This is a genomic window from Roseibium aggregatum IAM 12614 (assembly GCF_000168975.1).
Taxonomy (GTDB): Bacteria; Pseudomonadota; Alphaproteobacteria; order Rhizobiales; family Stappiaceae; genus Roseibium; species Roseibium aggregatum.
The window spans coordinates 115,001-172,671 of the sequence record NZ_AAUW01000014.1 but is presented as its reverse complement, the minus strand read 5'-3'; the positions used below and the strand labels follow the sequence as shown (position 1 = coordinate 172,671).

Below are 57,671 nucleotides of genomic sequence, written 5' to 3'. Positions count from 1 at the left end.
GAAGCCCACGTGGACCCGACCACGGGCACCTACACACTGCGCGCCGAGTTCCCGAACCCCGACAGGCTTCTCCTGCCGGGCATGTACGTTCAGGCGATTGTCGAGGAGGGCATCGCCCAGAACTCCTTCCTGGTGCCGCAGCGCGCAGTGTCGCGCAATGCCAGAGGCGAGCCGACGGCGCTGTTTCTTACCCAGGACGGCAAGGTGGAAGAGCGTGTCCTCCGGGTGGAAGGTGACATTGGCAACAACTGGCTGGTCAACGAAGGCATTTCGCAAGGAGACAAGGTCATCGTTGAAGGAACGCTGTTCGTGCGGGCCGGCCAGGAAGCCAATGGTACTCTTGTGACCATTGACGAAGCGACGGGGGAGGTGGAAAGCCGCGGTGAGGCGGTGATGAACACGGGTGAGACTTCCGACTGATGTCAGCTTTCTTCATCGACAGGCCGATCTTCGCCTGGGTTATCGCCATTGTCACGATGCTGGCAGGCGCTCTGGCCATCACAACACTTTCCGTTTCACAATATCCGCAGATCGCGCCGACCACGGTCAACATCAGCGCCAACTATCCCGGCGCCGATGCGGCAACGGTTGAAAACTCGATTACCAAGGTGATCGAGCAGGGCATGTCCGGGATCGATCACCTGGACTACATGACCGCGACCTCATCGAACACCGGTTCGGCCCAGATCTCGCTGACATTCTCGTCCAAGGCCGACCCGGACGTTGCCCAGATGCAGGTGCAGAACAAGCTGCAGCTTGTCTCCAGCCAGCTCCCGCAGATCGTGCAGAACACCGGCATCACCGTCACCAAATCGACTTCCGGCTTTCTGATGGTGCTTGGCTTCGTTTCGACCGACGGACGCCTGACCTCCACCGACATTGCCGACTATGTCGACAACACGCTCAACGACACGCTGAAGCGCGTCGAGGGTGTCGGTGAAACCCGGCTTTTCGGCTCCGGCTATGCCATGCGCATCTGGCTCGACCCGAAGAAACTGCTGAAATACAACCTGATGCCGAGCGATGTCAGCTCCGCCATTCAGGCCCAGAACACCCAGGTTTCCGCCGGCCAGCTCGGCGGTCTGCCGCAGGTCGAAGGTCAGCAGCTCAACGCCACCATTACCGCCTCCAGCCGCCTGCAGACTGCCCAGCAGTTCCGCGACATCATTCTGAAGAGCTCCGAAGACGGGTCGGTGGTCCGCCTCAACGATGTAGCCCGGGTGGAAGTCTCCAACGAAAGCTACAGCACCTCGGCCTTCTACAACGGCAAGCCGGCATCCGGCCTTGCGGTCTCGCTCGCAACTGGTGCCAACGCCATCGACACCGCACAGCGGGTGCGCGAGACCATCGACAGGCTGTCCTCGACGCTGCCGGCCGGGGTCGACGTGGTTTACCCCTACGACACCACCCCCTTCGTGAAGCTTTCCATCGAAAAGGTGGTCCACACGCTGCTGGAAGCGGTCGTGCTGGTGTTCCTGGTGATGTATCTCTTCCTCCAGAACCTGCGCGCAACCATCATTCCGACGCTCGCCGTACCTGTGGTTCTGCTCGGCACCTTCGGGGTGCTCGCCCTGTTCGGCTATTCGATCAACACATTGACCATGTTCGCCATGGTGCTCGCCATCGGGTTGCTCGTGGACGACGCCATCGTGGTGGTTGAAAACGTCGAACGCGTGATGGCCGAAGAGGGCTTGCCCCCCAAGGAGGCCACCCGCAAATCCATGAAGGAAATTACCGGCGCGCTGATCGGCATTGCGGTGGTGCTGTCGGCCGTGTTCGTGCCGATGGCGTTTTTCGGCGGGTCGGTCGGTATCATCTACCGGCAATTCTCGATCACCATCGTTTCGGCCATGGTGCTGTCGGTGTTCGTTGCACTCATCCTGACCCCGGCGCTCTGCGCGACCATCCTGAAAAAGGGCGATCACGGCCATAGCCGCGGCCCCTTCGCCTGGTTCAACAAGGGCTTCGATGCCAGTGCAAACGGTTACCGGGCGGCCAATGGCGGCATCCTGAAACGCGGCAAGCGCTTTCTCGTGCTGTTCATCGCCATCGGCGTTGCCATGGGCTGGATGTTCAGCCGTCTGCCGAGCTCCTTCCTGCCGCAGGAAGACCAGGGCATTCTGATTGCCATGGTCAACCTGCCCGTGGGCGCCACCCAGGGCCGGACACTGACCGTGCTCGACAAGGTGCGCACCCACTTCATGGAAAACGAACCGGATGCGGTCGACAGCGTCTTCACCGTTGCCGGCTTCGGTTTCGGCGGCCAGGGCCAGAACGTCGGCCTCGCCTTCGTCCGCATGAAGGATTTCACCGAACGTGAGGACCCGAGGCTTGCCGCGCAGGCGGTGGCCGGGCGCGCCATGGGAGCGTTCTCGCAGCTCAAGGACGCCCGTGTGTTCGCGCTTGCTCCGCCTGCCATTCAGGGCATGGGCAACACCAACGGTTTTTCCTTCTACTTGCAGGACATCAACGGCGCCGGTCACGAGCGGCTGATGGAAGTGCGCAACCAGCTTCTGGGCATGGCCGCCCAGTCCGGCAAACTGGCGGCGACACGGCCCAACGGCCAGGAAGACCAGCCGCAGTTCAAGGTCGACATCGACACGCAGAAGGCGCGCCTGCTCGACCTCGGCATTCCGGACATCAACGACACCTTGTCGATTGCCTGGGGCTCCGACTACGTCAACGACTTTATGGACCGCGGCCGCATCAAGCCTGTCTACGTTCAGTCCGATGCCCCGTTCCGGATGCAGCCGTCCGACCTGGACCTGTGGCACGTTCGCAATTCCAACGGCGACATGGTGCCCTTCAGCGCGTTTGCATCCTCGCGCTGGACCTATGGCTCGCCAAGGCTTGAGCGTTTCAACGGTGCCTCAGCGGTGGAACTGCAGGGCCAGGCGGCGCCCGGCGTCAGCTCGGGCGATGCCATGGCGGAAATCGATGCGCTCGTTTCCCAGCTTCCGACAGGATTCGTTCACCAGTGGACCGGCCTGTCCTATCAGGAAAGGCTGTCGGGCGATCAGGCAGCATCGCTTTACGCGATCTCGATCCTGATCGTGTTCCTGTGCCTTGCCGCGCTTTACGAAAGCTGGTCGATCCCCTTCGCGGTGATGCTGTCGGTGCCCATCGGCGTCTTCGGCGCATTGGCGGCAGCGCTCATCTTCGGGCAGACCAACGACGTCTACTTCAAGGTGGGCCTGCTGACGACCATCGGGCTGGCGGCGAAGAACGCCATCCTGATCGTGGAGTTCGCCATCGAACGGCAGCGCCAGGGCAAGGACCTGCTGCAGGCAACGCTTGATGCCGCCCGTCAGCGGCTCCGGCCGATCCTGATGACGTCCTTCGCCTTCATACTGGGCGTGACACCGCTGGCGATCGCCACCGGCGCAGGCTCGGGTGCGCAGAACTCCATCGGTATCGGCGTCATGGGCGGCATGATTGCCTCCACCTTGCTCGGCATTTTCTTCGTGCCGCTTCTGTTCGTCACCGTGCGGCGCATCTTCAGCCGCAAGCAGACGAACGAAGCAGCTCCCGACACGACAGGCAGCAAAGCCCATTGAGAGAGTTTCGATGACCCTTTTCAAATCTGATACCGGCCCTGCCTGCGCCGCCCCCTCTCCACGCCGCAAGACCTGGCTGCGCCTGGGGGCGGGCCTGATGGCGGCAACCCTGCTGAGCGCATGTTCCGTCGGCCCAGATTACCAGCGGCCAGACATCTCCGTTCCCGGCAAATGGCGCAATGCAACCGGCGAAACGCCTGCATCCGTGCCTCAGCTTGCCAACTGGTGGACCCAGTTGGGCGACGCACAGCTCAACAGCCTGATCGCGCTTGCGGTTCAGAACAACCTGGATGTCCGCACCGCCAAGGCCAAGGTGCGCGAAGCGCGGGCCAGCTACAAGCAGGCTTCCTCGTCGCTCTTTCCAAGCCTTGACGGCGCGGCCGGTGTGACCCGCTCCAAATCGAGCGGATCCGACAGCGTCGGCACGCTGTGGAACGGTGGCTTCGATGCAGCCTGGGAGATCGACATCTTCGGCGCCAACCGCCGGGCGCGGGAAGCTGCCAAATACGGTCTCGACGCTGCCGAGGAAGATCTCAGGGCAAGCCTGCTGACCCTGATCGGCGACCTTGCCACCAACTATGTCGAGGCACGCGGCCTCCAGCAGCGGCTGAAACTGGCGCAGGACACCGCAAGGTCGCAACAGTCCTCGGCTGACCTCATTCGCAAGCGGTTCCAGGCCGGTTCGTCCTCCGGTCTCGACGTTGCCAACGCGGAAGGTCAGGCGGCATCGACAGAGGCCAATATTCCGGCCCTGAAGACGGCTCTTGCCGCCTCCATGCACCGCTTGAGCGTTCTGACCGGCCAGCAGCCGACCGCGCTCACCGACCAATTGTTGGCAAGCAACCGCATTCCGACACCGAAGTTGCCGATCCCTGTCGGCATTCCGGCAAGCATCCTGCTGACCCGCCCGGACGTCCGCCTGGCCGAACGCCAACTGGCCCAGGCAACCGCCAAGATCGGACAGGCGACGGCAGCGCGCTATCCCTCCGTCAGCCTGACAGGCTCCATCGGTACGGCGGCGGCCGATTTCGGCGATCTCGGCAAGAATTCCTCGATCAGCTGGGCTTTCGGCCCGTCGCTTTCCGTGCCGATCTTCAATGCCGGCAAGCTGGCGGCAGGCGTGGAGATTGCCGAAGCCCAGCGCGACCAGTATTTCCTTGCCTATCAGGCCTCGGTGCTGACGGCTCTGGAAGATGTCGAGAACGCCCTTGTCGGCTTCACCCAGGAACGCAAGCGCGTCGCCAGTCAGCGGCGTTCGGCGGAAAGCTACAAATCAGCTGCAGAGCTTTCCAGATCGCTCTACCAGACCGGTGCGGCCAGCTTCCTCGATGCCCTCGACGCGGAACGCTCGACCTACTCCGCTCAAGACACGCTCATCCAGAGCCGTGTCCGCCTGACGACCTATTACATCGCCCTGCAAAAGGCACTCGGCGGCGGCTGGACCGGCACAGTGGAAACCGACAAGCCGGAAGTGGTCGACAAGAACACCGGCCCGCATTTGTCGGTAGCATACTGAGAGCATCTCAGGACTACTGTCGGAATTGGACCTGACGACTTGCTCCGGCCCTTCGACTGCGTTCTGAAAAGTCCGGACTGAGCAGAGGCTTCACGGCCCTGCTCAGTCCTTTTTGCTTTTGAAAGCCTTCAGCAGGTCGGCGACCAGCGGGTTGGGGAAGCGCCGATGCAGGGTGACGGCGAAGAACTCTTCCTTGAGCCCTTCCAGCCTGCCCAGTTCGATAAGCCGCCCGGAGGCAAGCTCGTCTCTGACGACGATCGGCGGAATGACGGCAAGGCCCGCGTGCGCTCGGGCAAGCAGGCGGATCATCGCCATGTCGTCGGCTTCCGCGGCAACTTTCGTGACAAGGCCCAGTTGCTCCACCATCGCGTCGAAGGAGGCCCGCAGGGCCGATTCCGGTGTCGGCAGGATCAAGGGCTGGGAAGACAGAAGCTCGGGCAAGGATCGCCCCGCCAGATCAGCAGCGGTCGCGGGCCCAATCAGGCTGACCGGCTGTTCAGAAAGCCCATGCGCCAGATAGGGACTGGATGCATCGCGCGCCGGCACAAGGTTTGTCAGAACGACATCAATCGCGAGCGCTTCCAGTGCCCTCAGAAGCTCTGCCTGCGCTCCGGAGCGAAGCACCAACTCGACATCCGAGCGCCCAATCAAGGGTTCAATGAAGCCGATCTGGAAATTTCGTGAAAGCGTCGCAAGGGAGCCGACCCGCAAAGCCCTGCGCTCCGTGCCTGCGTTGCGGAGTGTCGCCGTGAGGTCGTCCGCTGTGCGGAAGATCGCTTCGGCGTGATCAAGGGCGATCCGGCCGGCCTCCGTCAGCACGAGACCTCTGCCGCGCCGTTCGAACAGGTCGTGACCAAGGGCGGCTTCCAGGGTCTTGATCTGGGAGGAAAGCGCCGATTGCGAGAGGTTCAGCACCCGGGCTGCGCCCGTCAGCGTTCCATCCCGTGCGACCGCCCGAAAAAGTCGAAGATGATGAAGGTTCAGCACGGCAATACTTCTAAATTATAGAACGGTTTTGACGATAATATGTAATTTTTTGCAAGAAATCGAGACGGTATACCCACGGCGACTTTCAGCGTCCGTGAGGTTCCCATGTCGCACCTGTTTCCACTGCCCCTTCTGGCCCCGATGCTTCTGCTGGCATCTGCCGCCTTGTCGACAGTGCGCCCCGGCCGCCGCCCGGGTTCCTATCCCCTCGTCTCGGAAGCAAGCGCTTTCATCGCCTTTCTGATTGCCCTTGCAGGCCTTGCGCAGCTTCTGGTTTTCGGAACTTCGGAGGCGGTGCTGTTTGGAGGCCCGTTTGCGCTTGCCATCAAGCTCGATGCGATCAGCATGACGATGACACTGCTGGTGGCTTTCATCGGCTGGGTGGTGATGCGCTATTCCCGGACCTACCTTGACGGCGAAGCACGCGAGGGGACCTTCCACGGCTTGATGCTCAGCGCCCTGGCGGCCGTCCTTCTGGTTGTCCAGTCGGGCAGCCTGCTGGTGCTGGTGACCGGCTTTGCCGCAATCGGCCTGTGCCTGCGCAAGCTTTTGCTGTTCTACCCGCAGCGCGCTGCTGCTCAACGGGCGGCGACCAAATTCGCGCTTGTCTGGCATGCGGGCGATCTTTCCCTGCTGCTGGCCGCCTTGCTGTTCATGGTCAGCGCCGGCTCGACACAAATCTCGCAGCTCTCCGAAACCGTCGGGACGAGCCTGTCTCTGACCGAGCACCTGGCCGTCACGTTTCTGGTGCTGGCAGCCGTTCTGAAAACCGCCGCCTTCCCGCTGCACGGCTGGCTGACAGAGGTCATGGAGGCACCAACCCCGGTTTCCGCCCTGCTTCATGCGGGCATCATCAACGCCGGCGGGTTCCTGCTGATCAGAACCGCCGACCTGGTTCAGGCCAGCCCGGGCGCCATGGGTGCGCTCGTCGCTCTTGGCGGTCTCACCGCGCTCTTCGGGGCGGTGGTGATGCTGACCCAAAGCGCAGTCAAGACCGCGCTTACCTGGTCGACGATTTCCCAGATGGGTTTCATGCTGCTGCAATGCGGTCTCGGCCTGTGGCCGCTGGCCCTCCTGCATGTGGTGGCGCACTCCCTCTACAAGGCGCACGCTTTTCTCTCCTCCGGAGGCGCTGTCCTGGCGGTTGCCAAGTTGCGGCGGCCCGGCCCCATCGCCGTTCCGAGTGTTGCCAACGTGCTGCGGTCCTTTGCAATCGCCCTTTTTCTCTACGCGATTGTGTCCTTCGTCTTCTCGATGATCGCCGGACCGAAAACGCCTCAGGCGCTCGCTATCGGAGCGATGCTGATCTTCGGCGTGGCCTATCTGGTGGCGCAGGGCCTGGCAGATGCAGCCCCTGTCGATCTGACGTACCGCACCTCACTGGCAGCGGTTGTCGTCGCCCTCGCCTATTTCGGCTTTCAGCAGGTCGCCAACTTGCTATGGGGCACAGCCCTGCCGCAGGCCCCGGTCGCCGGTCCGCTTGAATGGGTGCTGATCGTCCTGGCGGTCCTGTCCTTCGGCATCGTTGCCGTGGCGCAGACCCTTTTCCCCCTCTGGTCACATCACCCGTCCACGTCCGGCTTGCGCGTTCACATCGCCAACGGGATCTACCTCAACGCGCTCCTCGACCGCTTCATCGGCGGCTACCGGGTGGCGAAATCCAAATAAGACGAGGCAATCAAGATGTTTATCAAACACACGCAATTCGCTTCGGCGCGGGTTTCAGGCATCCTGGCGGCAGGAACGGAAGCCATTCGGGCGATCCCGCCCGCCTTTCCGCTGGACGCAACCGTTGCCGTCAATCCGTTCCTCGGACAGGTCCGGGAAAATCTCGCGGAAGCCTCCGTCCGCCTGGCCAGAACAGCAGGCATCAAGCTGACACGGCCCAGAAGCAGCTATAGCGCCGACATCGCCAGCGGCCGCATCACCGACGAAGACCTGATGGCAGCTCTGAGCGCCTGCCAATCCGAGACCAAACCTGCAGATCTGTTGCAGCTCAAGGCGCTTCTTCAGCAGGAAGGCCCAGTGCCTGCGTCTGCGCCGACGATTGCCGATCTCGCAGCTTCGGTTTCCGGGATCGACTGGCCATCGGTCATCGAAAAGTCGGTCGGCCTCTGGGCAGCCGGTTATTTCGACCGCGGGCAGGCGCTTTGGTCTCCGGCACCGGGTGAAGGCGCCTATGCTGCCTGGCGGGCGTGGGCGAGCCGCGACCTGACACCGGAAATCGCCGGTCTTTCGGGCTTCTGCTCCCATGTCACCGCATCGCCGGACACTTCCGAACAGGCCATCCTGCAGGTGACCGGCAGGCTGGCAATCAACGTTCCGGCGGCAGAGACCGTGTTTCACCGGTTGCTGATCGATCTGGGTGGCTGGGCGCAGCATGCCCGTTGGCTGCTGTGGCAGGCTGAGCAGGACGGCAAGACGGATGGGACGCTCGGCGACCTTCTGGCCGTTCGGCTGATCTGGGAAGAAGCGCTTTTCAACCGGTTCCCTTCTGTCGCCGAACAATGGCAAGCCACCCTGCAACTGCACGAGGCGCCCCTTGTTCCGACCGAGGACCAGGTTGCCGATGCGATTTTGCAGGACGCGGCCGAGCGGGCCTACCAGCGGTCTCTCGCCCAAAGCCTGATCAACACGGCGGTAAACACCGGTGCGCGGCCGGCGCTTCAGGCGGCGTTCTGCATCGACGTGCGTTCGGAAGTCTTCCGGCGGGCACTGGAGAACCAGAGCCCTTCGATTGAAACACTCGGCTTTGCCGGTTTCTTCGGTCTTCCGGCCGCTCACCGGGACCATGGCTCGGACGTTGAGGAAAAGCACCTGCCGGTGTTGCTGAAACCGGCGCTGACTTCAACCAGCCACGGCTCCGCGCGTGCGGAAAGGACGGCACGCATTGGCGCGCGGGCCATACGGGCACTGGACCGGTTCCGCCAGGCGGCTGTCTCGTCCTTTGCCTATGTGGAGGCTGCAGGTCCGCTGTATGTGACAAAGCTGATGAAGGATTCTCTCGGCTTTCACGCCAAAACAGCCAGAAACCGCCCTGCCCCCAGGCTCGATCCTGCGCTAGATGCCGAGACAAAGGCGGCAACCGCCGCCGCTGTTCTGAAGGCGATGAGCCTGACCAAAGATCATGCGCAGGTGGTGCTGCTGGTTGGCCACGGAGCCAATGTCAAAAACAACCCGCATGAGAGCGCCTATCACTGCGGCGCGTGCGGCGGTTATTCGGGAGAAGTCTCGGCGCGGCTGCTTGCAAGTCTGCTGAACGACGCGGAAACCCGCGCAGGTCTTGCCACGCACGGCATCGACCTGCCGGAGGACACAAGGTTCGTCGCAGCTCTCCACGACACCACGACCGACGACATCACCCTGTTCGACACGGACCATCCCGGCCAGATCGACAGGCACGACCTTCTGAAGACGTGGCTGAAACGGGCCGGTGTTGAAGCCCGGGCGGAACGTGCCCTGCGCCTGCCGGGCGCCAAAGCCGCTTCCATTGCCACAAGGGCGTTCAACTGGGCCGAGATCAGGCCCGAATGGGGTTTGGCAGGCTGCGCGGCGTTCATCGCCGCTCCCAGGAAGGTAACCTCGAGAGCGAACCTGGAAGGCCGGGCCTTCCTGCACAGCTACGACTGGCAGTCGGACAAGGACTTCAAGACGCTCGAACTTATCCTGACTGCCCCTGTGGTCGTCGCGAGCTGGATCAGCCTTCAATATTATGGCTCCACAGTCGCCCCGGATGTTTTTGGCGGCGGCAACAAGCTGATTCACAACGTTGTTGGCGGTATTGGCGTCGTTGAGGGCAATGGCGGCCGCCTGCGGCCCGGCCTTCCGGCGCAGGCCCTGCATGACGGCGAAAAAGGAGTGCACACTCCGCTGCGGCTGTCGGTTCTGATCGAAGCCCCCGAAGCGGCAATCTCCGGCGTTCTGGAGGCGCACCCGGACGTTCGGATGCTGTTCGACAACGGCTGGCTGCACCTTTTCGCACTGAAGGACGGGCAAATGGCCACCCGGTATCAGCCTGGCGGTACCTGGGTGCAATAAAAACCGTGCGCCGGTTCTGCCGTGGCAAAACCGGCGACAGCGCGCGAATTGAACCCTATGGCAGCTCAGGCGTTCTCAAAGGAGAGCTTTCCATTGGAGGACAAAATGCACGCACATAAAAATGCCCGGGCAACCGCGACTTTGGCTGCCGCAATGCTCATGGTATGCGGCTCAGCGCTTGCAGAGGAAAAACCTGAGGACTGCCAGGTCGATACCGGCATGAAGTCGCAAGACAGGGTTCCCACGGAAACGGAAGAAAGCGTCAGCCTTGCAGACTGCAATGGCATCTTGAAACCGGCCCCTGTCGGAGACCGTGAGCTGGTCGAACCTGCTCCCAAAGCCGGCGAAACGCCGATCCTCTCGCCGGAAGAGATTCCGGACCAGCAGCCGGCGGATTGAAGATCCACCGGCCAAAGGGAATTTTATGAGCGCAGCAGACGCTTGGTCGATCCGACAGCCGTTGCGATCTGGGAATAATGCGTCTTGCGTTTTTCGGAGTTTCCGGCCGAGCGCAACAGGATGGTGACGCTCTCGTCGATGACTGCCGACGCTTCGCTGCGGGCCTTGGCGAGATTGGCCTTGGAAACAGCCCGGTAGCTGCGCTGGCCTACGGACGCCCGCGGTGCGCTGCGATCCTGATATTTCGAGACGATGCCATCGAGCTTGCGGGACAGGTTTCTGAGCTCCCGCGCCGCGTCCCGGTAGTTGGGACGGTTCTCGATTGTCGAGGCAGCGCGCCCCAGAACATTTCTCAGACAGTCGAAGCGGTATTCGGGACGAATGGAATTCCGGCATTCGTTGGTGCCGTTCTGGATGATCCAGACCACGCCGCGAGTAATCCTGTCGTCCAGATCGTAGGCCGAACTCAGGCTCGGATCACGTTCCTGACGATCGAGATCATAGGAAGGCCCGACCGGTTCGGAATAGGAATCGTTATATTGGGCTAGCAACAGCTCCTCCAGAACGGGCTCCAGCGGATCGTTCTGCGCAAGAACTGGACCTCCCGGCACCGCGACCGCATATGCCGGCGCGATCGCAGCAGTCATGGTTTGCCCTGCAAGGGCAGCAACGGCCACACCGGCGAAAATTCTGTTTCTAAACATCATATCCCTCAATCAAATACTCAAACATTTCGAACAAATCGCCAGAGACACCACATCGGAGCACGCAGACATCGCGTTTGACGCCATGACCGCAAATCAAAAGCAGAAAGACTCATAAATAATATTTGAAATAAGTCTGCATTGTCTTCATTGAAATCAGGGATTGATATTTCCCGATATGTTTCTTTTGATTGTTCTTCTTTAATTTTAGACCTTTGAAAGAAAAGAACAAGACAAAAGGTACCTAGCGTTAACAAGGGAGATAATCGCATGTTGGCCCTGCGTCGGCCAGAACGGAGGCGCCTACTCCGAAAGCCCGTAAGCCTTCCGCAAACCTCTTTGAGTTTGCGGGCCGAACTGGCCGTCGATCGTGCCCGTATAGAACGCGCGTTCCGACAACTTGCGTTGCAGGGACCGGCGTGTCGTGGCCTTGAACATCTTCGGGTTTTCCGAAAGCTGGTTCAGAACTTCCTCGTTTCCCGATCGCAAGGCCCGATAAAGATATTCCGCCGCATCGTCCGGCTCCTTGCCGTCGACAACGCCATCATCGATCAGGGCCGCATAATTGAACATGGCTTCCGGATGCCGCTGATCGGCGGCCTGACCGAACAGCTCGATTGCCTTTTTGGGATCACGCGCGATCCCCAGGCCACCCTGATAGTAAAGAAACCCGAGGTCATTGATGGCATCGGCAAAGCCCTCATCCGCGGACTTGCGGAACAGGGCGAGCGCCTTGTCGACATCCTGCTCGACACCGATGCCGCGTTCATACATGCGGGCAAGCTCGAACATGGCTTCAGGGTCGCCAGCCTCGGAGGCCTTTTCCAGAAAGGCAGCCGCGCGCGACGGATCGTAGCGGTCCTCGCTCGGGTTGAGGCGCATATAGGCCAGGCCTTTCAGCGCCCTGCTGTCGCCTTCCCTTGCCGCCACCTGTAACTGCTCTTCCTGGCTGACTTCGAGACGCCCCCAGGCATTGCGCCGGTCAACCGCCGCAAGCACATTGACCTCCTGACTGCCGCCGGCCAGAAAATAGGGTTTGCCGGACAGCGAGCCGTAGGTGTGTGGCTCCTGCGCGTTGGCGGTGGCTTTCAGCACGGAATCGCGCACCTGGCGGAAGGCGAGACCGATTTCCAGATCCCTGATCTTCAAGGTCCGGGCCAGCGCCGATGCAAACGGGCTGTTGTCGCCAGCCCCGTCCAACGCGACAGCACCGGCTTCGGCAGCATAGGCCACAAGGGTTCCGCGTTCGGGAGATGGCGCCGCCAGCCCGCGACCCTGGACGCCTTGCGTGAGGGTCAGCGTTTCCTCTCCGCCGACATCTGCAAACGGGTCGTTCCGGCAGGAATCCAGGATCACGATCCTGAGCTGGCGCGCCTTGTCGACCGCTTCCAGAATATCGTCGAGAGAAACGGAGGTATCGGCAACCTGCTGCCGGCTGCCGGCCTTGGCGTCCGACGGAACCAGGAAGTTGCGCCCGCCCACTTCGATCCCGTGCCCGGCAAAATAGACAAGGGCAACGTCGGCCGTCTCCGCCTCGAAAGCAAACCGGTTCAGAAGGTCACGAAACTCCGAGAGGCCGATGTTGAAATGCTCGGACACTTCGAAATTCAGCTCGTTCAAGGTGTCCGAAATGAGCTTGCCGTCATTGGTGGTGTTGCTCAGGTCGGGCGCGTTCTCATAACTGGCGATCCCGACCACCAGCGCCATGCGCCGTTCCGCAAACGGATCCGTTGCCGCACGCGCGGTTACACTCGTGGCAAGCAACAAGGTCGCCAGGCACCAGACAGCCAATCCGTTGATATTAAAAATCTTCAACAGCAGTTCGACCCGGTTTCGCATTTGGCGCAATCGCATGAAACACCAGTTTCCGCATTCAGCCCAATGCCGGAAACACTGCTTTCATAATTGAGGGAATGCCCTGCGAAGACAAGCCCTTCTTTTCGTTGCGTCACCTGTCCAGGGCTTCCGTCTCCTGGTGGCCTGCGTTTACGAAAAAAGGGCCGGTTCGCGTCAAACGAACCGGCCCAAGGCGGACATTGCCTGAAGACCACATCAGACAATCCGGATTGGCAGCCCCTCATAAGCGGAGCTGCAGACCCTTTCCAGGAACCGCGCCCTTGCGGGAAAGGGCGTGGCCCTGCCGCTTACTCCTCGCGGAAAGCGCGTGACATGCTGTCGACGATCGGTTTCGTCAGATACTGCATGAAGGTCCGCTCGGCGGTCTGGATCATGATTTCTGCAGGCATGCCGGGCGTCGGAACGAAGTTCAACACCCGCGTAAGCTCACCGGGAGCAATGTCGATGCGGGTCACATAGACCTCGCGCATCATGCCTGTGGTGTTGTCGGTGATCGCATCTGCCGACACATATTGCACCTGGCCCTGCAGCACCGGCGTGGTCCGCTGGTTCAGGGCAGACAGACGGATGGTGGCCTGCTGACCGATGTGCACGCTGTCGATATCGGTGCGCGAAATCAGGGCCTCGATGATGAGAGGCGCGTCGGACGGCAGGATCTCGACAATCGTCTTGCCGCTTTCGATGACGCCGCCAGCCGTGTGGTAATGCATGCGAACGATGGTGCCCGATACCGGAGCCTGGATGACAGCCCGCTCCAGCACGTTGCGCGCCTTGCGGGACTGTTCTCTCGCCGCATCCAGCTCGGCCTCGATGGATTGCAGGTCGTCGAGCACCTTTTCATTATAGGCGGCCCGGGTCTGCTTGACCTGCTCCTGATGCTGCAACACCTGGGCGTTGGCCTCCTGCATGGCCGAGGCCAGCCGTCCGATCTGCCCTTCTGCTTCGGCAATCGCTCTTTCGAGCGCGTTCAGGGTCGGTTTGAGCAGAAGGCCCTTTTCGAAAAGATGTTTCTTGCCCTTGTGCTCTTCCTTCAGGATCGAAAGCTGCTTGATCATGGAATCATGCTGTTCGCGATAACCGTCGTGGCGGTGCTGAAGGGATTCGATCGTGCTTTCCAGGATGCGAATATCGCTCATCAGCTTCGTTCGGGACCCCAGAAAGCTGAGTTTCTGGCCTGCGATGATGGTGGCAATTTCCTTGTTGTTCTTCTGGTCGAGCAAGGTTTTTGGAAACTCAACTTCATCCAGCCACAGATATTCAGCGCGCAGACGGGCGTTGATCGCTTCAAGTCGGGCCAGCTTGAGCCCGAGTTGACGCTCGTTGGCCGAGGCGACGGTTTCGTCGAGGAGAACGATCGGATCACCCTGCTGAACGCGCTCGCCTTCCTGCACCAGGATCTCCTTAACGATCCCGCCTTCATAGTGCTGAACCTGCTTGTTCTGTCCGGTCGCGACGAAGGTGCCGCTTGAAATCACGGCGGCGGCCAGCGGTGCGGTAAAGGACCATGCGGCAAAACCTCCGATGAAGACCACCAGCAGAAGAACCCCGATCAGAGTGTGCCAGAAGATGGACCGCGGCACGGCCGAATACCAGTCCATCGGTTCGTAATGTGTCAGAGCGTTGCTCATCTTTCCCCCCAAGGCTTGAGCCGTCCCAGACGGCTGCCAGCGCTTATCCTTGTTGCTGTACTGCCTTCTGCTTCTTCCGGTCGGCCAGGAGCTCAAGCACCTCGTTGCGTGCACCGAACATGCTGATGGAGCCGTCCGCCAGGACAAGGATCCGGTCGACGCACTTCAAGAGGGACGGCTTCTGGGTGATGGCGACAACGGTGATGCCTTCGGCCTTGGCATGTGCCATCGCCCGGGCAAGAGCCTCGTCGCCATTGGTGTCCAGATTTGAGTTGGGCTCGTCCAGAACGACGAACCGCGGATTGCCGAAGAAGGCCCGGGCAAGCGCGATGCGCTGCTTCTGGCCGCCGGACAGCGGCGCACCGTCCGCCGCAACGACGGTTTCATAGCCGTGGGCGAGCTCGGAAATCATGGCGTGCACATCGGCAAGGCAGGCCGCTTCGTAAATCTGCTCGTCCGAGGCATCTTCCCGCATGCGGCCGATGTTCTGCTTGATTGTTCCGGGAAAGAGCTGAACGTCCTGCGGCAGATAACCGATGTTTTCACCAAGCTGCCGCTGGTTCCAGTTGCGCAGATCCATCAGGTCCAGACGCACCGCGCCCGACGTCGGCAGGATCGACCCCACCAGCATCTTGCCGAGCGTCGTCTTGCCCGCGCCCGAGTTGCCGATGATGGCAAGGGAATCGCCGGCCTTGAGCGAAAAGGTGATGCTGTTGAGCACGACCCGCTTGGTGCCCTGTGGCACGTAAAGCAGACGCTCGACATCAAGCCGGCCCTGCGGTTTCGGCAGGACGAGGCGCTCGGAATTGAGCGGCGAGGACTTCAGCAATGTCGAGATCCGGCCATAGGAATTGCGCGACAGCAGATACTGGTTCCAGCCTTCGATCGCCCCTTCGATGGGTGCCAGAGCCCGGCCGCCGATAATGGAGGCGGCAATCACCATGCCGCCGGTCAGTTCGCCCTGGATGGCGAGGAAAGATCCCCACCCGAGCATTGCCACCTGTGTCAGCAGCCGGACGGCCTTGGTGATGGAGGCTGAGACGATGTTTCTGTCCTGAGCACTTACCTGCGCCCGCAGCGAAGCAGCCGTGTCACGCCCCCACAGGTGGACGGCTTCCGGGATCATGGCCAGGGCATTGATGATCTGCGAATTTCTGGACATGGCATCCAGATGCAGATTTGCCTTGCTCTGGTTCTGGTTGGCATCGCTGAAATGGCGGGACGTGATCTTCTGGTTGATCACCGCAATCACGAGCAGGAGCACGCAGGTGCCCCCCACGATCATGCCCAGATGCGGATGAATGAGGTAGATCGCCACCAGGAAAAGCGGTGCAAAGGGGCCGTCCAGAAACGCCATCATGGTGCCGGACACCAGGAAACCCCGCAGTTGCTGCAGGTCATTCAGGATCTGGTATTCCTTGCCATTGCTGTTGAGCGACGCGCGCGCGGCGGCGGCAAGGATGGGCGAGCCCAGTTGCGATGCCAGCTCGACCGCCGTGCGCATCAGGATGAACCGGCGGATGGCATCGAAGGCGGCCTGCAACAGAACCGCCCCGATGATGACCCCGGTCAGCATGACCAGGGTGTCAAGCGAACGGCTGGTCAGGACCCGGTCGGAGATCTGGAACAGATAGACCGGGATCGACAGCACCAGCACATTGATGACGCAGGAAAACAAGAGCACGATGAGAAGATTGCGCCTGACGGCGGCAACGCCGTTATCAAGTGCCTTGGAGAGATCGGGGGGTGTGGTGCGGCGGTGAAATTCGGGCTTCTCACCCTTGGCTTTGCCTGAACCGGTCCAGCCGGACTTTCGCCCGTCTGCCGGTTTTGCCTTCACGTCTCCCGCTTTCAGGGTCGGCGCGCCTGCGGCTGCGGTTTTCGCTCCCACCAGCCGCTCATTGCCGGTTTTGGCATCCGGACCCAGAACTTGCGGTTCGCTGGCACGGCTCGCCTGCTGCCCATCGGCAACATCGTAAGAAATGGTCATGTGCTGCCTCCCCTAAGCAACCATTGTCGCCATCGGATCGACACAAACCTCGTCCGGCATCTGGTTCAGATTGACTGTTTCAATGTTGCTGTCGGCATCGGTCAGCATGCCGTCCGCCAGAAAGACCACGGCTTCGGACGCCAGATGCGCTCCGCCCTGATCCGGCTGCGAGACATCTGCCGTCAGGATTTCTGCCTGATAGAGCAAAGCTTCCGAATAGGTCTCGCCGCCGACGCGAACGACGGTGTCCACGCTGGCTTCCTGGATCACCGCGGCGTTGTAAAGCAGGTTTGAATCGCCATTGATGCTGGTGTCTTCGCTGCCGACATCCACCCCGAGCGTCGCGATGCTGTCGCTGTCGCCCAGGATATTGATCTGCTCGAGATAATTGATGTCGTAGACGTCGCCGGAGACATAAAGCACGTTCAGCTGATTGAAGGGCGAGGCCTCCCCGCTGAATATCCCTGACAGGAAGTCGCCGCCAAGATCGTCCTCCCCGGCGTTCGCCAGAAGGCTTGTGCTCAGTGGATCCAGGTCGACAATGGTGCTGTTGAAATTGGAAACGATGTAGGCCTCGTTCCAGAGCAGATTGTCGATCTGCCCGTCCGGCCCCGACAAGGGCACGCCGTCCGTTCCCTCGGAAATGATCTGGTCGAAGTTCACCAGAATGTTGGTCTGGCTGATGACGTTGGCCGAATAATAATTTCCGCCGATCAGGATCAGATCGAAAAAGGTGCTCAGTTCCGTCAGGTTGAGGCCGTTGGTCACAACATTGCCGCCGGACGAGATCATCGTGCCGGAATTGTCTTCCTGGTAGACGATGGTGTCATTATCGATCACGTAATTTTTCTGGGTCAGCCAGTTCACGAAGGTCATGTCACCTTCGTGGTAGGTAACATCCCAGAAGGCATGGTTGCCGACGGGTGTGGCGTCCATCGGCAGATCCGATCCGGTGTTCATGATCGAGGCGATGTTGTAGCTGCCGGTCGTCGGATCCGACGCGAAGGCATCAAGACCCGCCAGATGCGGCGACGCCAGAACATTGGTCTGGCTGATGATATCGAGATCGTAATAGTCGCCAGCAACGGCGATTGTCGCGGCCTTGCCCCAGACTTCCAGAACAACAGCCTGGTTGATCAGCGTGTTGTTGCCAGCGCTGATTTGCAGCGACGTGGAACTTCCCGAGGTTTCCTCCAGCAAGGCGATTTGCCCGGAGGCACTTTGCGGGCCTTCGTCCAGCACGTCCTCAGGCTCGCCGTCCTCGTCCGGCGCGCGGCCCTTCAACTGTTTGATGACCTCATCCAGGCGGGCAGCCTCATCGACGACCACGCCGTTCTGATAAAGCTGGCCGGTCTCCTCGCCGGTTGCCAGAACCTGCTGCCCGGCGCCGGGAGCCCCCGTCTGCATGGCCCCGGCCGTTTCCGCCCAGGCGGCAACAGTTGCACTCAGGTCACCTGCCGGATTGTCGCCTTCCGAAAAACCGAACCTGCCGGTGATCCCGGCTGCCTCCAGTGCATCGAAGAAGGCGGTGAGCGAAGGTGCCTCGGAATCGAAGCGATAATAGAGGCCGGTATTGGACAGATAGTCGTTGTCCTCCAGCATGTTTTCCGACCGGGACAGCACCGCAAAACTGTTGGGAAGCACCTGGTGATGGTAGCTTATGAAGATCGTGCCGCCTGTCAGTGCGATGGTATAGGGATTATAGGTCCCCTCGTTCGGCGGCAGGGTCAGGTTTGCCCGCATGCCGATGCCGTCCCACTCGTGGAAATTCAGGGCGGCCGGGATGTCGTCGTAGGTGCGGTAGCCATCGAATTCGTAATGAATATTCGGGTTGAGATCGAGCAGGCGATAGTCTGGCCAGACCGTTAAGAGCGCCTCCATCGTGTCGGCCTCTTCGGCCTGTTCCGCAGCCAGTTGCGCAGCGCGGAATTCCAGATATTCGAGGCGGGCTCGGGCCTCCTCGAGCGACATCGAAAAGCTTCCTACAAAATGCGAAATCGCTTCACGCGTAAGGTCGTCATAAAAAAACATGTCAGCCCCCAAAACTGGGTGATGGGTCTTATTGGCGGTCAAACTCGCACGAATTAAAAACCGAGAAGCCGCATCCAGGAGGCGCGGAGCGAATGGCGCCGCGCCTCCTGCTGTCGTCAGGAATTGAAAAACAATTCGGGTATGAAGGGCATCAGGTGCCCATGGAGCCGAGATCTTCGCCGGTCACGAGGCTGTCCATGTTGCCGCCGACAATGGTCATATCGACGGAGTTGTTCAGGATGTTCTCGCCCTGGACCAGGGTGTTGGTGAATGCCGACGTATCGTTGGAAGCGGATGCTTCCGCAGCATTGAGGCCTTGCACCAGTGCATCGTCATCGGCGATGACACGGACGCTGCCGGAACCGAGATCATCGATTTCCAGATTGCCTTCCAGGTCGAGGGACATGCCATGGAACCCGGCCTGACCGAACCAGTTGCCGGCATGGGCGCCAAAGGCACTCATTTCAGCACTGAGGCTTTCCGTGCCGCTGGAACCGCCGGCGGATATGCCGTCATCGGTCGTCGAATCGCCACCCTTGGCTTTCAGCGTCTGGTTGAAGCCACCGCTGTTGACCGCCGTCGTGTTCTGAGCCGAGTCGTTGTCCTGGAGCTGGTTGGTGTTGTTGAGTACGACACCGGCATCGTTGCCACCACCATTGAGGGCCTCGTTCAGAATGTCCTCAACGCTGATGTCATCACCAGGAGAGTAGTCGATGCTGCCGTTGACGCTGACGAGCATTTCGTCAACTTCAGCGCAATCTTCCAGGTCGATGTCCACGACATCGTCGTCGTCATAGACAAAGCCTTCTTCGAAGTGCATGTCGACTTTGGCCATGTTGACGATCTTCGATTCATCGACCGCATCGAAATCAGAGTAATTGAATTGAGTTCCACGCTTACCAGACATGATAAAAGTCCTTGTTCAAGGCGGTGAGCCAGGCCTCTATAAGGCTGACGATCGCACCGCATTCTGACTTGGAGACGGGCGCAGCCGGTTTTTCGAAAACAGGAAACCGCCGCGCCTTGCGAACATCTTAGAGGTCGTCTTCACCAACGCTGTCGGTGTAGAGATCACCACCGACGATCGATGTATCGACCGAGTTGTTGAGGATGTTCGCGCCTTGCACCAGTTCGTTGACGAATGCCTCGGTTGAGTTGGCCGCATTGGCTGCTGCCATCACTTCACCAATCACCGTCGCGTCATCAAGGGCATCCACGGTCATGGAAGAACCGCCGAATGCCAGACCATCATCCGCTACGGCCGAGCCGCCGGTTGCGGTGAGGTTCTGCGCGAAAGAAGCCTGGTTGGCGACGTAGGTATCCGTGGCCTGGTCATTGTCTTCCAGCATGTTGCTGTTGTTCAGGACGAAGCCGGTATCGTTTCCAGCACCGTTCAAGGCGTCGTTCAGGACGTCTTCGACATTGATGTCGTCGCCCGGATCGAAGTTGATGTCGCCTTTTGCAATCAGCATGTCCCCGACACTGGCGTGATCGCTCAAATCCAGGTCAATGTTGTCGACGTCCGAAGGGCCGTTTTCGAAATCAACGTTGATGACGGGATTGAAATCACTGTCGACATACTTGAACACCTGATTATTTACATCCTGGGTGTTGTCGTCGTCAGAGTATTCCCACTCATAACTCTTCGAGTTGTCGATGTTTACTTCGTGATTATACTCACGAGAGAAATCGGGACGATACGACTTATCGATGTTCAGCTCGTTTTTTTGCCAAACGTATTCGCTCATGGTTCTGTCCTCAGATCGGACAGCTCGGCAGATCGTCTTCTATCGATTTGCATAGAGCCGTCATGGTTTAAAAGAAGTGTTTCCACTTCCGATCAAATGGAAAATGGTAAAACGAACCATATCAGCCAAATCCATAGATATTGGCCGCTCCACTTACTCGTCGATCACAAGTCGACCGCGGATGAGAAATTTCAACAACATGAAAATTACCAAACACGGATGACTTTCTGACCGACTAAAACGATGACAGAACAATTCAAACTCAATAAGCTGGAAATCTTAGCTAAATATTAACCTTTCCATTTTCGCGTTGATGTAGCGGGTTCGGTTAACCATGCGAAACGAGAAAAGATGTTTTATTTGAGTATCTTAAATCAATTCAAAACCCGCGACTAAATCCAATTATTAATATAACCTAGAGTAAGCTTGTTATATACAAGTCACGGGTGAGGAGAAATTCGGATCGGGGAAGAATCGTACAAATCAATGTTAATACTGCGCTTTGGACGGTATGTTAATTTTAAAACCGTCGGCCATGACCCATGTCTATCCTTGATCTGATATAACAAAGTAAGAAATTTTATTATTTACAAGTCTGAAGGCGAAAGCCGACGGTAGAAAAAGCCGGATTATTATTAAAAAACACGTTTCTCCCAGACCCTGCTTCTGGCAAATGCAAGTGCAAGAGGGACCAATTTAAATTAAAGCTTAGTATGTAGGGATGACTGTAATGGCTACCGCAAATTACGAAAAAAAGGGTTCTATCTATTATGTTGGCGCGTCTGAAAAGTTTCCGAAGGAACTGGAAGGCGTAATCGAACGAGAAATAGACGATGGACGTTTTGTCCGCATCAGTCAGAAAATCGATCTTTACCGCTCGGAACGAGGTGGAGAATTTTCGAAGCGCCTTTTCCTGATCGACGAAGGTTTCAGCGCGGAACGCAAGGAGTCGGTTGCCTGCCTGCGGCGAAACTTTCCGGAGGCAAACCTTTGCATGTTGATCAACGATGACCTTTCCTTTCCCGCGATCATCAGCGAATACTTCCAGGAAGGTCTGATCAAGAGCGTCTTACCCATGAACTTGCGGATCGACCTGTGGCTTGGCGCCATCCGTCTCATGCTGAACGGCGGTCACTACCTGCCGGCCGATGCGATCAAATACATGGGGTTCGAACGGCCGGCCGGTGCTGCTCCCGCCTTGCAACTGCGCAAACCACACGGGCGCACGAAGAACCAGTTCAGCAAACTGACCAAACGGGAAACCGAAGTCCTGTGCCTCATTTCAGAGGGCTACCAGAACAAGAATATTGCCAACAAGCTGTCCTTGTCGGAACACACCATCAAGCTTCATATTCATCACATCATTTCAAAGCTCGGCGTCTCCAACAGAACGGAAGCCGCGGCGATTTTCATTCAAACGGAAAAACATCCATCCAGTCTTGAGGCTTGAAGATGAGCGCCGCCGAAATGTCACCAATGGCGGATGAGTTCCAGACGTTTCTGACCCTCATGGGCCGCCTGAACTACACATGGACCAACACGGAGAGCCTGCTGATCCACATGATCGCTGGCCTCGCCGGTGTTACCAAGGAAGTTGCGACGGTGATCTTCCTGACCCTCAACACGTCGCGCGCCAGGATTGATCTTGTCGAGCGACTGGCCAAGCTGGATGACCAGAAGCCGGACTTGAGGGAAGGCGTGCTGAATCTGACGCGGGATATGCACAAGATATTGAAATTAAAAAATAAATATAATCACTGCATTTATTCGTTCGACAATGAAGGCCGCAATGCCTCCACCATCTTGATGCGCATCAGCGACCAGAAACACAAGATCGAATACGGCAAGTCCAGCCCGATCAACGCCCGAGAAATCACGCTGGTCAGGGAGACGATCCAGAAGACCCAGGTGTTGAACAAATCGCTGTGGGAATTCTTCAAGCTGCGCAAGTTCCCGGTCTGAACCTGCGGCAGCACACCGTTTCCCGGTAAAAAAAAGAGGCCGGATCGGCGAACCGAACCGGCCTTTCAGGGGAGGTAACAGGATATGTTCGAGCAGGTTCGGATCAACCTGATCCAGGCCTTCGTCTAACCGATCCTGGCGGCGATGCTCTTCGTCTTGCAGTAGCTCTTGAGCCCTTCAAGACCTTTCTCGCGGCCAAAGCCGGACTTCTTGTTGCCGCCGAACGGCACCTCGATGCCCCCGGCAAAATACTCGTTGATGTAGATCTGCCCGGCGTCGATCTTGCGGGCGAGCTGATGGGCTTTTGCAAAATTCGAGGTGTAGACGCCGGCGACCAGTCCGTATTGGCAGTCATTGGCCAACGCCAGCGCATGGTCTGCGTCATCAGCCACCTGCACCGTCAGAACCGGTCCGAAGATTTCTTCCTGCGCCAACTCGTCACCGGCGGCAACGCTGTCGACGATTGTCGGCTGATAGAACCACCCCTTGCCGCTTTCCGGATCGGCCGCAATGGCTCCGCCCGTCACGACATCGGCTCCCCGCGCCCTGGCTCGATCGACAAAACCGGCAACCTTCGCAAGATGCTCCGCCGAATTGACCGGACCGACATCCGGGTTGCCGAGGCCATGGCCAAGCTTCAGGGCCTTGGTGCGTTTGACCAGCTCTGCAACAAAATCCGCGTGGATGCTTTTCTCGATCACAAGGCGGGATCCTGCCGAGCAGATCTGCCCCGCATTCTCGTAGATCGCGCCGAGCACACCGGACAGCGCCTGTTCCCGGTCGCAATCGCCCAGCACCACCACCGGCGATTTGCCGCCAAGTTCCAGCACCACGCGGGTGATTTCGTCGGCTGCCGCCTTCATCACCGCCTTGCCCGTCTGCACCGATCCGGTGAAAGTGATGTGATCGACATCTGCATGGGCTGTCAGCGGAGCGCCGGTTTCAACGCCGGTGCCGGTCACGACATTGCAGACCCCGGCCGGCAATCCGGCATCGTGCAGGATCTTCGCCAGAAGCAGCGCCGTAAACGGTGTCTGTTCGGCAGGCTTGGCCACGACGGTGCAGCCTGCTGCCAGCGCAGGGGCGAAGCCGCGCGCGGCCGTTGAGATCGGAAAGTTCCACGGAATGATCTGGGCGGTCACGCCAACCGGCTCGTGAACGGTGTAGCCGACATAGTTCGGGCCGAGCGGAAAGCTGTCGCCCTGCAGCTTGTCGCAGGCACCTGCGTAATACTCAAACGCCCGGGCTGCGCCCCGCACATCGCCTTCCGCTTCCTGCAACGCCTTGCCGCTGTCCAGCGTTTCGGCAACGGCCAGAAGATCGAGATTTTCCAGGATCAGGCGGGAGGCTTTCAGAAGAATGCGGGACCGTTCCGCCGGCGCCATGTCGCGCCAGACCGTCTCGAAGGCAATCCTTGACGATTGGACCGCCTGATCGACATCCTCGGCGGTTCCGGCCGTGAAGCGTGCGAAGGCCTCGCCCCGGCCCGGATCGAAACTTTCCATCGTGCGGTTGTGAGATGGCTGGGTGAAGCGGCCGTCGATGAAATGACCTAGCGGCAACGCCTTCAGCGTGCCCGTTGCCTGATATTCGGCGATGAGTTCACTTGCTGCGGGCATCGTTAGCCTTCCAGGGAGCTGATCTTGTAGGTGGATTTGGCAAGCCATTCGGGGTTGATCTCGACACCCCAGCCCGGCGCATCGGTCACCGTCGCATGGCCTTCTGAAATCTCGAACGGGGATGAGGTGAAGAGGCCATATTGCCACGGATAATAATCGGCTTCCTCGATGGAGAATTCGAGATACTTGCCGGCATTCGGGATCGCCCGCAGAAGATGCATGGTGAACAGCGTCACCAGCGACAGGTTGGCCGCATGTGGCGTGCAGGGGATGCCTGCTTCATGGGCCATCTGCGCCACCTTCATGGTGCGGACCATGCCGCCGAGATAACAGACATCCGGCTGAACGATATCGACGACCCGGTCATCGATCATGCGCTGCCAGTCCACCAACGAGCAGTCCTGTTCCCCGCCCGTCACGTCGATGTCCAGCGCATCCGTCACCTGCTTGGTCTGGTCATAGTGCCAGTAGGGGCAAGGCTCCTCGTAATGGGAAATGCCGTTGGCTTCCAGGAACCGGCCGATCTCGATGGCTTTTGCCGGCGAATAGCAGGAGTTTGCATCGACCAGCAGCGCCGTATCGTCATCAAAGGCCTTGCGCATGGTCAGCACGATTTCTTCCGTCCGACCCGGCCATTCGTCCTGATCGCGGCCACATTCGGCACCGATCCGGAATTTGAAGGCATCAAAGCCATAAAGGTCCTGCTGCTTCTTCAGCCGGTCCGCTTCGTCCTTCGGCGTGATGTCGCGTTTCATGGACGACCCGTAGGCCCGCACCTTGCCCGGCGTTCCGCCCAGCAATTCGCAGACCGGTTTTCCTTCCAGCTTGCCGCGCAGGTCGAACAGCGCAGTGTCCAGACCGCCCATTGCCCGGCGCAGATAGGACCCGGGAAACTTGTGTTCCCGCTCCGGAATGATCTCCATCAGATGTTCGATGCCAAAGGCGTCTTCGCCCAGCGCATAAGGCGCCACCTGACGATGGACGACTTCGGCAGTGATATCCGCGTAGTAAGGCGCAACCTGCCCCCATCCGGTCGCGCCATTTTCGGCAGTCGCGCGGACAAAGCAGACAAACTCATTTGTAAATGTTTCTATTGATTGTATTTTCATTGTCTTATCAGGTCCTCGAACGGACGGTCCCGATGGATAAGTGTTGGCTCAGGTCCCGACCCTTATCCAGAATTGGACTTGATAGAAGGTCCGTTTTGCGCAATCTCTCATACCAATTTGGGAGAATGCGATGAAACGCCATGCGGGCGCTGTGCTCTCGTCGATCAAGATCGACAAGACGGCCGAAAAGAAAATTTCGATTCAGCTCTACATGGCCCTGCGCGACCTGCTGCTGACAGGTGCCCTGACCCCGGGCGACCGGATGCCGGCAACACGCACGCTGGCGCAGGAGATCGGCGTTTCCCGTACGACGGTGATCGATGCCATCGACCGCCTGATTGCAGAGGGCCTGCTGGAGGCACGGGTCGGTGCCGGCACCTTCGTCAGCGAGGCTCTGAACGCAAGGCTTGCGCCGAAGCCGTCACCGGAGGCCAGCGACATCACACCTGTCGTGCCGCGCCTGTCCCACGCCACCCGGCACGCGATTCCGGACTTCACCCTCCGCTCACGCCTGCCGCACAAATCGCAGGCCTTTGTCACCGCCCTGCCGGCGCTCGACGCCTTTCCCATGGCGCAATGGGCGAAGCTCTCCGCCCGGCACTGGCGCAAGGACCGCGACCACGTTGCGGGCTATGGCGAACCCTTCGGCTATATGCCGCTGCGCCGGGCGATTGCCCGCCAGCTCAATGCATCCCGCGGTATCAAGTGCGATCCGGAACAGATTTTCATCACCAACGGCGCCCAGCGCGCCTTTTCCCTGGTCGGCGGCATGCTGGTCAATCCGGGTGAGCCGATCTGGTTCGAAAACCCGGGCGCCATCGGCGCGCGCAACGCTTTCGTTGCCATTGGTGCCAGGCCGATCCCCGTTGCCGTTGATGAAGAAGGGCTCTGCATCGAGGACGGGCTGGCAAAAGCACCTTATTTCCGGCTCGCCTTCGTCACCCCGTCCCACCAGCAACCGCTGGGTCACGTCATGAGCCTGTCGCGGCGCCTGGCGCTTCTGAAGGCGGCAAACGAAGCCGACGCCATGATCGTCGAGGACGACTATGACGGCGAGTTCTATTTCGGCGATCAGCCACCGCCGACCCTGAAAAGCATCGATACCCACGGACGGGTGATCTACATCGGAACATTCTCGAAATCCCTGTTTCCGGCTCTCAGGCTCGGCTTCGTGCTGGTACCGGAAGGTCTGGTGGAAAGTTTTGAGCGTGTCTGCCTGACCTGGCTTGCCGGCGTTCCGACCGTCACCCAGGCGATCGTTGCCGAATTCATGGATGAGGGCATGTTCGCAACGCATATCCGCACCATGCGACAGCTCTACAAACACCGCCACGACACCCTGATGGCGGAGGCGGCAGGCCTTGCAGGAGAGATCGATCTTCAACCGACCAGCAGCGGTTTTCATGCCGTCGGCCTTGTGTCGGACAGATACGATGAAGACAGGATCGTGAGCGAAGCGGCGAAACACGGCATCACCACCGCACCGCTCTCCCGCTACGCGCTTGGCCGGATACCGCAGCGCGGCATCGTCCTCGGCTTTGGCAGCTCCGGGCAGGACGACATCCGCAAAGGCATGAAGGTTCTCAGGAAAATCCTGCCGGATTGCTGCACCAGCTAAAGTACCTCCCTCGCCAATTGGACTGCTAAATTATCTGCAATGGATATATTTGGCAGGCCAATTCCAACCTAGGCTTTTTCCTGGTTAGTACGCTAAGTGCATTCAGGAGGACGTCATGCATTTGAAAACAACACTAACCGGCCTGTTGGCCGCAACCATGCTTGCGGGTGCCGGCTCTGCTCAGGCAGAGACCCTGCGCCTGTTGACCTGGGGGTCTTACGCCCCCGACGAACTGGTCCAAAAATTTGAAGAAGAATATCCGGACATCGACGTTGAAGTCACCTTCTCCAACAACGAGGAAATGATTGCCAAGCTGCGCGCCACCGGCGGTGCGGGCTTCGACCTGGCCCAGCCGAGCCACGACCGCATCTACGCGGCCCAGCTGGAATATGACATCTACAAGCCGATGGATCTTTCCAAGATCGATACCAGCGTCATGGAAGCCAAGCTGCTGGAAGGCGTGAAGGCGAACACGACGATCGAGGGCGAAGTCTATGCGGTTCCCCACCAGTGGGGCACGTCCGGGCTGATGGCCGACAAGACCAAGGCTCCGGATCTTTCGAGCTGGGCCGATCTGTGCGACCCGGCCTACAAGGGCAAGACTTCGATGCGCCTGAAGCGCACGATCCTGCTCGGCACGGCCTTCTCGATGGGAGAAGACCCGTTCGCGGCCTATTCGGACCTCGAGAAGTACCAGGGCATTCTGGACAAGGTCGCCGACAAGCTGATCGAGTGCAAGGACAACATCAAGGCCTACTGGAAGGGCGGCGATGACCTGTCCGCCATGATGCTGTCAGGCGAAATCGTGGCCTCCGAGACCTGGGATTCCACCGCCTACAAGCTCTACGACCAGAACCAGAACATCGTCTTCGTTCCGCCGAAGGAAGGCGCACTTGCCTGGATCGACACCTTTGCCCTGCCGCGCAAGGGCAAGGCGGACGATGCCGCCTACAAGTGGATCAACTTCGTGCTGCGCCCGGAAAACGTGACCATCATGTCCGGCAGCACCGGCGCGATTGCCGCGGTCAAGGGTGGCACCGACCTGCTGCCGGAAGACAAGAAGGCAGCCGTCAATGCGGCCTTCACCGCGGCTGATATCGACAATCTCAAGTTCTTTGCCAACATTCCTCCCGGCGTGGAAGACATGGAAGGCAAGACCCTTGAGAAGATCAAGGCAGCCACCGGCGGCTGATCAGGCTCAGGGCTGCCGGAACCCTTCCAGAACCCTTCCGGCAGCCCTTGCCCTTCGAAACAATCAAAACACCGGAGAGAAGCAGCCGGGACCACCCGGCGCTCCAAACCCCGATCCCTTTCCAGTTGGCCCGCATTCATGAAACATACCTCTCCCGCCTACGATCTTGAATGTCTCGACCTCGCCAAGAGCTTTGGCGGAATTCGTGCCGTCAAAGGTGTCTCCTTCGAGATCCCCAGCGGCTCGTTCTTCTCCATCCTTGGCCCTTCGGGCTGTGGCAAGACCACCCTGATGCGCATGATCGCAGGCTTTGAGGAACCGACCTCCGGCGACATCAAGATCAAGGGCAGGTCGGTACTTGGCGTGCCGCCCAACCGGCGCAACGTCAAGATGGTGTTCCAGCATCTGGCGCTGTTCCCGATGATGAACGTCTACGAGAACATCGCCTATGGCCTCAGGTGTGCAGGCGTGAACAATGCCGAAATCAAGCGCAAGGTTCAGGACGTGCTGGAGAGGATCGCCCTGCCCGACGTCGGTGAACGCGAAATCCACCAGTTGTCCGGCGGCCAGAAGCAGCGCATCGCCATTGCCCGCTGCATGGTGCTCGACCCGGATGTGCTCTTGCTCGATGAACCGCTCGGCGCGCTTGATCTGAAGCTGCGCGAAGCGATGAAGATCGAGCTGAAGCTACTGCAACACCAGTTCAACACGACCTTTATCTACATCACCCACGACCAGTCGGAAGCGCTGGTGATGTCCGACAATGTCGCCATCATGAACCAGGGGCTGTTCGAACAGATCGGCACGCCGCAGGAACTCTACCACCATCCCAAGACCGCCTTCGTCGCAGGCTTTGTCGGCGACAGCAACCGCTGGTCGGGCACGGTGAAATCCGCTGACGCCACCGGAGGCATGGTCGAAACGGATCAGGGCCTGTCCATGAGCTTCAGCGCCGGTAGCGGCCAGACAATCCGTGATGGCGACAAGGTCGACATTTTCGTCAGGCCGGAATTCATTCGCACCGTGCGTGCTGCCGAGACAGATCAGGCCGCGGCGGATGGCGACAACCAGATGAGCGGCGTCATCGACAGCCTGCTGTTCAACGGCGCCAATAGCCGTGTTCTGGTGCGCACCGGCAGCGGCGAGTTGATCGAATCCGATGTCACGGTGACCGGCAACAACGACCTGAAGCCCGGCGAGGACGTGCGTCTGGTCTGGTCGTCGCGCCAGGCCATGTGCTTTGCCCGCCCGGAGAGCGCATGATGCAGAACAAGGACATCAAACGGCTGTCGCTGATCCTGCTGTTCTCGCCCTTCGCGCTCTGGATCCTGCTTCTGATCATCCTGCCGCATATCGGCATGGTGCTCCTGTCCTTCCGCGAGAAGGTGGCACCGCGCGTCTATGAATACAGCTTCGCCAACTATCTCGATTTCATCAACGAGCCGATCTACTGGAATACCCTTCTTCGCACCGGCTCCATGTCGCTGCTGGTCACAGCCCTGGCTCTGCTGATCGGCTTTCCGATCGCCTATTACATTGCCAAGATCGCGGGGCCGCGTGCGCGGGGCGGTCTGTTCCTGCTCTGCCTGATCCCGCTCTGGGTCAGCGACCTGATCCGCTCCTTCGGCTGGATTTTGCTCCTGCGCGAAACCGGTGTGATTTCCAACTTCCTGCTGTGGACCGGCCTGATCGGCGAGCCTGTCGAGTTTCTCTACAACGACATCGCGGTCATCATCGGCCTCGTCTACACCGTGATCCTGTTCATGATCGTGCCACTGGTTTCCACGCTCGACGGCATGGACAATTCCATGATCGAGGCCGGGTATAATCTCGGCGGCAACGGTTTCACCGTCTTGCGCCGGATCATCATTCCCTACGCGATGCCGGGCATCGTGGCAGGCTGCATCGTCACCTTCATGCTGACGGCCGGCTCCTACCTGACGCCGGTCCTGCTCGGTGGCAAGAACTCGAGCTGGTTCACCGAACAGATCTACAACCAGTTCATCACCCGCTTCAATTGGGAGGGCGGCGCGGCCTTCGGCATGCTGCTTCTGCTGTTCACCTCTGTCGTGATCTGGCTCGGCCTGAAACTGTCCGGCCAGACCCTTGCCAACACCGTGGCCAAGAGCTGAGGAGGACAGACGATGCTTGCGCAAAAGAAATCCTCCCCGTTCCTGATGGGCTACCGACTTTATGTCGTTGCCTTCTTCATCTTCCTGGCAGCACCGCTGATCTCGGCCGGAGCGTTTGCCTTCAACGACAGCCTGTTCCCGGCGCTGCCCTGGCAGGGCTTCACGCTGGACTGGTTCTTCAGCGATACCGAGCCGAAACTCGGCATGTTTCACGACCGGCGTTTGCTGCAGGGGCTCTATTATTCCTTCGTCATCGCGATCTTCGTTGCCATGCTCTCCGTCTTTGTCGGCACGACCAACGCGTTCCTGTTCGTGCGCGGCGAGTTTCCGGGCAAGAATTTCTTCTACATTCTGATGGTGGTGCCGCTGGTGATCCCGGGGGTTATCCTCGGCATCTCCATTCTTGTCCTGGCCAGCGACACCGCGAACTACATGGAAAACAGGTTCGACCTGGAACTTGAGTTCCTGAGGCCTGGGCTTCTGCTTGTCGTGTTCGGGCAGTTTTCCTTTATCACGACCATCACCTCGCTGGTGATCACCGCCCGGTTGAAGAAATTCGACGCCACCATGGAAGAAGCCGCCTTCAATCTGGGGGCAAGCCGGGTGCGCGTGTTGCGCACCGTCACGCTGCCGTTCCTGCGACCGGCGATGATCGCGGCCGGCATCGTTGCCTTCCTGGTCTCTTTCGAAAACTTCAACACCACGCTTTTTCTTGTCGGCTCGGAAGCACCGCTGACGATCACCATGTATGACCGGATGGCAAAGGTCGGCTCAACGCCGGTTCTCAACGCCGTCTCCTTCGTGCTCATGGTCGGGTCCGGACTGCTGGCGCTGCTGTCAATTGCCATCCAGCGTGACAAGACCTCTCAATAGGAGCATTCATGACGGAGTTCGACTTTGTCATCGTCGGCGCGGGCTCGGCAGGCTCAGTGCTTGCCGACCGGCTGTCGGAAGACGGCAAATACACGGTCTGCCTGCTGGAGGCCGGCGGCTCGGATCTCAATTTCTGGATCTGGATGCCGATCGGCTACGGCAAGGCTTTCTATAACCGGAACATCAACTGGATGTACCACACCGAGGCCGACCCCGGCCTGAACGACCGTTCGGGTTACTGGCCGCGCGGCAAGGTGCTGGGCGGCTCCAGCTCGATCAACGCCATGGTGTATATCCGCGGCCAGCACGCGGATTTCGAGGACTGGAAGGCCCTTGGCAACACCGGCTGGGGCTGGCAGGACGTTCTGCCCTATTTCAAGCGCTCGGAAACCAACTGCAACGGCGCCGACGACTATCGCGGTGGCGACGGCCCGCTTTACGTCTCGTCCATGGACAAGGACGTCCATCCGCTGTGCGAAAACTTCCTGGCCGCCAGCGAAGAGGCCGGTTTCAGCCGCAATCCGGATTTCAACGGCAAGACCCAGGAAGGGGTCGGCCTCTACCAGATAACCGCGAAAAGCGGGTTCCGCATGTCGACGGCCCGCGCCTATCTTTCGCGCGCGAAAAGGCGGCAGAACGTTTCCATCCTGACCAGGGCACACACCACCCGGCTGATCCTTGAGAACGGACGGGCCACCGGTGTTGTCTACAGCCGAGGCGGAACCGAACACAGCGTCAAGGCCCGCCGAGAGGTGATCCTCAGTGCGGGAGCCGTCAACTCGCCGCAGATCCTGATGCTGTCCGGCATCGGCGATGGCGCGGAGCTGCAGGCCAAGGGCATCACCTCCACCGTGCACAACACGGCCGTCGGCAAGAACCTGCAGGACCATCTCGGCCTCGATTACCTTTACCGGTCCAGGGTGCCGACGCTGAACCAGCAGCTTTACCCGTGGTGGGGCAAGCTCGCCCAGGGGATCCGCTATGTCCTGACCCGTAGCGGGCCGCTGTCGCTCAGCGTCAACCAGGCCGGCGGCTTCGTCAAAAGCAATCCGGATTGTGAACGGCCGAACATCCAGCTGTATTTCTCGCCCGTCAGCTACACCAAGGCCCCCAAAGGCAAGCGCCCGCTGATGAACCCGGACCCTTTCCCCGGCTTCCTGCTTGGCTTTCAACCGACAAGGCCGACCAGCCGCGGTCACATCTGCCTGCGCTCGGCCGACCCGTTCGACGTGCCGGAGATTCACCCCAATTCTCTCAGCACCAACCGCGATCTCACCGAGATGATCGAAGGCAGCAAGCTGATGCGCAAGATCGCCGAAAGCCCTGCCATGCAATCGGTCATCGACGAGGAGATCACCCCCGGCCCGGGTGTCCAGACCGACGAGGACATGCTGGCGGATGTCCGCAGCCGCTGTTCCACAGTCTTTCACCCCGTCAGCACCTGCCGCATGGGGCCGGCGCCGGAGGAGAATGTCGTCGACACACGTCTGAAGGTTTACGGCGTCGACGGGCTCCGGGTCATTGATGCCTCGATTTTCCCGACGGTCACGTCCGGCAACACCAATGCACCTGCGATCATGGTTGGCGAAAAAGGCGCGGATCTGATCCTGGAGGACACGCGCGCAGCGTGAGGCACGAGATGACACAGGCTCTTTTTGCCGACGGCTTCAAGACAACACCCTATTGGCAGGACATCGCCCCGAAGGTCCCTCTGCGGGAGACCGGCCTGCCGGAAGAAATCGACGTGCTGGTGGTCGGTGGCGGCTACACCGGGCTGAACGCAGCGCTCCAGACAGCCCGCGAAGGCCTCGGCACGCTGGTTCTCGATGCGGAAGACCCCGGCTGGGGGTGCAGCATGCGCAACGGCGGCCAGCTTTCGACCAGCCTCAAGCCATCCTTCTCCAGCCTGGCGCGCAGGTACGGCAAGGAACTCGCGACGCAACTCTGCCAGGAAGGGCAGGCGTCACTGGACTATATGCACGCGCTTTCCAAGGAAGACGGCCTTGAGCTGGGCTTGCGGGAAACCGGCCGTTTTCACGGCGCCCACAAGCCGCATCTTTACGAAAGCCTCGCCAAGGACTGTACCGCCGGGCATCCGGTCTGGAAAACCGACGCCTTCATGGTGCCGAAAAGCGATATGGCGAAGGAGCTTGGAACAGAGGCCTATCATGGCGGCATCGTCAATCCGCATCACTGCAGCATCGACGTCAGCCAATATCACCCTTCGCTTCTGAGCAAGGTGCTGGCGGAAGGCGCGGTGGTGCGCGGCAAATGCCGGGTGATGTCGCTTGAACGCGATGCGTCAGGCTTCAAGGTGCTGACAAGCAGCGGCCCTCTCAAGGCAGGCAAGGTCATTCTGGCGACCAACGGATACTCCGGCCCTCTTTCACCGTGGCTGCAACGGCGACTGATCCCCATCGGCTCCTATGTGATCGCGACCGAGGAAATTCCCCGCGAAACGATCGACCGGCTGTTCCCGACGGACCGGGTCCTGTCCGACACCAGAAAGCTGGTCTACTACTACCGGCTCTCGCCCGACCGGAAGCGCGTGCTTTTTGGCGGCCGGGTTTCCTTGAGCGAAACAGATCCACGCAACAGCGCGCTCAAACTCCACCGCGACATGACAGCCCTCTTTCCTGACCTGGCCAGGGTGCGGATCAGCCATGCCTGGATGGGGTTTGTCGGCTACACCTTCGACACGCTCGCCCACGCGGGCGAGGACAAGGGGTTGTTTTATGCAGGCGGCTATTGCGGGTCCGGTGTCGGCATGGCGAGCTATCTCGGCATGCGCATCGGCCAGAAGGCCACCGGCCTGGAAAAAGCCCCCTCCGCCTTTGAGAAGATCCCCTTCCGGACGCGGCCGCTTTACCAGGGTAATCCCTGGTTCCTGGCCCCTTCCGTGCTGGTCTACCGGCTGCGGGACAGATTCGGGATCTGACGCTGGCGTGCCCATTTGTCGTTCGCGAACGTCTGCCGCACTCAGGACTGGCCTGGAGCCGGTATATCGGCAAGCAGACGCACCAGCCAATCGACGAAAACGCGAACCTTGTTCGAAAGGTGCCGGTTGGGCGGGTAGACGATATATAGCGGAATGGTGTCGGCGGACCATTCCGCCAGCACTGGCACCAGGTCTCCCCGCTCCAGTTCCTCCCGCACCATGAAGTCCGGCACCTGCGCGATACCGTGCCCGGCCAGCACGGCCGCGACATAGCTTCGGGCATCGTTGACCGAGCAATGATACCGGCCGTCGACCAGAATTTCCTCACCGTCCTTGCGAAAGGTCATTGGATTTGTGCGACCCTTCGCGGCAACGAAGTAGCTGACGCAATGGTGGTTTGCCTGCACATCCGCCGGGCTTTCCGGAATTCCCGCCCGCTTCAGGTACGAAGCAGCCGCGCAAGTCATCAGCCCGACTTCCGCCACCCGCCGCGCGATCAGCGACTGATCGGCCGGGGCACCACCGCGCAGGGCGCAGTCCACATTTTCCGCCAGATAATCGACCGTCCTGTCACCGATCCCGATGTCGATCTGGATATCCGGATATTTTTCGTAAAACCCGCCAAGCGCCGGAATGACGAACCAGTCTGCAAAAGCGCCCGACATTTCGACGCGCAGCCGTCCGCCGGGATTGTTTTGCGCCTGGGCCAGGCTGGCATCGAGTTCATCGACCTCCGATACGATCTGGGCAGCGCGCTCATAATAGAGCGCCCCGTCCGTCGTCACGATCACCCGCCGCGTTGTCCGGTTAAGCAATTTGGTCTGCAGATGCTTTTCAAGGTTCTGAATCAGGTTGGTAACCGTCGCCTTCGGCATCTGGAGAGAGTCGGCAGCGCGGGTGAAATTGCCTGTTTCAACCACCCTGACAAAGGCGCGCATGGCAGAGAGTTGATCCATTTCTGGGCGTCCTGATCAAAAAATAGGCTTATTATTCGAAAATTCGAATAGTGAAACTAATAATATACCCCTTATTCCAGACTTGGAACAACAATACCTATCAGACAAGCAAGAGGGCTGGTATATCCTGCCTTCCCACAATCAATGGACACAAAACGGCGCTGAAAATGACGGTGCAGATCAAGGACATGACGCTCGACAAGGTGGCCATCGGCCCCGTGGCGGCACGTGTCTACCAGGGAGCTGAATACAGCAAGGCGCCGCCGGTCCTGATTTATTTTCACGGCGGGGCCTTTCAAGGCACGCTACCGCAGGACTGTGAGGTCGCGCATATCATCGCCGAAACCGGCGCCATTGTCGTGATGCCGGATTACAACGTGCCGCTCGGAAGCGTTTTCCCGAAACCTCTGGAAACGGGATTTTCGATCTTCTCCTATCTGGCGAAGAAACGCGCCGGCCTGGGGAACCGCAAATCCCTGCTTCTCGTCGGTGGCGTCGAGGCCGGTGGCAACATCGCAGCGGCTGTCGCCCTGAAAGCCAGGGATCACTTCGCCGATGAACTTGACGGACAGATCCTGTTGTCGCCCCTGCTCGACCCCTTCATGGGCTCAACTTCGTTTCAGTCTGCCGACGGCATCGGCATGAAGGATATCTGGGCCGACGGCTGGAGCCACTATCTCAGCACCGGCATGTGCCACCCCTATGCGGCCCCTTGCATGTGCTCACGCCTGACCGGCGTGGCCCCGGCGTTGGTTCTGTGCTCGCAGGACGACCCGCTGAAAGACGAAACACTCGGCTTTGCCTCCTGCCTGCAGAAGGCAGGCGTTGACGTTCACCAGCATGTTCTCCCCGCCGGGGCTGGCTGGCCATCACTCTACGGCGGAAAGACGGATCAGGCCCCGACCTGGCAAGAGACAGTAACCGCACAGTTTTCCAGTTTCGTGCAGTCCGTCAGCATTCATTGAATTAGTACCCAAGCCCTTCTGGTAGTTGTGTTTCCGGCAGGGCTTTCAAGGAGAGACCAATGACATCAAGAAGCAAGATCTGGGCCCTGACGGGCGCCAGCCTGGCAGTTGCTGTCTCTGTTTCAGCCGCTGTCCTCGTCATGAACCTTCCTGTCAGCAGCCCGGCGACAGCCGCCGGCGGTACGGTCGCCATTCCGGCGGTGCCGGTGACCGTGGCAGAGGTCAAGTCCCGCGAAATCACCGTATGGGAAGATTTTTCCGGCAGGCTGGAAGCCGTCGACCGGGTGCAGATCCGCTCCCGTGTCGCCGGTGCCATCCAGTCGGTCGATTTCCGTGAAGGCGCGCTGGTGGAAGCCGGTGACCTGCTCTTCACCATTGATCCGGCTCCCTATGAAGCTGCCGTCGCCCAAAGGGAAGGTCAGGTCGAACTGGCGCAAACCCAGCTCAACCTCGCCAAGCTGGAACTGGATCGCGGCAACAAGCTGATCGAAAACCGAACCATCTCCCAAAGCGTTCTCGACCAGCGTCACAATGCCTACGCCGAAGCTCAAGCCAACCTCAGATCGGCGAAGGCAGCCCTCAGATCCGCCAAGCTGGAACTCGGTTACACCAAGGTGCTGGCACCCGTCTCCGGCCGCGTCGGCAAGATCGAGATCACCGTCGGTAATCTGGTTGCCGCGGGATCCGCCTCACCGGCCCTGACCACCCTCGTCTCCGTCGACCCGATCTATGCAAGCTTCAACGCAAGTGAAGATCTGGTCTCACGGGTTCTGGCAGAGCTGCCGGAAACAGATGCGGCGGTACCGCCGCTGGACATGATCCCGGTGGAAATCGAAACCTCGGCAACCGCCGGACATCCGGTGAAGGGCAAGCTTCAACTGGTCGACAACCAGGTTGATGCCGTCAGCGGTACCATCGGCGTCAGGGCTGTCTTTGACAATCCCGGCGGCAAGCTGATTCCGGGCCAGTTCGTGCGCATCCGCATGGGTGAACCCAGGCCGGAACAGAAAGTCCTGATCAGCGAACGCGCCATCGGCACCGACCAGGACAAGAAATACGTCTACGTTGTCGGCGACGACAACAAGGTGGCCTACAGGTCGATCGACCTCGGCAGGACCGCCGAAGGTGCACGCATCGTCAACAGCGGGCTCGAACCGGGTGAACGCATCGTCGTCAACGGCCTGCAACGCATCCGTTCAGGCGCGCTCGTCGATCCGCAGGTCGAAAACGACGTCGCCGCCGCCTCGAACTAAGTGAACAGGCGGAGCCCGGGCGCTCCGCCTCTCCTCTCCAACAATTCAAGTCATGATTGCCGGCGGCACCGCCACCGGCCGGGGACGTGTTGTCCCGATTTCCAACCGGAAAGGGCCTGGATATGAATATCTCTAGATTCTTTGTCGACCGCCCGGTCTTTGCCGGTGTGCTGTCTGTCCTCATCCTCATCGCCGGCCTGATCGGCCTCAGGGCACTGCCGATTTCCGAATACCCGGAGGTGGTGCCGCCATCAATCGTCGTGCGCGCCGCCTATCCGGGCGCGAACCCGAAGGTCATTGCCGAAACGGTGGCAACACCGCTGGAAGAGCAGATCAACGGTGTCGAGGGCATGCTCTATATGTCCAGCCAGGCGACCTCCGACGGTGTCATGACACTCACGGTCACTTTCGAACTCGGCACCGATCCCGACCAGGCGCAGCAGCTTGTCCAGAACCGCGTTTCGCAGGCCGAACCGCGCCTGCCGGCGGAAGTCCGGAACCTGGGTGTGACCACGGTCAAGAGCTCGCCCGACCTGATGATGGTCGTGAACCTGACATCGCCGGACAACCGCTACGACATCACCTACCTGCGCAACTATGCCGTTCTCAACATCAAGGACCGGCTGGCGCGCCTTCAGGGTGTCGGTCAGGTTCAGGTGTTCGGTTCCGGCGATTATTCCATGCGTGTGTGGGTCGATCCGCAAAAGGCGGCCGGACACAATCTGGCAGCCAGCGACATCACCAACGCCATCCGTCAGCAGAACGTGCAGGCCGCCGCCGGCATCATCGGCGCTTCGCCCAATCTGGAAGGCGTCGATGTTCAGCTCAGCGTCAATGCGCAGGGGCGTCTTCAGACACCGGAAGAATTCGGCAACATCATCGTCCGCACCGGAGAAAACGGTGAAGTCACCCGGCTGCGCGACGTTGCCCGGATCGAACTTGGCGCGGCAGATTATTCCCTGCGCTCCCTGCTCGACGGCAAGCCCGCCGTCGCCATTCCCGTGTTCCAGGCGCCCGGCTCCAACGCCATCGCGATCTCCGATGCGGTCGTCGAGACCATGAACGACCTACAGGTCGCCATGCCCGACGGCGTCAAATACGAGATCGTCTACGACACCACAAAATTCGTCCGGTCCTCCATCGAGAAGGTGGTCGATACGCTGCTGGAAGCCGTGGTGCTGGTGGTTCTGGTCGTGATCCTGTTCCTGCAGACATGGCGGGCGTCGATCATTCCGCTGATCGCTGTTCCCGTGTCGATCATCGGCACGTTCGGGGTCATGTATGTCTTCGGCTTCTCCATCAACGCGCTCAGCCTGTTCGGTTTGGTTCTGGCCATCGGCATCGTGGTTGATGACGCGATTGTGGTCGTGGAAAACGTCGAGCGTAACATCGAGAACGGGCTGAACCCGCGCCAGGCCACCTACAAGGCCATGAAGGAAGTTTCCGGACCGATCATCGCCATCGCGCTGGTGCTGGTGGCCGTGTTTGTGCCGCTGGCGTTCATCACGGGGCTTTCGGGGCAGTTCTATCGCCAGTTCGCGCTGACAATTGCAATCTCCACCGTCATCTCGGCCATCAACTCGCTCACCCTGTCCCCGGCTTTGGCGGCCCTTCTCCTGAAGGATCACCACGCGCCCAAGGACTGGCTGACCCGGGCGATGGACTTCCTGTTCGGCTGGTTCTTCAGGGGCTTCAACCGGGCATTCGGCGCCGGGTCCAACACCTATGGCAAGAGCGTCGGCGGCCTGTTGTCCCGCAAGACCATTGTCATGGTGGTCTACATGGCACTGGCAGGGGCAACCTACAGCCTCTTCACCACGGTTCCCGGCGGCTTCGTTCCGGCGCAGGACAAACAGTATCTGATCGGCTTTGCCCAGCTTCCCGACGCGGCAACGCTGGACAGAACGGAAGATGTCATCCGCCGGATGAGCGAGATTGCCATGGAACAAGAAGGTGTCGAACACGCCATCGCCTTCCCGGGCCTGTCGATCAACGGCTTCACCAACTCTTCCAACGCCGGCATCGTCTTCGCCACCTTGACGGATTTCGAGGAACGCCAGTCTCCAGAGCTGTCGGGCAATGCGATTGCCATGCAGCTGAACCAGAAGTTCGGCACCATCCAGGACGCGTTCATCGCCATGTTCTCGCCGCCGCCCGTCCAGGGCCTGGGGACCACCGGCGGGTTCAAACTGCAGATCGAGGACCGCGCCGGTCTCGGCTATCAGGCTCTTGACGCCGCCAACAAGGCCTTCCTTGCGAAGGCCTATCAGACCCCGGAACTGGCGGGGCTGTTCTCCAGCTTCCAGATCAATGTGCCGCAGCTTTATGCGGATCTTGATCGCACCAAGGCGGAACAGCTCGGCGTTTCGGTAACGGATGTGTTCGAGACACTGCAGATCTATCTGGGATCGCTCTATGTCAACGACTTCAACGCCTTTGGCCGCACCTACAGTGTGCGGGTGCAGGCGGACGCCCAGTACCGGGCACATGCCGACGATATCGGCAAGCTGAAGGTCCGCTCCGCCACCGGCCAGATGATCCCGCTTTCCGCGCTCTTGAAGGTGGAGGCCACCACCGGGCCGGAACGGGCAACCCGCTACAACGGTTTCCTTGCCGCTGACATCAACGGCGGACCAGCGCCCGGCTATTCCTCCGGCCAGGCCCAGGCCGCGGTCGAGCGGATCGCGGAAGAAACCCTGCCCAAGGGCATCGCCTTCGAATGGACCGACCTGACCTACCAGCAGATCCTTGCCGGCAGTTCCGGGTTCCTCGTCTTCCCGCTGGCCTTGCTTCTTGTCTACCTGGTGCTTGCCGCCCAGTATGAAAGCCTGATGCTGCCGGTGGCGATCGTGATGATCGTGCCGATGGGCGTCCTCGCCGCCCTGACGGGCGTCTGGCTGACAGCGGGCGACAACAACATCTTCACCCAGATCGGATTGGTGGTGTTGGTGGGCCTCTCGGCGAAAAACGCGATCCTGATCGTGGAATTCGCCCGGGAACTGGAGTTCGAGGGCCGTTCGCCCGTTGAAGCGGCAGTTGAGGCGAGCCGGTTGCGGCTGCGGCCGATCCTGATGACCTCCATGGCCTTCATCATGGGTGTCGTGCCCTTGGTGCTTTCGACCGGAGCCGGCGCGGAAATGCGGTCTGCCATGGGCGTCGCAGTCTTCTCCGGCATGATCGGCGTAACCTTCTTCGGGATCTTCATGACACCGGTCTTCTATGTCCTGGTCCGCAAGCTCTCCGGCAATCGCCCGCTTGTGCAACACGAGGAGACCGCCGAGTTGGAAGACGCGCAGAACGCGGCCTCCTGAATGAAGACAACATGACAGGCGAAACGCCCCGGAGACATCCGTTTCCGGGGCGTTTTTCCTTGATCAGACTTTTGCCGTTTCCGCGAAAACGATCCTCCGGCGACGGTTGCCAGCCGGCGCTCCTGCCGCCTCCTCTCATAGAAAACGAGACTTGGGCCCCCGATATCTCCGCTGCGTAAGGTTACCGTCCAGAGGAGGCACCGCACATCCATTGGCTGCAATGCCGATGCCAACACCCAAATTGCGGGTTCCCGCAAATGGATTGCGTGAATTGACCTGTCCCATCCGGTTGCTGCCCGCGTAACGTGACGTGCCTGGCGTTGGCAAGCCAACACCGTGGCGATGTATGTGGGAGGAAAACATGCAATCGAATAGTTATCGCGAAGACACGAAAGCGCCGCGCGGCGCTGTGCAATTTCAACGCCTTGCAGCACGTATCAAGCAAACAGTGGCAGTCGGCGGGCCCTTGAGACGTCTGCCGTCGCTGAAGAGCGGAATTCTCACAAGCCTGTTTGCCCTGTCGGTTCTTTCAGCACCGGGCGCCGCAACGGCCGCCGACTACAACTGGACCTTCCAGACCTCGGAAACGGCCGGTGAGCCGGGCTTCATCAACAAGCAGAAATGGGCTGAAAGCGTCGAGAAAATGTCCGGCGGACGCATCGAGATCGAGATCTTGCCGATCGGTGCCGTCGTTCCCCATACCGATACGCTTGATGCCGTTGGCTCCGGCATTCTGCAGGGACACCTGACCGACCCAAGCTATTTCGCAGGGAAAGACCCCGCCTTTGCGATGATGGGCAACCTTGTCGGCGCCTGGAGCGATCCGTTTGAACTGATCGGCTTCATGCAATCGGGTGGCGGTCATGAGCTTTACGCCGAACTGGTCGAGCCCTATGGCGTCCATTTCATCGGAGCCGCCGCGACAGAGCCGGAAGCTTTCGTTTCCAGCGTTCCGATCCGCACCGTTGAAGACCTGAAGGGCGTCAAAATGCGTGCGCCGGAAGGCATGGTCTACGAGATCTTCTCCAAGGCCGGCGCCTCTCCGGTTGCGCTTCCCGGTTCCGAAGTCTTCACGGCACTCGACAAGGGCGTGGTTCAGGCCGCCGACTACACGGTCTTTGCAACCAACCAGTCACAGGGCATGAATGACGTTGCCCATTATCCGCTCTATCCGGGCTTTCACTCCCTGCCGCTGATCGACATTTCGATGACCAAGTCGATCTGGGATGAACTTCCGGACGATCTGAAGGCCATCCTGAACGCCTCTGTCGACCAGTTCATTTTCGATCACGTTTATTCCGTGCGCAAACTCGATGCGGCAGCAGTCGAGGAAGCCAAGGCAAATCCGGAGATCGAAATCGTCAACTGGTCTGGCGACGAGCGGGCGAAGTTCCGCCGGATCGCGCAGCAGGAGTGGGAAAACTGGGCCGGCAAGAACGACCTTACCCAACGCTATTACGATGCGGTGGTCGCTTACCTTAAGGGCCGGAACCAGCTCTGATCTGACCAGCGTCCCCTTTGACGCAGCCGCTCCCGGCCCAAAGGCCCGGGAGCGGCCTGACCTTGTTTCTGCCTGACCTGGCTTCTGCCGGGCCGGGTGAAGCGAGATGCCGGATTGTGGCCTTCAGCCAAGGCTGGCAGGCCCTTCCCCCAATTCCCTCAACAGTATGCCAACCGCACGACGGGAGAAGAAGCCATGCCGGACAATCCGGACGTGAGTGACCTGGAAGACAATGGCCAAGCGAACCTGCGGACCGGTCTCGACCGGCTCATTGCCGGGTCTGCCAAGCTCTTTTCCTGGGCCATCTTTCTGGCCTTTGCCATCAGCGTATATGAGGTAGTCGCCCGCTACGTTTTCGACAGTCCGACCTATTGGGCCCACGAAAGCACGACCTTCCTCATCGCAGCCATCTTCCTGATCGGCGGCCCCGTCGCGCTCGCCCGCGACAAGCATATCCGCGTGCGCATGATTTACGATTCCGTTTCGCCCAAGGTGCGGCGATGGCTGGATATCGTGAATTCGGTGATCGCGATGATCTTCTTTGCAGGTCTTGGATACGCAGGCGTGACAATGGCCTGGAAAGCCACCCACAGACCCAATGGAGATTTCCATCTGGAAGGCACGGGAACGGCGTGGAACCCGCCGACACCGGCACTCCTTAAAATCATTATCCTGATCTGTGTTTGCCTGATGTTCGTTCAGACCCTGATGCACCTGATCAAGGCGATCCGCGGCGATGACGCTGCCTACAGCAAACGCGGAGGCAAATGAGATGGGACTGAACGACCTGGGAATTGAATACGGTACAATACTGCTCGTCGGCAGCATCTTCGTCTTGTTGCTTACAGGTCAGCCTCTGGCCTGGGTGACAGGGCTCGTTGCACTGGTCTTTACGTTCGGCTGGTTCGGCGGAAACGCGCTCCCGCTGGTCACGGCCCGCATCTTCGGCTTCATCACCGAATACTCCCTCGTTGCCATTCCGATGTTCATCCTGATGGCGGCGCTGCTCGACAGATCGGGCATCGCGAAGGACCTCTTCAACGGAATGCGGGTGCTTGCCGGGCGATTGCCGGGCGGTGTCGCCGTTCAAACCCTGATCGTTGCCACCCTGATGGCCGCCATGTCCGGCGTCATCGGCGGTGAAATCGTTCTTCTGGGAATTCTGGCATTGCCCCAGATGCTGCGGCTTGGATATGACCGCGACCTGTCCATCGGTGTTGTTTGCGCGGGCGGATCGCTCGGGACCATGATGCCGCCTTCCATCGTGCTGATCATCTATGGCCTTGTGGCAAGCGTCTCCATTGCCGACCTCTTCGTTGCCGCAGTCACGCCCGCGCTGATGCTGCTTGGCTGCTATATCGCCTATGTCCTTGTCCGCTGCGTCCGGAATCCGGACCTCGGACCACCGATCTCCGTGGAAGAACGGGCGGAAGAAACCGTTGGCAGTGCGATCCGGTCGCTCGTCGCTCCGGTCTTCATCGTGGTGGCGGTTCTTGGCTCGATCTACGGCGGAATTGCTTCAATCACCGAAGCAGCGGCCCTCGGGGTCTCTTCCGTGCTGATCATTTCTCTGCTTCGCAGGGAACTGAACACCCGCATGCTGCAGGACAGTCTGGTGCACACGCTGGAAACCTGCGGCATGATCATCTGGATCGGCATTGCGGCAGCCGTGCTTGTCGGCGTCTACAACCTGATGGGCGGAAACCGCTTCGTTTCCGCGGTCATGCTTGGTCTCGACGCGTCGCCGGTGGCCGTCATTCTGATCATGATGCTGATCCTGCTTGTGCTCGGCATGTTCCTGGACTGGATCGGGATCGCCTTGCTGACCTTGCCGATCTTCGTTCCGATCGTCGTTCAGCTTGGATATGACCCGATCTGGTTCGGGATCCTGTTTGCCGTCAACATGCAGGTCTCCTACCTGACGCCACCCTTCGGCCCGGCAGCCTTCTATTTGAAAAGCGTGGCACCACCGGACATTACGCTCGGCAACATCTACGGCGCCCTGCTTCCGTTTATCGTGCTGCAGCTCTTCGTCCTGGCAATCCTGCTGTTCTTCCCAAGCATCACGACCTGGATGCTGTAGCGCAAAGGCGTGCCGCAGCCCTTCAAACGGATGCGGCACGCTCATCACTCTTGAAAGCCTCTTGCCTTATCAACCGGACTTCTGGTGCGCGTTACCGGAGATGTTCTAGCGCTTTCGCAGCCTTTGATCGTTGAGGAAGAGATGATGGACGAGATGGTGTCGACTTTGGGCTGTGTTCAGTCGGAGACGACGAAGGTTTCCGGCCTCCGCACCGGTCATCGCGGCAAGTGCAGCAACAGTGTTCGGTTTGAAGCGGATTTGGCCAGCATCCAGAAGGACTTCCAGAAGTGTACGTGCGGCGACCTGGAATGCTGGATGAAATCCACCAGCAGAATGGAAATGCGTAAGATGCCGCAGGCGAGCGCAATGTCCCTGATGTCCTCAGTTTGACGCTTCGAAAAGAGAGACAACAAGTTCCTTGAGATCCTGGTAACGCGAAAAGCTGAAGCTATGCGGAATTTCGCAAGCAGGGCGTTTCCGGTACCCCTCGCTGAAGAGCGCGAAGGGAACAGCGGCATTCCGCGCCGTTGCGGCATCGACCTCGCTGTCGCCAATATAGAGGACCGGGCCGGCTCCGAGCTGATCGCGCAGCTTGTTCAGTCCCGAGGGGTCGGGCTTGAGGCGCCATGGGCCGTCGCCGCTGGCAAGGGCGTCGAAGAGATGCGCCAGGCCGAGTTCACTCAGGATGCGTTGCGCCGGCGCTTCATGTTTGTTGGTGCAAACGGCCAGCGCAAAGCCCGCCTGTTTCAATGCGGCGAGAACCGGTTCCACCCCCGGATAGGGCCTGGTCAGCTCCGTGGCACGGGTCTGGTAGTCCGCCAGGAAGTCTGCAACAAGGCGGTCGCGCTCTTCCGGAGCAAGCGCCGTCGCTGCGATGATTCGTTCGACCAGTACCGGAATGCCGTTGCCGATGAAGGAGCGGATTGTGGCGAGCGGAAGCCCGGGCAGTTCCTCCGCAACCAGCATCCGGTTTGCAGCGGCATGCAGATCCGGAGCGCTGTCTATCAGTGTGCCGTCGAGATCAAAAATCAGTGCAGGTCTCATGCCGCCTTTCTACCTGCCTCTGTCGCCGCTTCGCGCAGGGTGCGGATATTGTCACCGTAGACGGAAGGGACCTGCACGGAGCCGCCCCGGAACACGGCAGAGCCCGCGACCAGAACGCGCGCCCCGGCGTCCGCCACCAAGGGCGCGGTCGCCGGATCGATGCCGCCGTCGACCTCGATCAGGATCGGCCGGTCACCGATGAGTGCCTTCAGACGACGGATCTGGTCAACCTGCGTTTGAATGAATTTCTGACCGCCGAAGCCGGGATTGACCGTCATGACCAAAATCAGGTCACAAAGGTCCAGGAGAGGATCCGCCGCCTCTACCGGTGTTCCCGGATTGAGGGCGAGGCCGGCCTTTTTCCCTGTCGCGCGGATGGCCTGGAGCGTCCGGTGGGGGTGGGGGCCGGCTTCCAGATGCGCGGTGATGATGTCCGCCCCCGCCTCTGCGAAGGCCTCGATATAGGGGTCGACAGGCGCGATCATCAGGTGGACGTCCATCACGGTTGTTATGTGAGGCCGGATCGCTTTGCAGAGCTGCGGGCCGAAGGTCAGGTTCGGCACGAAATGGCCGTCCATCACGTCGACATGAACCCAATCGCAGCCCTGTTGCTCGATCGCACGGATTTCGGCGCCGAAATCGGCGAAGTCGGCGGAGAGGATCGAGGGGGCGATCCTGATGGAAGGTTCGAAGGTCATCGGTCTGTCCTCGGGGTTTTGCTTGAGTGATCCGGTTACTCCGCCGCTTGCGACCGGGCGGCAATGTCGGTATCGAGGCCCCCCCTGAAGACACGGCTCGCCCGGATATCCGGTTCGCAGATCATCGACAGGGCATCGGCATCCAGCGGGCCTTTGGCGTCACTGAAGAGACGGCTGGCCTGGCGCAGGCGCGCCCGGTCGAGGGCATTGCGGATCGAGCGGGCATTGGCGAAGTGCGGCTGCTGCCGGCGCAGACCGATATAGTCGGCCAAAGCCCGCTCGGCGGCGCCATCGAGAAAGTAATTCTGCGCCGCCAGCATGGACCTGGCGATGCGCAGCAGTTCCTGGTCCGTGTAGTCCGGAAAATCGATGTGATGGGCGATGCGGGAACGGAAGCCGGGATTGGCCGAAAAGAACTTGTCCATCTTATCGGCGTAACCCGCCATGATGACGACCAGGTCGTCGCGGTTGTTCTCCATCACCTGCAACAGGATCTCGATCGCTTCCTGGCCGTAGTCGCGCTCGTTGTCGGGCTTGTAAAGGTAATAGGCCTCGTCGATGAAGAGGACACCACCCATGGCCTTCTTCAGCACCTCCTTGGTCTTGGGCGCCGTATGGCCGATGTACTGACCGACCAGATCGTCGCGCGTCACGGATACGAGATGGCCCTTGCGCACATAGCCGAGGCGATGCAGCAGGCCGGCCATCATCAGCGCGACCGTTGTCTTGCCCGTTCCCGGATTGCCGGTGAAGGACATGTGCAAGGTTGGGGTCTCCTGGGTAAGTCCCATTTCGCGCCGGGCACGGTCGACCAGGAGCAAAGCCGCGGTCTCGCGGATGCGCTGCTTGACCGGGGCAAGGCCGATCAGGTGCTCGTCCAGTTCCCTGAGGACGTCGGCAACCCCGGACGTTTCATACTCGGCAGCCAGATCGATAGTGGTCGGCGGTCCCGTTTCAGTTGCATCGATCATCTCGGTGGTCATTGTGCACGCTCCTGCATTTGCGGAAGAGCCGCGCGCTGTCCCGCAGCGCGCGAAGGTTGGTTGTCTCGGCTCAGTAGCGCATGTCCCAGCTGTATTTCTGGGCGCGGTCGACGAAGTCGACGCGCTGCAAATGGATCGTCGGCTCTGCGACCGGACGGTTGACGATGAAGGACATCTTGACCGACTCGATGCCCCGCTCGTCGTCGAAGGCATTGATGCGGATATAGGCGTCCGGGTGAGCCTTGCGGCAGTCTTCCAGTTCCATCATCACGCCCTTGGCGTCCCGCAGGTCGAACATGGGGTTGCCCCACATATCCCAATAGGTGTTGCGCGGATGCGGGTCGTTGGTGAACTCCACACCGATCGCCCAATCTTGCTGCAGGCAGTATTCGATCTGGGCGCTGATCTGGGCATCGGTTAGATCGGGCAGGAACGAAAAACATCCTTGAGTGATGCGCATGGGTCGTTCTCCTCACATTGCAACCGACACGTCGGAACGAAGTCCGACGTGTCGGTCGAGGTGTAGTTGAAGGTGATGTTGCCCCAGGTATCGAGGGCGGCTTCCAGCGGTTTGCACCACCTGGCGGCCTCACGCAGGATCTGCGGCCCCTCGTTCCTGATGTCGCGGCCTTCGTTGCGCGCGAGCACCATGGCCTCCAGCGCCACACGGTTGGCGGTCGCTCCCGCCTGGATGCCCATAGGGTGGCCGATAGTGCCCCCGCCGAACTGCAGCACGACATCGTCGCCGAACAGATCCAGCAGCTGGTGCATCTGGCCGGCATGGATGCCGCCCGAAGCAACGGGCATGACCTTTTTCAGATCGGCCCAGTCCTGCTCGAAGAAGTTGCCACGCGGCAGATCGACCTCGTTGTGCGTTTCTCGGCAGACATTGTAGTAGCCCTGGACGGTCAGCGGGTCTCCCTCGAGCTTGCCGACAGCGGTGCCGCAATGCAGATGATCGACCCCCGCAAGACGCAGCCATTTGGCGATGACGCGGAATGAGATGCCGTGGTTCTTCTGCCGCGTATAGGTGCCATGGCCTGCGCGGTGCATGTGCAGGATCATGTTGTTGTCGCGGCACCAGTTGCTTATGGATTGAATCGCGGTCCAGCCGACGATCAGGTCCACCATGACGATCACGGAGCCGAGTTCCTTGGCAAACTCGGCGCGCCGGTACATTTCCTCCATGGTCCCGGCGGTGATGTTGAGATAGTGTCCCTTGATCTCCCCGGTTTCGGCGCTCGCCTTGTTGACGGCCTCCATGCAGTAGAGGAAGCGATCACGCCAATGCATGAAGGGCTGGGAGTTGATGTTCTCGTCGTCCTTCATGAAGTCGAGACCGCCCTTGAGGCCCTCGTAGACGACACGGCCGTAGTTCTTGCCCGAAAGGCCGAGTTTCGGCTTGGTGGTTGCGCCCAGGAGCGGCTTGCCGAACTTGTCGAGGCGCTCGCGCTCGACGATCAGACCGGTCGGCGGTCCGGCAAAGGTTTTGACATAGGCAACCGGCAGGCGCATATCCTCGAGGCGCGCGGCCCTGAGAGGCTTGAACGAGAACACGTTGCCGATGATTGAGGCGGTGAGGTTCGCGATCGAACCTTCCTCGAACAGGATCAGGTCATAGGCGACGTAGGCAAAATACTGTCCTTCCTGGTTCGGCACCGGCTCGACCCGATAGGCCTTGGCGCGGTAGCTGTCGCAGGCAGTCAGCCGATCGGTCCAGACGACTGTCCAGGTTGCCGTGGAGCTTTCGCCTGCAACGGCGGCAGCGGCCTCGATGGGATCGACGCCATCCTGCGGCGTGATACGGAAGAGGGCCAGGATGTCGGTATCCTTGGGCACGTAATCGCTGTCCCAATAGCCCATCTGGGCATATTTCAGGACACCGGCCTTGTAGCGTTCCTTGCCCTTGATTTCCTTGGGCGTGCTGATCTGGTTCATGATCCATCTCCTTGGTTGGCGGGTTATGCGGCCCGGGAAGTCACGGTCTGCGGGTCGAGAGCCCCCGACCTGTAGCGCTCGGCCATGTCATCGAGCGACACCGGCCTGATCCTGCAGGCCTGTCCGGCGGTGCCGAACCGTTCGAACCGATCGCGGCACAGTGCTTCGAGTTCGGCCATCGCGGGGATCATGAATTTGCGCGGGTCGAATTCGGCCGGATTCTCCTTCGCGACCCTGCGGAACTGACCCGTCATTGCCATGCGGCAATCGGTGTCGATGTTGACCTTGCGCACGCCCATCCTGATACCACGCTCGATCTCTTCCACCGGCACACCATAGGTCTGGGGCATAGCGCCGCCATTTTCGTTGATGAGATCCTGCAGATATTGCGGAACCGAACTCGAGCCGTGCATGACGAGATGGGTCGAGGGCAGTTTCCGGTGGATTGCCTCGATGGTCTTCATCGACAGGATCTCGCCATCGGGCTTGCGGCTGAACTTGTAGGCCCCATGGCTGGTACCGCAGGCGATGGCGAGCGCATCGCATTTGGTCGCCTGGACAAAATCTGCCGCCTGGTCCGGTTCCGTCAGCAGCTGGTGGTGGTCGAGCTTGCCCGAGGCGCCCGAGCCGTCTTCCTCGCCGGCCTCGCCAGTTTCCAGGGAGCCCAGGACGCCGAGTTCGCCTTCCACCGAGGCACCGACCGAATGGGCCGCGCGTGCTACCTTGCGGGTGATCTCGACATTGTAATCGTAGCTTGCCGGCGTCTTCATGTCTTCTTCCAGTGAGCCGTCCATCATCACCGAAGTGAAACCGTGGCGTATCGCCGAAAGGCACGTGGCTTCGTTGTTGCCGTGGTCCTGATGCATGACAATAGGAATGCCTGGATGCATCTCGGCGAGCGCGGCAACCATGTTGCGCAGCATGATGTCGCCGGCATAGGAGCGCGCGCCGCGGCTTGCCTGCAGGATGACCGGTGCATCGCAGTTTGCCGCCGCGCGCAGGATCGCCAGTCCCTGTTCCATGTTGTTGATGTTGAACGCCGGGACGCCGTAGCCGCGCTCGGCGGCGTGGTCCAGGAGCTGCCGGAGAGTGATAAGCGCCATGGAGATCTCCTCAAGGTTACAGAAGTGCTTTTGCAGCGGCGGCGACCGCGGCCGGGGTAATGCCGAAATGTTCGTAGAGGTCGGAAGCCGGGGCCGACGCGCCGAAGCCGGTCATGCCGACAAAGGTGCCGCCGGAACCGATCAGGACGTCCCAGCCCTGACGGACAGCCGCTTCCACACCCACGCGTGGCGCAGTGCCGAGTACCGCGTCGCGATACGCCTGATCCTGACAGGCAAAAAGTTCGAAAGAGGGGGCAGAGACAACGGCGGCCTTGATGCCGTTGATCGCCAGAAGGTCTGCGGCAGCAAGCGCGATCTCGACCTCTGACCCGGTGGCGATCAGCGTCAAATGACGGGCGCCGCACGGTTCCTTCAGCAAATAGGCGCCGCGGCGGGTCCTGTTCTCGCAGGTGTGGTCCGTGCGGACAGTCGGCAGTCCCTGCCGGGACAGGCACAGCACCGTCGGCGTCTTCTTCGCGGTCGCGGCAATTTCCCAGGCCTCGGCGGTCTCCACCGCATCGGCAGGGCGGATGACGATCAGGTTCGGCATGGCTCTCAGAGAAGCCAGCGTCTCGACCGGCTGATGGGTCGGTCCGTCCTCGCCCAGGCCGATGCTGTCATGGGTCATGACATAGGTCACCGGCACGCCCATCAGGGCTGACAGGCGGATTGACGGCCGGCAATAATCGGCAAAAGCCAGGAACGTGCCACCATAAGCGCGGAACCCGCCGTGAAGCGTGATGCCGTTCATCGCCGCCGCCATGCCGTGTTCACGAATGCCGTAGTGGAGATAGTTGCCGCCGAAATTTGTCCGGGAGACCGCTCGCATGCCACTCGTCCGGGTATTGTTCGACCCGGTCAGGTCGGCCGAGCCACCGATCGTGTTCGGCAGCACGGAATTGACCACCTCAAGGGCCAGTTCCGAAGCCTTGCGCGTTGCGATCTTCGGCGCATCCACGCTGAGCTGCCGCTTGTGATCGCTGATCGCCTTACCAAGAGTATCGGCGTCCGGTTCGGCGAAGCTTGCGTCGAACTCCGCCCCCCGGGGGTGTGCTGCCTTTCGTCGTTTCCAGGCCTCGTTCGCAATGCGGCCGCGCCGCGAAACAGCCTCCCAGGCATCTCGAACCGGTTGCGGAATCTCGAAAGCAGCATGCGGCCAATCCAGAGCCTTCCGGGTCGCAGCGATCTCCTCGTCTCCGAGGGGCTCGCCATGAACCTTGTGGCTGCCCGCCTTGTTGGGGGCCCCCTTGCCGATGACCGTGTTGCAGGCGATCAGCGACGGTCTGTCTGTTTCTTCGCAAGCATTGGCAATGGCAGCGGCAATCGCATCCATGTCATGACCGTCGATGGCCTGCACCTGCCAGCCGGCGGCGTTAAACCGTTTCATTTGATCCATCGATGTCGACAGGTCCGTGGTGCCGTCGATGGTGATCCGGTTGTCGTCCCAGAAGACGACCAGGCGTCCGAGGCCGAGGTGGCCGGCGAGGTCGATCGCCTCGTGGCTGATGCCTTCCATCAGGCAGCCGTCACCAGCAAGAACATAGGTGTAGTGGTCGACAAGATCGTCGCCGAAACGGGCATTCAGCATGCGTTCTCCCAACGCCATGCCGACCGCGGTGGCGATGCCCTGGCCGAGCGGCCCCGTGGTCGTCTCGATGCCCTTGGCATGGCCATATTCGGGGTGGCCCGCCGTGCGCGAGCCGAGTTGGCGGAAGCGGCGAAGCTGCTCCGCGTCCATGTCGTCATAGCCGAGCAAGTGATGGATTGCGTAGAGCAGCATCGAAGCGTGACCCGCGCTCAGAACGAAGCGGTCGCGGTCTGGCCAGGCGGGATCCGTCGGATCGATCCTGATGAAGCGGTTGAAGAGCACCGTAGCGACATCTGCAAGGCCCATCGGCGCCCCGGGATGTCCCGATTTCGCCGCCTGGACCGCATCCATCGCCAAGGCGCGAATCGCGTTGGCCATCGCGGTTTCCGTTGCTTGCATGCTGACCTGAATGTTCATCGGGCTCTCCTTCAGGCGCGTCTGGATTCGTTGATGAGGCGGAGGATCATCGGGGTGAAGATCAGCTGCATCGCCAGATCCATCTTGCCGCCGGGAATGACGATGGAATTGGCGCGGGTCATCCAGCTGTCGTGGATCATGGTCCGCAGATAGGCGAAATCGATGCCGCGCGGGTTCTTGAAGCGGATGACCACAAGGCTCTCGTCCGGGGTCGGAATCCAGCGCGCGATAAATGGGTTGGAGGTGTCCACCACTGGAACCCGCTGGAAATTGATGTCGGTTTCGGTGAATTGCGGGCAGATACAGTGCACATAGGCATGCATGCGCCGAAGGATCGTGTCCGTCACGGCCTCGGTCGAATAGCCGCGCCGGGCCTTGTCGCGGTGGATCTTCTGGATCCACTCCAGATTGATTACCGGGACGACGCCGATCTTCAGATCCGCCAGCGCCGACAGGTTGACGCTGTCATTTACGACCGCGCCATGGAGCCCTTCGTAGAACAGCAGGTCCGAACCGTCCTCAAAAGGCGCCCAGCCGGTGAAGGTTCCAGGTTCAGCGCCGTAACGTTCGGCTTCTTCCTCGTCATGGATATAATGGCGGGTTTCGCCCCTGCCGGTTTCGCCATAGGTGCGGAAGACGTCTGCAAGCTTTTCCAGTTCGTTTGCGTCATAGCTGAAATGGCTGAAGGTCTCGTCGCCGGCGCTCTTGCGGACATCGAGTTCCCGTTTCATCTCTGCCCGGTCGTAGCGGTGAAAGGCATCCCCCTCGATCGAAACCGTGCTGATGCCCTCTCGACGGAATATCTGATTGAAAGTGCTCTTGACCGTCGTGGTACCCGCACCCGAGGAGCCGGTCACCGAGATAATCGGATGTTTCTTGGACATGATAATCCCTCAGATCCTTGTCGTGCCAACGCGGGCACAGGTGTCAGCCACGAAACAGGCCACGGGTGCCGAACAAGGCAGAGACTTCCTGGTCGGGCAGGTCATGATAGGCGGTAACCCGGTCAACCTTGTCGGCCGATCCGAAAACAAAGGGCGTACGCTGGTGTAGCGTTTGAGCTGTCTGGTCAAGCACGCGGTCGGTGCCGGTGGTCGCCTTGCCGCCGGCCTGTTCAACCAGGAAAGCAATAGGCGCACATTCATAGACAACTCTGAGCCTGCCTTTTTCGTAGCCGGGCCGGCTGTCCGCCGGATACAGGAAGATGCCTCCCCGGCTCAGGATCCGGTGAGTTTCAGCCACCAGCGAGGCCACCCAGCGCATGTTGAAGTTCTTCGACCGGGGGCCTTCGTCGCCTGCGAGGCAATCATCGATATAGGCTCGTACCGGCCTGGACCAATGGCGGTAGTTCGACGCGTTGATGGCGAATTCCCTGGCGTTTTCGGGAATGACCAGTTGGTCATTGATCAGCTTGAACTGCAGGTCGATGGGGTCCAGCACATAGTGCAGCACGCCTGCGCCGAAGGTCAGGATAAGCGCGGTCTGCGGGCCATAGATGAAATACCCCGCCGCAATCTGTTCCCGGGCCGGCCGCAGGAACGAGGCTTCGCCATCCGCTTTGGCATCGAACACGGAAAATATGGTGCCGATCGATACGTTGACGTCAATGTTTGAGGAACCATCGAGCGGATCGATCGCGAGCGCCAGCGAGCCGTTCGGATCGATCTCCAGGACACCGTCCTGTTCCTCGGAAGCAAGCCAGCGCACGCCGCAGCCGATCACCGCGTCGGCGAAGGCGAGATCGGCCTCGACATCGAGTGCTTTCTGCGAGTCGCCTCCGGTGTTCCGGCCGACTTCGGCTGCGAACGCCCCCTCCAGCGGTCCCCTTGCGATCTTTCGCGACAGCGTAATGGCCACGCGGCAGAGAGCGTCGACAAGAGCCTGGCAGTCAGCCGGAACACCGTTGCATTTTTCTGGTAGGCGATAGTCGATCATCAAGGCCTCCCGTCCTCGTGGATGGCCTTGATATTCAGGTTTTTGAATATAAACTAAATTTAAAAATTCGAAATTCTGTTTTAGAATAATTAAATGATACGTCTTAACGCCATCACTTTCAAACAGTTGCGAGCTCTGAGCACCGTCGTCAGAACAGGCAGCATAAGTCATTCCGCTGACTTGCTGGGCCTGACGCCACCTGCCGTCCATACCCAACTCAAGGTGCTGGAAGAGAATTTCGGCTGCGCGCTTCTCAACCGCACCCGGGCCGGCAGTTTCGAGGCGACAACGGCGGGCCGGGCGTTGCTGGAGGCGTACGAAACCTCCTTGTCAGCCCTGAACAGGGCTATCGGCAGTATCGATGCGATGAACAAGGGTCTGGCCGGACGCGTGGTCCTGGGCGTGGTCAGTACGGGCAAATATTTCGCACCATCAATCGTGGCCCAGTTGAAAAGGGACTATCCGGACATTGAAGTGGTGCTGCAGGTTGGCAACCGCGACCGTACAATTTCCGATCTCGATTCCGGCAAAATCGACATTGCGATCATGGGACGTCCTCCGCGTCAACCCGAGGTAACCGCCTATAATATCGGCGACCATCCCCATGTGCTGATTGCCCATCCCGCCCATCCCCTGGCACAAGGCGGCACGGCCGAAAGTTCAGAGATCGTCAACGAGAACTTCATCATGCGAGAGCCCGGTTCGGGGACCCGCATCCTGTCGATGCGCTTTCTGGATCAGCTGGGTGAAGGCCAGGCCTTCACTTTCACGGAGATGGAATCGAACGAGTCAATCAAGCAGGCCGTGATTGCCGGTCTCGGCATCGCCCTGATTTCCGCGCATACCGTGATCGAGGAACTGAAATCGAGCCGTCTTGCGATTATCCGTGCCGAACTGCTACCGATCGTGCGGCACTGGTTCGTCCTGCACCGCGCCGACCTGACCCTGGATCCTGCAATGCAAAAGGTTCTGGACTATATCCGTAGCAACGGAGAAAACCTGCTGGCGGAAGAAGAGATCACCGTCCTCCTGTCTGCGCCAATTTAAATCCGAGCCTGACCCGATGAAGTGGGTCACCCGTCGCGGCGCGTTGACCCAGATCCTGTCGATATGTGCGGCGGCGAGAGGCACAAACAACAACAGCCCCGGCTTTGGCAAGTCGGGGCTGTAGTTAGTTGTATCGGGTGCCTGATTTTTCGTTGGCGTTGTACTGCTGCGTCTTCGGGCTTCGCCCTAGAAATGAACCTGCCAGTGCTTTGTTTTTCAGATCTTTGGCGAGTTTCCCGTCCATATGATCACTGGGCTCCACGAACGCGAACGGCCCCCGCTTGGGGGATGGGGCTTTTGTTTTTTTTGCTGATGCTTTGGTTTTGTTTCTGGGCTTCTGCGGCGAGCTTTCGCTGAGCTTGAAGGGTGCCTGTGAGGGTCTGGCCTGTGTCCGTTACCAAACAAAAAAGCCGCCCTTACGGACGGCTTTTTTGTTTGGTTGCGGGAGCAGGATTTGAGAGTTTTCTGCCCTTCTGCGTCGGGCATAGCCCTCCTTGCGGGCCCCTGGTCAGTTTAAAATCTGTATCCGTTACCAACAAAAAACCCGGCGCGAGGCCGGGTTATTTGTTGGTTGCGGGAGCAGGATTTGAACCTGCGACCTTCAGGTTATGAGCCTGACGAGCTACCGGGCTGCTCCATCCCGCGTTATTCGGTTGTTTTCGGGGTACCGAGGTATCCCGGATGGGCTTGAGTAAGCCCGGAGATTTTAGTTTTGTTTGTCCTCGGCGCTTTGGTCCTGGGGGCAAACTGGGCTGCTGCATCAAGGCTGCGGCAGCGTGTTTCGTGTTGCCTTGAGTGCTGCGCTGTTAGGGGACAAGAAGTTCCGGAGCGCAGCGGAGGCAAGGCCAAGTGGCCGCCGGCCAGACTTTGTATTTGGCAGGCCGCCCCGCGGAGCGCAGCCCGAAGGGCGTTACGCGCGTGAGCGACAGACAAATTGAAGAGGTTTCAAATTGCGATTAGCAGGCCTGGCGGCGACCTACTCTCCCACACCTTAAGATGCAGTACCATTGGCGCTGGGGAGTTTCACGGCCGAGTTCGGGATGGGATCGGGTGGGGGCTCCCCGCTAGGGCCACCAGGCCGGCGAAGCGCAATTTGCGTGAACTGGTCTATATATTTATTTGATTTTGATCTGGTTTTCCTTCTGCTTTGCAAGGAACAAGAGCTCCGAGCGCAGCGAAGGCAAGGCCAAGTGGCCGTCGGCCGGTCAGGCCGCGTGGTTCGCAGGACAGGTCCAAAGGACCGGTACGTCCGTGAGAACAAAACCATTATCTCAAACGCGCTCAAGCAGCCCAAAGGGCGATAGCGCACTTAAGATGATCTTTTTGATGCGCCAGGGGCGCATCCAAAAGATGAACATTGACTAATGAGAGGATCAAGCCGAACGAGCTATTAGTAAAGCTAAGCTTCATGCGTTGCCGCACTTCCACACGCTTCCTATCGACGTGGTGGTCTTCCACGGCTCTTCAGGGAGAACTGGTTTTGAGGTGGGTTTCCCGCTTAGATGCTTTCAGCGGTTATCCCTTCCGTACATAGCTACCCTGCAATGCGGCTGGCGCCACAACAGGTCCACCAGAGGTACGTCCATCCCGGTCCTCTCGTACTAGGGACAGATCCTCTCAATTCTCCTACACCCACGGCAGATAGGGACCGAACTGTCTCGCGACGTTCTGAACCCAACTCACGTACCACTTTAATTGGCGAACAGCCAAACCCTTGGGACCTGCTCCAGCCCCAGGATGTGATGAGTCGACATCGAGGTGCCAAACAATGCCGTCGATATGGACTCTTGGGCATCATCAGCCTGTTATCCCCGGCGTACCTTTTATCCGTTGAGCGATGGCCCTTCCACGAGGGACCACCGGATCACTATGGCCGTCTTTCGACTCTGCTCGACTTGTCAGTCTCGCAGTCAGGCAGGCTTATGCCATTGCACTCAACGAGCGATTTCCGACCGCTCTGAGCCCACCTTCGCGCGCCTCCGTTACCATTTGGGAGGCGACCGCCCCAGTCAAACTACCCGCCACACACGGTCCCGGATATTGTTGTACCGCGGTTAGATATCCATGACGACAAGGGTGGTATTTCAAGGGTGACTCCACAAGAGCTGGCGCTCCTGCTTCAACGTCTACCACCTATCCTACACATGTCGTGACGAATACCAGTGTGAAGCTGTAGTAAAGGTGCACGGGGTCTTTCCGTCTGACCGCAGGAACCCCGCATCTTCACGGGGAATTCAATTTCACTGAGTCTATGCTGGAGACAGCGGGGAAGTCGTTACGCCATTCGTGCAGGTCGGAACTTACCCGACAAGGAATTTCGCTACCTTAGGACCGTTATAGTTACGGCCGCCGTTTACTGGGGCTTCAATTCGGTGCTTGCACACCTCCTCTTAACCTTCCAGCACCGGGCAGGCGTCAGACCCTATACGTCGCCTTACGGCTTCGCAGAGCCCTGTGTTTTTGATAAACAGTCGCCACCCCCTGGTCTGTGCCACCCCACAACGGTTGCCCATCGTGAGGTCTCCCTTCTCGCGAACTTACGGGAGCATTTTGCCGAGTTCCTTCAGCATAGTTCTCTCAAGCGCCTTGGTATTCTCTACCAGTCCACCTGTGTCGGTTTCGGGTACGGTTTATACGGTGGAGCTATTTCCTGGAACACCTTCGCTGCACCCCCAATCCAATAAGGAGATACAACACACGGCATCCGTCACTACCACCAAGCTGCAGAATATTAACTGCATTCCCATCGACTACGCCTTTCGGCCTCGCCTTAGGGGCCGGCTAACCCTGCGCCGATTAGCGTTGCGCAGGAACCCTTGGACTTTCGGCGAGCGGGTCTCTCACCCGCTTTATCGTTACTCATGTCAGCATTCGCACTTCTGATATCTCCAGGAGCCCTCACGGGTCCCCCTTCGCAGACTTACAGAACGCTCCGCTACCGCGCATCCTAA

43 protein-coding genes, 1 tRNA gene and 2 rRNA genes (2 of these 46 running past the window's edge) are annotated in these 57,671 nt (G+C 59.9%); 23 read left to right on the top strand and 23 right to left on the bottom strand.

What is annotated here, in order from left to right; genetic code table 11:
• The 3 genes in view from SIAM614_RS19275 to SIAM614_RS19265 are tightly spaced (at most 10 nt apart) and all read left to right on the top strand, a layout consistent with a single transcriptional unit that may run on beyond the window.
• Window positions 1–420 carry the final stretch of an efflux RND transporter periplasmic adaptor subunit gene (locus SIAM614_RS19275; RefSeq protein ID WP_006937093.1) on the top strand. 741 nt of this gene lie to the left of the window's left edge, so 420 of the gene's 1,161 nt are visible here — the last part of the coding sequence; its start codon lies off the left edge, out of view; it ends in the stop codon at window positions 418–420.
• Window positions 420–3,557 carry an efflux RND transporter permease subunit gene (locus tag SIAM614_RS19270; RefSeq protein WP_006937092.1) on the top strand — a complete coding sequence of 1,046 codons (3,138 nt, stop codon included), beginning with the start codon at window positions 420–422 and terminating at the stop codon, window positions 3,555–3,557. Before SIAM614_RS19275 ends, SIAM614_RS19270 begins: the two co-directional genes overlap by 1 nt.
• A 10-nt stretch (window positions 3,558–3,567) precedes the next feature.
• The gene (locus SIAM614_RS19265; protein ID WP_006937091.1) at window positions 3,568–5,073 is read left to right on the top strand and encodes an efflux transporter outer membrane subunit; all 1,506 of its coding nucleotides are present in this window, start codon (window positions 3,568–3,570) and stop codon (window positions 5,071–5,073) included.
• Window positions 5,074–5,175: 102 nt separating this feature from the next.
• Here SIAM614_RS19265 and SIAM614_RS19260 read toward each other — a convergent pair whose 3' ends face one another.
• Window positions 5,176–6,066, bottom strand: coding sequence for a LysR family transcriptional regulator (locus tag SIAM614_RS19260; protein ID WP_040440600.1), 891 nt, complete (start codon window positions 6,064–6,066; stop codon window positions 5,176–5,178).
• 99 nt (window positions 6,067–6,165) lie between these two features.
• Between SIAM614_RS19260 and SIAM614_RS19255 the strand changes: the two genes are divergently transcribed.
• The 3 genes from SIAM614_RS19255 (at window position 6,166) to SIAM614_RS19245 (ending at window position 10,497) form a co-directional block, all read left to right on the top strand.
• Window positions 6,166–7,728 carry a proton-conducting transporter transmembrane domain-containing protein gene (locus SIAM614_RS19255; RefSeq protein WP_006937089.1) on the top strand — a complete coding sequence of 521 codons (1,563 nt, stop codon included), beginning with the start codon at window positions 6,166–6,168 and terminating at the stop codon, window positions 7,726–7,728.
• 15 nt (window positions 7,729–7,743) lie between these two features.
• Complete coding sequence (locus tag SIAM614_RS19250) at window positions 7,744–10,098, top strand: YbcC family protein (protein ID WP_006937088.1); 2,355 nt, start codon at window positions 7,744–7,746, stop codon at window positions 10,096–10,098.
• A 105-nt stretch (window positions 10,099–10,203) separates the two neighbouring features.
• Window positions 10,204–10,497: a hypothetical protein gene (locus SIAM614_RS19245; protein WP_157139958.1), complete on the top strand. Its 294-nt coding sequence runs from the start codon at window positions 10,204–10,206 to the stop codon at window positions 10,495–10,497.
• Between the two features lie 23 nt (window positions 10,498–10,520).
• Here SIAM614_RS19245 and SIAM614_RS30710 read toward each other — a convergent pair whose 3' ends face one another.
• The 7 genes from SIAM614_RS30710 to SIAM614_RS30705 form a co-directional block, all read right to left on the bottom strand.
• Window positions 10,521–11,201, bottom strand: coding sequence for a hypothetical protein (locus tag SIAM614_RS30710; RefSeq protein ID WP_208984043.1), 681 nt, complete (start codon window positions 11,199–11,201; stop codon window positions 10,521–10,523).
• 303 nt (window positions 11,202–11,504) lie between these two features.
• Complete coding sequence (locus tag SIAM614_RS19235) at window positions 11,505–13,055, bottom strand: caspase family protein (RefSeq protein WP_208984042.1); 1,551 nt, start codon at window positions 13,053–13,055, stop codon at window positions 11,505–11,507.
• Between the two features lie 290 nt (window positions 13,056–13,345).
• Entirely contained in the window at window positions 13,346–14,686 is a 1,341-nt protein-coding gene (locus SIAM614_RS19230) for an HlyD family type I secretion periplasmic adaptor subunit (RefSeq protein WP_006937083.1), read from the bottom strand.
• 43 nt (window positions 14,687–14,729) lie between these two features.
• On the bottom strand, window positions 14,730–16,676 hold the full coding sequence (locus SIAM614_RS19225; RefSeq protein ID WP_006937082.1) for a type I secretion system permease/ATPase: 1,947 nt from the start codon (window positions 16,674–16,676) through the stop codon (window positions 14,730–14,732).
• A 12-nt stretch (window positions 16,677–16,688) separates the two neighbouring features.
• The gene (locus SIAM614_RS19220) at window positions 16,689–18,647 is read right to left on the bottom strand and encodes a hypothetical protein (RefSeq protein ID WP_157139957.1); all 1,959 of its coding nucleotides are present in this window, start codon (window positions 18,645–18,647) and stop codon (window positions 16,689–16,691) included.
• A 211-nt stretch (window positions 18,648–18,858) separates the two neighbouring features.
• Entirely contained in the window at window positions 18,859–19,614 is a 756-nt protein-coding gene (locus SIAM614_RS19215) for a hypothetical protein (RefSeq protein WP_006937080.1), read from the bottom strand.
• A 127-nt stretch (window positions 19,615–19,741) separates the two neighbouring features.
• Window positions 19,742–20,455 (bottom strand): hypothetical protein, encoded by a 714-nt coding sequence (locus tag SIAM614_RS30705; protein WP_006937079.1) that lies wholly within the window; start codon window positions 20,453–20,455, stop codon window positions 19,742–19,744.
• Between the two features lie 730 nt (window positions 20,456–21,185).
• Here SIAM614_RS30705 and SIAM614_RS32775 point away from each other — a divergent pair.
• Together SIAM614_RS32775 and SIAM614_RS19200 are read left to right on the top strand one after the other, a co-directional pair.
• Window positions 21,186–21,905, top strand: coding sequence for a helix-turn-helix transcriptional regulator (locus SIAM614_RS32775; protein ID WP_006937078.1), 720 nt, complete (start codon window positions 21,186–21,188; stop codon window positions 21,903–21,905).
• A gap of 2 nt (window positions 21,906–21,907) precedes the next feature.
• Complete coding sequence (locus tag SIAM614_RS19200) at window positions 21,908–22,417, top strand: hypothetical protein (protein WP_040440599.1); 510 nt, start codon at window positions 21,908–21,910, stop codon at window positions 22,415–22,417.
• Between the two features lie 125 nt (window positions 22,418–22,542).
• Here SIAM614_RS19200 and SIAM614_RS19195 read toward each other — a convergent pair whose 3' ends face one another.
• Together SIAM614_RS19195 and SIAM614_RS19190 are read right to left on the bottom strand one after the other, a co-directional pair.
• Window positions 22,543–24,036 (bottom strand): aldehyde dehydrogenase family protein, encoded by a 1,494-nt coding sequence (locus SIAM614_RS19195; RefSeq protein WP_006937076.1) that lies wholly within the window; start codon window positions 24,034–24,036, stop codon window positions 22,543–22,545.
• A 2-nt stretch (window positions 24,037–24,038) separates the two neighbouring features.
• A complete protein-coding gene (locus SIAM614_RS19190; protein WP_006937075.1) occupies window positions 24,039–25,145 on the bottom strand; it encodes a mandelate racemase/muconate lactonizing enzyme family protein in 1,107 nt (368 codons plus the stop codon).
• 130 nt (window positions 25,146–25,275) lie between these two features.
• Here SIAM614_RS19190 and pdxR point away from each other — a divergent pair, with 130 nt between their 5' ends.
• The 7 genes from pdxR to SIAM614_RS19155 all read left to right on the top strand — a co-directional run bounded on the left by pdxR (window position 25,276) and on the right by SIAM614_RS19155 (window position 33,898).
• The gene (gene pdxR, locus SIAM614_RS19185; protein ID WP_006937074.1) at window positions 25,276–26,763 is read left to right on the top strand and encodes a MocR-like pyridoxine biosynthesis transcription factor PdxR; all 1,488 of its coding nucleotides are present in this window, start codon (window positions 25,276–25,278) and stop codon (window positions 26,761–26,763) included.
• A 115-nt stretch (window positions 26,764–26,878) separates the two neighbouring features.
• Complete coding sequence (locus SIAM614_RS19180) at window positions 26,879–27,955, top strand: extracellular solute-binding protein (RefSeq protein ID WP_006937073.1); 1,077 nt, start codon at window positions 26,879–26,881, stop codon at window positions 27,953–27,955.
• 138 nt (window positions 27,956–28,093) lie between these two features.
• On the top strand, window positions 28,094–29,218 hold the full coding sequence (locus tag SIAM614_RS19175; protein ID WP_006937072.1) for an ABC transporter ATP-binding protein: 1,125 nt from the start codon (window positions 28,094–28,096) through the stop codon (window positions 29,216–29,218).
• Window positions 29,215–30,087 carry an ABC transporter permease gene (locus tag SIAM614_RS19170; RefSeq protein ID WP_006937070.1) on the top strand — a complete coding sequence of 291 codons (873 nt, stop codon included), beginning with the start codon at window positions 29,215–29,217 and terminating at the stop codon, window positions 30,085–30,087. Before SIAM614_RS19175 ends, SIAM614_RS19170 begins: the two co-directional genes overlap by 4 nt.
• 12 nt (window positions 30,088–30,099) lie before the next feature.
• Entirely contained in the window at window positions 30,100–30,960 is an 861-nt protein-coding gene (locus SIAM614_RS19165) for an ABC transporter permease (RefSeq protein ID WP_006937069.1), read from the top strand.
• An 8-nt stretch (window positions 30,961–30,968) separates the two neighbouring features.
• On the top strand, window positions 30,969–32,591 hold the full coding sequence (locus SIAM614_RS19160) for a GMC family oxidoreductase (protein WP_006937068.1): 1,623 nt from the start codon (window positions 30,969–30,971) through the stop codon (window positions 32,589–32,591).
• Window positions 32,592–32,599: 8 nt separating this feature from the next.
• Window positions 32,600–33,898: an NAD(P)/FAD-dependent oxidoreductase gene (locus SIAM614_RS19155; protein ID WP_006937067.1), complete on the top strand. Its 1,299-nt coding sequence runs from the start codon at window positions 32,600–32,602 to the stop codon at window positions 33,896–33,898.
• 41 nt (window positions 33,899–33,939) lie between these two features.
• Here the strand turns inward: SIAM614_RS19155 and SIAM614_RS19150 are convergent, their stop codons facing one another.
• Window positions 33,940–34,854, bottom strand: a complete 915-nt coding sequence (locus SIAM614_RS19150; protein WP_006937066.1) for a LysR family transcriptional regulator — start codon at window positions 34,852–34,854, stop codon at window positions 33,940–33,942.
• Between the two features lie 167 nt (window positions 34,855–35,021).
• Here SIAM614_RS19150 and SIAM614_RS19145 point away from each other — a divergent pair, with 167 nt between their 5' ends.
• From SIAM614_RS19145 to SIAM614_RS19115, 7 genes are all read left to right on the top strand, one after another.
• Window positions 35,022–35,819, top strand: a complete 798-nt coding sequence (locus SIAM614_RS19145) for an alpha/beta hydrolase fold domain-containing protein (RefSeq protein WP_006937063.1) — start codon at window positions 35,022–35,024, stop codon at window positions 35,817–35,819.
• Between the two features lie 59 nt (window positions 35,820–35,878).
• Window positions 35,879–37,072 carry an efflux RND transporter periplasmic adaptor subunit gene (locus SIAM614_RS19140; RefSeq protein ID WP_006937060.1) on the top strand — a complete coding sequence of 398 codons (1,194 nt, stop codon included), beginning with the start codon at window positions 35,879–35,881 and terminating at the stop codon, window positions 37,070–37,072.
• A 122-nt stretch (window positions 37,073–37,194) separates the two neighbouring features.
• Entirely contained in the window at window positions 37,195–40,383 is a 3,189-nt protein-coding gene (locus SIAM614_RS19135) for an efflux RND transporter permease subunit (protein WP_006937058.1), read from the top strand.
• A gap of 361 nt (window positions 40,384–40,744) precedes the next feature.
• On the top strand, window positions 40,745–41,884 hold the full coding sequence (locus SIAM614_RS19130; protein ID WP_157139956.1) for a TRAP transporter substrate-binding protein: 1,140 nt from the start codon (window positions 40,745–40,747) through the stop codon (window positions 41,882–41,884).
• Between the two features lie 195 nt (window positions 41,885–42,079).
• Entirely contained in the window at window positions 42,080–42,655 is a 576-nt protein-coding gene (locus tag SIAM614_RS19125; RefSeq protein WP_006937053.1) for a TRAP transporter small permease subunit, read from the top strand.
• Window position 42,656: 1 nt separating this feature from the next.
• Window positions 42,657–43,967 carry a TRAP transporter large permease gene (locus SIAM614_RS19120; RefSeq protein ID WP_040440598.1) on the top strand — a complete coding sequence of 437 codons (1,311 nt, stop codon included), beginning with the start codon at window positions 42,657–42,659 and terminating at the stop codon, window positions 43,965–43,967.
• Between the two features lie 144 nt (window positions 43,968–44,111).
• Window positions 44,112–44,357 (top strand): hypothetical protein, encoded by a 246-nt coding sequence (locus SIAM614_RS19115; protein WP_157139955.1) that lies wholly within the window; start codon window positions 44,112–44,114, stop codon window positions 44,355–44,357.
• Here the strand turns inward: SIAM614_RS19115 and gph are convergent.
• The 9 genes from gph to SIAM614_RS19070 form a co-directional block, all read right to left on the bottom strand.
• The gene (gene gph / locus SIAM614_RS19110) at window positions 44,349–45,011 is read right to left on the bottom strand and encodes a phosphoglycolate phosphatase (protein ID WP_006937047.1); all 663 of its coding nucleotides are present in this window, start codon (window positions 45,009–45,011) and stop codon (window positions 44,349–44,351) included. The genes SIAM614_RS19115 and gph overlap by 9 nt on opposite strands.
• Window positions 45,008–45,709 (bottom strand): ribulose-phosphate 3-epimerase, encoded by a 702-nt coding sequence (gene rpe, locus SIAM614_RS19105; RefSeq protein ID WP_006937046.1) that lies wholly within the window; start codon window positions 45,707–45,709, stop codon window positions 45,008–45,010. Before rpe ends, gph begins: the two co-directional genes overlap by 4 nt.
• Before the next feature lie 35 nt (window positions 45,710–45,744).
• Window positions 45,745–46,692, bottom strand: a complete 948-nt coding sequence (cbbX, locus tag SIAM614_RS19100) for a CbbX protein (protein ID WP_006937045.1) — start codon at window positions 46,690–46,692, stop codon at window positions 45,745–45,747.
• Between the two features lie 70 nt (window positions 46,693–46,762).
• Entirely contained in the window at window positions 46,763–47,152 is a 390-nt protein-coding gene (locus SIAM614_RS19095; protein ID WP_006937044.1) for a ribulose bisphosphate carboxylase small subunit, read from the bottom strand.
• Entirely contained in the window at window positions 47,110–48,630 is a 1,521-nt protein-coding gene (locus SIAM614_RS19090; protein WP_006937043.1) for a form I ribulose bisphosphate carboxylase large subunit, read from the bottom strand. The genes SIAM614_RS19095 and SIAM614_RS19090 overlap by 43 nt, the downstream gene beginning before the upstream one ends.
• A 23-nt stretch (window positions 48,631–48,653) precedes the next feature.
• On the bottom strand, window positions 48,654–49,733 hold the full coding sequence (gene fba / locus SIAM614_RS19085) for a class II fructose-bisphosphate aldolase (RefSeq protein ID WP_006937042.1): 1,080 nt from the start codon (window positions 49,731–49,733) through the stop codon (window positions 48,654–48,656).
• Window positions 49,734–49,749: 16 nt separating this feature from the next.
• Entirely contained in the window at window positions 49,750–51,738 is a 1,989-nt protein-coding gene (gene tkt, locus SIAM614_RS19080) for a transketolase (protein WP_006937041.1), read from the bottom strand.
• Between the two features lie 11 nt (window positions 51,739–51,749).
• Window positions 51,750–52,622 carry a phosphoribulokinase gene (locus SIAM614_RS19075; protein ID WP_006937040.1) on the bottom strand — a complete coding sequence of 291 codons (873 nt, stop codon included), beginning with the start codon at window positions 52,620–52,622 and terminating at the stop codon, window positions 51,750–51,752.
• Window positions 52,623–52,665: 43 nt separating this feature from the next.
• Window positions 52,666–53,673, bottom strand: coding sequence for a class 1 fructose-bisphosphatase (locus SIAM614_RS19070; protein ID WP_006937039.1), 1,008 nt, complete (start codon window positions 53,671–53,673; stop codon window positions 52,666–52,668).
• A gap of 93 nt (window positions 53,674–53,766) precedes the next feature.
• Between SIAM614_RS19070 and SIAM614_RS19065 the strand changes: the two genes are divergently transcribed.
• A complete protein-coding gene (locus tag SIAM614_RS19065) occupies window positions 53,767–54,720 on the top strand; it encodes a LysR family transcriptional regulator (protein WP_040440596.1) in 954 nt (317 codons plus the stop codon).
• 568 nt (window positions 54,721–55,288) lie between these two features.
• On the opposite strand, the gene SIAM614_RS19060 is transcribed toward SIAM614_RS19065, so the two are convergent.
• The 3 genes from SIAM614_RS19060 to SIAM614_RS19050 form a co-directional block, all read right to left on the bottom strand.
• A tRNA-Met gene (locus tag SIAM614_RS19060) sits at window positions 55,289–55,365 on the bottom strand.
• A gap of 318 nt (window positions 55,366–55,683) precedes the next feature.
• Window positions 55,684–55,798, bottom strand: a 5S ribosomal RNA gene (gene rrf, locus SIAM614_RS19055).
• 291 nt (window positions 55,799–56,089) lie between these two features.
• Window positions 56,090–57,671: ribosomal RNA gene (locus SIAM614_RS19050) — 23S ribosomal RNA — on the bottom strand; it runs 1,141 nt beyond the window's last position.

Coding starts and splice junctions, on each gene's coding strand:
- SIAM614_RS19270 (WP_006937092.1), top strand. CDS start 420: ATGTCAGCTTTCTTCATCGACAGGCCGATCTTCGCCTGGGTTATCGCC.
- SIAM614_RS19265 (WP_006937091.1), top strand. CDS start 3,568: ATGACCCTTTTCAAATCTGATACCGGCCCTGCCTGCGCCGCCCCCTCT.
- SIAM614_RS19255 (WP_006937089.1), top strand. CDS start 6,166: ATGTCGCACCTGTTTCCACTGCCCCTTCTGGCCCCGATGCTTCTGCTG.
- SIAM614_RS19250 (WP_006937088.1), top strand. CDS start 7,744: ATGTTTATCAAACACACGCAATTCGCTTCGGCGCGGGTTTCAGGCATC.
- SIAM614_RS19245 (WP_157139958.1), top strand. CDS start 10,204: ATGCACGCACATAAAAATGCCCGGGCAACCGCGACTTTGGCTGCCGCA.
- SIAM614_RS30710 (WP_208984043.1), bottom strand. CDS start 11,201: ATGTTTAGAAACAGAATTTTCGCCGGTGTGGCCGTTGCTGCCCTTGCA.
- SIAM614_RS19235 (WP_208984042.1), bottom strand. CDS start 13,055: ATGCGATTGCGCCAAATGCGAAACCGGGTCGAACTGCTGTTGAAGATT.
- SIAM614_RS19230 (WP_006937083.1), bottom strand. CDS start 14,686: ATGAGCAACGCTCTGACACATTACGAACCGATGGACTGGTATTCGGCC.
- SIAM614_RS19225 (WP_006937082.1), bottom strand. CDS start 16,676: ATGACCATTTCTTACGATGTTGCCGATGGGCAGCAGGCGAGCCGTGCC.
- SIAM614_RS19220 (WP_157139957.1), bottom strand. CDS start 18,647: ATGTCGCTCGAGGAGGCCCGAGCCCGCCTCGAATATCTGGAATTCCGC.
- SIAM614_RS19215 (WP_006937080.1), bottom strand. CDS start 19,614: ATGTCTGGTAAGCGTGGAACTCAATTCAATTACTCTGATTTCGATGCG.
- SIAM614_RS30705 (WP_006937079.1), bottom strand. CDS start 20,455: ATGAGCGAATACGTTTGGCAAAAAAACGAGCTGAACATCGATAAGTCG.
- SIAM614_RS32775 (WP_006937078.1), top strand. CDS start 21,186: ATGGCTACCGCAAATTACGAAAAAAAGGGTTCTATCTATTATGTTGGC.
- SIAM614_RS19200 (WP_040440599.1), top strand. CDS start 21,908: ATGAGCGCCGCCGAAATGTCACCAATGGCGGATGAGTTCCAGACGTTT.
- SIAM614_RS19195 (WP_006937076.1), bottom strand. CDS start 24,036: ATGCCCGCAGCAAGTGAACTCATCGCCGAATATCAGGCAACGGGCACG.
- SIAM614_RS19190 (WP_006937075.1), bottom strand. CDS start 25,145: ATGAAAATACAATCAATAGAAACATTTACAAATGAGTTTGTCTGCTTT.
- pdxR (WP_006937074.1), top strand. CDS start 25,276: ATGAAACGCCATGCGGGCGCTGTGCTCTCGTCGATCAAGATCGACAAG.
- SIAM614_RS19180 (WP_006937073.1), top strand. CDS start 26,879: ATGCATTTGAAAACAACACTAACCGGCCTGTTGGCCGCAACCATGCTT.
- SIAM614_RS19175 (WP_006937072.1), top strand. CDS start 28,094: ATGAAACATACCTCTCCCGCCTACGATCTTGAATGTCTCGACCTCGCC.
- SIAM614_RS19170 (WP_006937070.1), top strand. CDS start 29,215: ATGATGCAGAACAAGGACATCAAACGGCTGTCGCTGATCCTGCTGTTC.
- SIAM614_RS19165 (WP_006937069.1), top strand. CDS start 30,100: ATGCTTGCGCAAAAGAAATCCTCCCCGTTCCTGATGGGCTACCGACTT.
- SIAM614_RS19160 (WP_006937068.1), top strand. CDS start 30,969: ATGACGGAGTTCGACTTTGTCATCGTCGGCGCGGGCTCGGCAGGCTCA.
- SIAM614_RS19155 (WP_006937067.1), top strand. CDS start 32,600: ATGACACAGGCTCTTTTTGCCGACGGCTTCAAGACAACACCCTATTGG.
- SIAM614_RS19150 (WP_006937066.1), bottom strand. CDS start 34,854: ATGGATCAACTCTCTGCCATGCGCGCCTTTGTCAGGGTGGTTGAAACA.
- SIAM614_RS19145 (WP_006937063.1), top strand. CDS start 35,022: ATGACGGTGCAGATCAAGGACATGACGCTCGACAAGGTGGCCATCGGC.
- SIAM614_RS19140 (WP_006937060.1), top strand. CDS start 35,879: ATGACATCAAGAAGCAAGATCTGGGCCCTGACGGGCGCCAGCCTGGCA.
- SIAM614_RS19135 (WP_006937058.1), top strand. CDS start 37,195: ATGAATATCTCTAGATTCTTTGTCGACCGCCCGGTCTTTGCCGGTGTG.
- SIAM614_RS19130 (WP_157139956.1), top strand. CDS start 40,745: ATGCAATCGAATAGTTATCGCGAAGACACGAAAGCGCCGCGCGGCGCT.
- SIAM614_RS19125 (WP_006937053.1), top strand. CDS start 42,080: ATGCCGGACAATCCGGACGTGAGTGACCTGGAAGACAATGGCCAAGCG.
- SIAM614_RS19120 (WP_040440598.1), top strand. CDS start 42,657: ATGGGACTGAACGACCTGGGAATTGAATACGGTACAATACTGCTCGTC.
- SIAM614_RS19115 (WP_157139955.1), top strand. CDS start 44,112: ATGGACGAGATGGTGTCGACTTTGGGCTGTGTTCAGTCGGAGACGACG.
- gph (WP_006937047.1), bottom strand. CDS start 45,011: ATGAGACCTGCACTGATTTTTGATCTCGACGGCACACTGATAGACAGC.
- rpe (WP_006937046.1), bottom strand. CDS start 45,709: ATGACCTTCGAACCTTCCATCAGGATCGCCCCCTCGATCCTCTCCGCC.
- cbbX (WP_006937045.1), bottom strand. CDS start 46,692: ATGACCACCGAGATGATCGATGCAACTGAAACGGGACCGCCGACCACT.
- SIAM614_RS19095 (WP_006937044.1), bottom strand. CDS start 47,152: ATGCGCATCACTCAAGGATGTTTTTCGTTCCTGCCCGATCTAACCGAT.
- SIAM614_RS19090 (WP_006937043.1), bottom strand. CDS start 48,630: ATGAACCAGATCAGCACGCCCAAGGAAATCAAGGGCAAGGAACGCTAC.
- fba (WP_006937042.1), bottom strand. CDS start 49,733: ATGGCGCTTATCACTCTCCGGCAGCTCCTGGACCACGCCGCCGAGCGC.
- tkt (WP_006937041.1), bottom strand. CDS start 51,738: ATGAACATTCAGGTCAGCATGCAAGCAACGGAAACCGCGATGGCCAAC.
- SIAM614_RS19075 (WP_006937040.1), bottom strand. CDS start 52,622: ATGTCCAAGAAACATCCGATTATCTCGGTGACCGGCTCCTCGGGTGCG.
- SIAM614_RS19070 (WP_006937039.1), bottom strand. CDS start 53,673: ATGATCGACTATCGCCTACCAGAAAAATGCAACGGTGTTCCGGCTGAC.
- SIAM614_RS19065 (WP_040440596.1), top strand. CDS start 53,767: ATGATACGTCTTAACGCCATCACTTTCAAACAGTTGCGAGCTCTGAGC.